General features: G+C 70.3%; 29 protein-coding genes and 2 rRNA genes (1 of these 31 only partly in view). 18 read left to right on the plus strand and 13 right to left on the minus strand.

What is annotated here, in order from left to right:
* The first annotated feature begins 121 nt into the window (after positions 1-121).
* The 3 genes from O3597_RS26635 (at position 122) to O3597_RS26645 (ending at position 3900) form a co-directional block, all read left to right on the plus strand.
* Complete coding sequence (locus O3597_RS26635) at positions 122-688, plus strand: hypothetical protein (protein ID WP_281602755.1); 567 nt, start codon at positions 122-124, stop codon at positions 686-688.
* Between the two features lie 108 nt (positions 689-796).
* A complete protein-coding gene (locus O3597_RS26640) occupies positions 797-2455 on the plus strand; it encodes an FAD-dependent oxidoreductase (protein WP_164449608.1) in 1659 nt (552 codons plus the stop codon).
* Positions 2452-3900 (plus strand): ATP-binding protein, encoded by a 1449-nt coding sequence (locus O3597_RS26645; protein WP_216592790.1) that lies wholly within the window; start codon positions 2452-2454, stop codon positions 3898-3900. Before O3597_RS26640 ends, O3597_RS26645 begins: the two co-directional genes overlap by 4 nt.
* 39 nt (positions 3901-3939) lie before the next feature.
* Here the strand turns inward: O3597_RS26645 and O3597_RS26650 are convergent, their stop codons facing one another.
* The 5 genes from O3597_RS26650 to O3597_RS26670 all read right to left on the minus strand — a co-directional run bounded on the left by O3597_RS26650 (position 3940) and on the right by O3597_RS26670 (position 13897).
* Complete coding sequence (locus O3597_RS26650) at positions 3940-5340, minus strand: MBL fold metallo-hydrolase (protein ID WP_281602756.1); 1401 nt, start codon at positions 5338-5340, stop codon at positions 3940-3942.
* A gap of 192 nt (positions 5341-5532) precedes the next feature.
* The gene (locus O3597_RS26655) at positions 5533-9906 is read right to left on the minus strand and encodes an ExeM/NucH family extracellular endonuclease (protein ID WP_281602757.1); all 4374 of its coding nucleotides are present in this window, start codon (positions 9904-9906) and stop codon (positions 5533-5535) included.
* Between the two features lie 109 nt (positions 9907-10015).
* Complete coding sequence (locus O3597_RS26660; protein ID WP_164449606.1) at positions 10016-10708, minus strand: hypothetical protein; 693 nt, start codon at positions 10706-10708, stop codon at positions 10016-10018.
* Positions 10705-12186, minus strand: a complete 1482-nt coding sequence (eccE, locus tag O3597_RS26665) for a type VII secretion protein EccE (protein ID WP_281602758.1) — start codon at positions 12184-12186, stop codon at positions 10705-10707. Before eccE ends, O3597_RS26660 begins: the two co-directional genes overlap by 4 nt.
* 31 nt (positions 12187-12217) lie before the next feature.
* Positions 12218-13897: a right-handed parallel beta-helix repeat-containing protein gene (locus O3597_RS26670; RefSeq protein WP_281602759.1), complete on the minus strand. Its 1680-nt coding sequence runs from the start codon at positions 13895-13897 to the stop codon at positions 12218-12220.
* A gap of 203 nt (positions 13898-14100) precedes the next feature.
* Between O3597_RS26670 and O3597_RS26675 the strand changes: the two genes are divergently transcribed.
* The 3 genes from O3597_RS26675 to O3597_RS26685 are packed head-to-tail and all read left to right on the plus strand — an operon-like array spanning position 14101 to position 16201.
* A complete protein-coding gene (locus O3597_RS26675) occupies positions 14101-14469 on the plus strand; it encodes a YwqJ-related putative deaminase (protein ID WP_208021023.1) in 369 nt (122 codons plus the stop codon).
* A complete protein-coding gene (locus O3597_RS26680; RefSeq protein ID WP_281602760.1) occupies positions 14466-14951 on the plus strand; it encodes an SUKH-3 domain-containing protein in 486 nt (161 codons plus the stop codon). The genes O3597_RS26675 and O3597_RS26680 overlap by 4 nt, the downstream gene beginning before the upstream one ends.
* The gene (locus tag O3597_RS26685; RefSeq protein WP_164449718.1) at positions 14945-16201 is read left to right on the plus strand and encodes an SseB family protein; all 1257 of its coding nucleotides are present in this window, start codon (positions 14945-14947) and stop codon (positions 16199-16201) included. The genes O3597_RS26680 and O3597_RS26685 overlap by 7 nt, the downstream gene beginning before the upstream one ends.
* Positions 16202-16204: 3 nt before the next feature.
* Here O3597_RS26685 and O3597_RS26690 read toward each other — a convergent pair whose 3' ends face one another.
* The 5 genes from O3597_RS26690 to eccCa form a co-directional block, all read right to left on the minus strand.
* On the minus strand, positions 16205-16675 hold the full coding sequence (locus O3597_RS26690) for a hypothetical protein (protein ID WP_164449601.1): 471 nt from the start codon (positions 16673-16675) through the stop codon (positions 16205-16207).
* 12 nt (positions 16676-16687) lie between these two features.
* The gene (gene mycP / locus O3597_RS26695; protein WP_281602762.1) at positions 16688-17992 is read right to left on the minus strand and encodes a type VII secretion-associated serine protease mycosin; all 1305 of its coding nucleotides are present in this window, start codon (positions 17990-17992) and stop codon (positions 16688-16690) included.
* Between the two features lie 106 nt (positions 17993-18098).
* Positions 18099-19844 carry a hypothetical protein gene (locus O3597_RS26700; protein ID WP_281602763.1) on the minus strand — a complete coding sequence of 582 codons (1746 nt, stop codon included), beginning with the start codon at positions 19842-19844 and terminating at the stop codon, positions 18099-18101.
* A 31-nt stretch (positions 19845-19875) separates the two neighbouring features.
* The gene (locus O3597_RS26705) at positions 19876-20496 is read right to left on the minus strand and encodes a hypothetical protein (protein ID WP_164449597.1); all 621 of its coding nucleotides are present in this window, start codon (positions 20494-20496) and stop codon (positions 19876-19878) included.
* 132 nt (positions 20497-20628) lie between these two features.
* On the minus strand, positions 20629-24591 hold the full coding sequence (eccCa, locus tag O3597_RS26710) for a type VII secretion protein EccCa (protein WP_281602764.1): 3963 nt from the start codon (positions 24589-24591) through the stop codon (positions 20629-20631).
* Between the two features lie 129 nt (positions 24592-24720).
* Between eccCa and eccD the strand changes: the two genes are divergently transcribed.
* The gene (eccD, locus tag O3597_RS26715) at positions 24721-26109 is read left to right on the plus strand and encodes a type VII secretion integral membrane protein EccD (RefSeq protein ID WP_164449595.1); all 1389 of its coding nucleotides are present in this window, start codon (positions 24721-24723) and stop codon (positions 26107-26109) included.
* Positions 26110-26117: 8 nt separating this feature from the next.
* Here the strand turns inward: eccD and O3597_RS26720 are convergent, their stop codons facing one another.
* Positions 26118-26864, minus strand: coding sequence for an SUKH-3 domain-containing protein (locus O3597_RS26720; RefSeq protein WP_281602765.1), 747 nt, complete (start codon positions 26862-26864; stop codon positions 26118-26120).
* A gap of 137 nt (positions 26865-27001) precedes the next feature.
* Between O3597_RS26720 and eccB the strand changes: the two genes are divergently transcribed.
* The 3 genes from eccB to O3597_RS26735 all read left to right on the plus strand — a co-directional run bounded on the left by eccB (position 27002) and on the right by O3597_RS26735 (position 29221).
* Positions 27002-28429, plus strand: a complete 1428-nt coding sequence (gene eccB, locus O3597_RS26725) for a type VII secretion protein EccB (protein ID WP_164449592.1) — start codon at positions 27002-27004, stop codon at positions 28427-28429.
* A gap of 156 nt (positions 28430-28585) precedes the next feature.
* A complete protein-coding gene (locus O3597_RS26730) occupies positions 28586-28915 on the plus strand; it encodes a WXG100 family type VII secretion target (protein WP_164449591.1) in 330 nt (109 codons plus the stop codon).
* Between the two features lie 15 nt (positions 28916-28930).
* Positions 28931-29221 carry a WXG100 family type VII secretion target gene (locus O3597_RS26735; RefSeq protein ID WP_164449590.1) on the plus strand — a complete coding sequence of 97 codons (291 nt, stop codon included), beginning with the start codon at positions 28931-28933 and terminating at the stop codon, positions 29219-29221.
* Between the two features lie 91 nt (positions 29222-29312).
* On the opposite strand, the gene mycP (O3597_RS26740) is transcribed toward O3597_RS26735, so the two are convergent.
* On the minus strand, positions 29313-30611 hold the full coding sequence (mycP, locus tag O3597_RS26740) for a type VII secretion-associated serine protease mycosin (RefSeq protein WP_281602766.1): 1299 nt from the start codon (positions 30609-30611) through the stop codon (positions 29313-29315).
* 151 nt (positions 30612-30762) lie between these two features.
* Here mycP (O3597_RS26740) and O3597_RS26745 point away from each other — a divergent pair, with 151 nt between their 5' ends.
* From O3597_RS26745 to O3597_RS26765, 5 genes are all read left to right on the plus strand, one after another.
* A complete protein-coding gene (locus O3597_RS26745; protein ID WP_099852692.1) occupies positions 30763-31155 on the plus strand; it encodes a YbaB/EbfC family nucleoid-associated protein in 393 nt (130 codons plus the stop codon).
* Positions 31152-31493: a hypothetical protein gene (locus tag O3597_RS26750; RefSeq protein WP_164449589.1), complete on the plus strand. Its 342-nt coding sequence runs from the start codon at positions 31152-31154 to the stop codon at positions 31491-31493. Before O3597_RS26745 ends, O3597_RS26750 begins: the two co-directional genes overlap by 4 nt.
* 45 nt (positions 31494-31538) lie before the next feature.
* On the plus strand, positions 31539-49379 hold the full coding sequence (locus O3597_RS26755; RefSeq protein ID WP_281602767.1) for a toxin glutamine deamidase domain-containing protein: 17841 nt from the start codon (positions 31539-31541) through the stop codon (positions 49377-49379).
* Positions 49380-49416: 37 nt separating this feature from the next.
* A complete protein-coding gene (locus tag O3597_RS26760) occupies positions 49417-50241 on the plus strand; it encodes a DUF6406 domain-containing protein (RefSeq protein WP_281602768.1) in 825 nt (274 codons plus the stop codon).
* 156 nt (positions 50242-50397) lie between these two features.
* Positions 50398-51288, plus strand: a complete 891-nt coding sequence (locus tag O3597_RS26765; protein ID WP_281602769.1) for a DUF6406 domain-containing protein — start codon at positions 50398-50400, stop codon at positions 51286-51288.
* A gap of 18 nt (positions 51289-51306) precedes the next feature.
* Here the strand turns inward: O3597_RS26765 and O3597_RS26770 are convergent, their stop codons facing one another.
* Complete coding sequence (locus tag O3597_RS26770) at positions 51307-51849, minus strand: hypothetical protein (protein WP_281602770.1); 543 nt, start codon at positions 51847-51849, stop codon at positions 51307-51309.
* A gap of 68 nt (positions 51850-51917) precedes the next feature.
* Here O3597_RS26770 and O3597_RS26775 point away from each other — a divergent pair, with 68 nt between their 5' ends.
* From O3597_RS26775 to O3597_RS26785, 3 genes are all read left to right on the plus strand, one after another.
* A complete protein-coding gene (locus O3597_RS26775; protein ID WP_164449586.1) occupies positions 51918-52169 on the plus strand; it encodes a hypothetical protein in 252 nt (83 codons plus the stop codon).
* A 700-nt stretch (positions 52170-52869) separates the two neighbouring features.
* Positions 52870-54384 (plus strand): 16S ribosomal RNA (locus O3597_RS26780).
* A 369-nt stretch (positions 54385-54753) separates the two neighbouring features.
* A 23S ribosomal RNA gene (locus O3597_RS26785) occupies positions 54754-57671 on the plus strand (it continues 191 nt past the right edge of the window).
* The 16S and 23S rRNA genes sit together here, the layout of an rRNA operon.

Below are 57671 nucleotides of genomic sequence, written 5' to 3' on the forward strand. Positions count from 1 at the left end.
GGCCGACAACCGAAGCGGGGACCGGCGGTGCCGAAGGCGGGCGTCGCGAGTTCGACGGCGTACCGGGGCTGTGCGGATGACGCAACGGGTCGATACTGCGGAGATGATGCGATGGCCGTGGGTGAGCGCCGCCGTTCTGCTAGCGCTGAGCATGGCGGCCTGTGACGCCGCACCGCCGGATGCCGCGCCGAGGTCGCCGACGCCGACGGCCTCGTCCACCGGATGGACGGCTCCGCCACTCCAACTGCCCACCGTCGGGCCCGGCGACCCCTGCCCGGTCACCGAGCCCCGGCCCTGGTCCGACAGCGACCTGGCGTCCCGGGTGCTCGGCCCCGGCCCGCTGTACCCGGTCGCCGACTACTTCGTCGACGGTGCCCTGCAACTGCGCGACGAGGACCGGCAACCGGACGGCACGTACCCGAAGAAGGTCCGGTGGATCGGCTCCGGCTACACCGGTCCGGTGCTGGTCCGGGCAGCGCGCATCGACGCGCCGGGCAGCGCGACGGCGGTGTTCTCCTACACCGGCGAGCCCCGCGACGACGGGCACCACGCCGTGTTGACCACGCCGGAGAGCGACCTGCCGGGCGTCACCACCGTGGCCGGGCCGGGCTGCTACGCCTACCAGGTGGACGGAACCACGTTCAGCGTGACGATCGTGTTCCGTGCCGTCCCGGCGGCTCGCTCCTGAGCAGCGGGCACACCAGCTCGCCACCGGACTTTGGTGTGGCACACCGCCCTGCGGTCGGGTCCGTCGTCGGCATCGGTGACCGAAACACGGGCGTGGTTTCATGGGCCCATGGCGAACCCGGTGATCCTCTCCGTCGACGACGACCCGGCGGTCTCCCGGGCGGTCGCGCGGGACATCCGGCGCCGCTACGGCGACCGGTACCGGGTGGTCCGTGCCACCTCCGGGCCGGAGGCACTGGAGGCGCTGCGCGAGGTCAAGCTACGTGGCGACCAGGTGGCGCTGCTGCTGGCCGACTACCGGATGCCGGAGATGAACGGCATCGAGTTCCTGGAAGCCGCGATGGACCTGTTCCCCGCCGCGCGCCGGGTGCTGCTGACCGCGTACGCCGACACCGGCGCGGCGATCGACGCGATCAACCTGGTCGACCTCGACCACTACCTGCTCAAACCGTGGCACCCGCCGGAGGAGAAGCTCTACCCGGTGGTCGACTCCCTGCTGGAGGCGTGGGCGGCCAGCCCGGCCGCCGGGGAGAGCGAGATCCGGGTGGTCGGGCACCGCTGGTCCGCCGAGTCGTTCACGGTGCGGGACTTCCTCGCCCGCAACCTGGTCCCGTACCGATGGTTGCTGACCGACGACCCCGAGGGCGGCCGGCTGCTCGCGGCGGCCGGGGCCACTCCGGCCGACGTCCCGCTGGTGGTCACCACCGACGGCAAGGCGCTGGTGGCACCCTCGGAGGCGGAACTGGCCGGGCTGGTGGGACTGGACGTCACCCCCACGGCGGACTTCTACGACCTGGTGGTGGTTGGCGGCGGGCCGGCCGGCCTGGGTGCCGCCGTGTACGGGGCCTCGGAAGGCTTGCGCACCGTCCTGGTGGAGCGGCTGGCCACCGGTGGACAGGCCGGGCAGAGCAGCCGGATCGAGAACTACCTCGGCTTTCCCGACGGGGTCTCTGGGGCGCAGCTCACCGAGCGGGCCCGCCGGCAGGCGTTGAAGTTCGGCGCGGAACTGCTCAGCACCCGTGAGGTGGTGGGCCTGGCCGAAGCCGGGTCGGCGCGGCTGCTGCGGTTCAGTGACGGACAGACACTCGCCGCCCACTCGGTGGTGCTGGCCACCGGCGTGTCGTACCGGATGCTCGGCGCGCCCGGCCTGGCCGACTTCACCGGCCGGGGCGTCTTCTACGGCTCGGCGGCCAGCGAGGCACCGAGCTGCGTGGGCGAGGACGTCTACATCGTCGGCGGCGCCAACTCGGCGGGGCAGGCGGCGGTCTACTTCTCCCGCTACGCGAAGCGGGTACACCTGCTGATCCGGGGCGCGGACCTGAGCACGTCGATGTCCCGGTACCTCATCGACCAACTGGGCCGCATCGACCAGGTGACCGTGCACCCGTACACCGAGGTGGCGGGCGCCGCCGGTGACGAACACCTGCAACGGCTGACCCTGCGGGACACCCGGACCGGCGAGCAGCGGGAGGTGGTGACGTCCTGGCTGTTCGTCTTCATCGGTGCCGAGCCCCGGACCGGATGGTTGGACGGCACGCTGGTCCGCGACGAACGGGGATTCGTGGTCACCGGACCGGACCTGGTCGCCGGGGGACGTCGACCGGCAGGCTGGTCGCTGCCACGCGAGCCGTACCACCTCGAATCGAGCGTGCCCGGCGTGTTCGCCGCCGGTGACGTCCGCGCGGCCTCGGTGAAGCGGGTGGCCTCCGCCGTCGGTGAGGGCGCGATGGCCGTGTCGCTCGTGCACCGGTACCTGGAGGCACAGTGACCAGCGGGGACCCTGGCACCGGCCCGGGGCGGCTGACCGCCGACGACCTGCGGACGCTGTTCCTCTTCGAATCGCTCGACGACGCCCAGTTGAGCTGGTTGGCCGACCAGGGCCGGGTCGAGCGGCGCAACGAAGGCGACCTGGTCTACGGCGAGGGTGATTCGGCGGAGTGCTTCTTCGTCCTGCTCGACGGCACGGTGCGGCTCTGCCGCACGGTGCACGGCGACCAGGTGGAGATCAGCCGCACCGCGCAGCGCGGGGTGTACGGCGGTGCCACCCAGGCGTACCTGGGTGACGACCGGCAGTACCGCAACAGCATGTGGGCGCTCACCGACGCCGAGTTCTTCGTGCTGCCGGCGGAGCAGTTCGCCCACGCGGTGCGTACCTGGTTCCCGATGGCGATGCACCTGCTGGAGGGCATGTTCATCGGGATGCGGGACACCCAGACGCTGATCGGCGAACGGGAGCGGCTGCTGGCCCTGGGTTCCCTGTCGGCCGGCCTGACCCACGAGTTGAACAATCCGGCCAGCGCGGCGGTGCGGGCCACCACCAGCCTGCGGGAACGAATCGCCGGAATGCGGCACAAGCTCGCCATGATCGCCGACGGCCGGCTCGACGGTCGCCGGCTGCACTCCCTGGTGGGCCTCCAGGAGGAGGCGGTCGAGCGGGTGGCCAAGGCACCGACGCTCTCACCGCTGGCGACAAGTGACGCCGAGGACGAGTTGACCGACTGGCTGGACGACCGGGGCCTGACCGCCGGCTGGGAGCTGGCGTCGACGCTCGTCGGCGGCGGGCTGGACGTCGACTGGCTGGAACGCGTCCGCGCGTCGGTCGGCGAGGAGGACCTGGAAGCGGCGGTGCGTTGGCTGAGCTACACGGTCGAGACCGAACTGCTCATGCGGGAGATCGCCGACGCCGCCACCCGGATCTCCACCCTGGTCGGTGCCGCCAAGCAGTACTCCCAGCTCGACCGGGCGCCGTACCAGGTGGTGGACGTGCACGAACTGCTCGACGCCACGCTCGTGATGTTCAAGGGCAAGATCACCGCCGGGGTCCGGCTGGTCCGGGAGTACGACCGGAGCCTGCCATCGATCCCGGCGTACGCCGCCGAGCTGAACCAGGTGTGGAGCAATCTGATCGATAACGCGCTCGGCGCGATGGGTGGTGACGGGGTGTTGACCGTCCGGACTCTCCGGCAGGACGACTGGTTGATCGTCGAGGTCGCCGACACCGGCCCGGGCATTCCCGACGAGATCCGCCCCCGGATCTTCGAGCCGTTCTTCACCACGAAGCCGGTCGGCGAGGGTACCGGCCTCGGTCTGGACATCTCCTACCGGATCGTGGTCAACAAGCACCACGGTGACATCCGGGTGACCAGCACGCCCGGCAGCACCCTGTTCCGCGTCCTGCTGCCGATCAGTCCGCCGGAACCGCCGGCCGGCTGACCCGACGGACGGCGGCGCTCGGGCCAGCCCGGCCGGCGGTCAGGCGCTGCGGTCCAGTCGTACGCCGGCCGCCTCGGCGTGGTCGAAGAGGTCGTTGATCAGCACCACGTCGCGGCCGGCGTTGGCCAGCAGGGAGGCGGCGAGGGCGGCCCGGTAGCCGGACCCGCAGTGCACCCAGACGGTGCCGGCCGGAATGTCGGCCAGCCGGCGGGGCAGCTCGGGCAGCGGCACGTGCACGGCATCCTCGACGTGGCCGTCCCGCCACTCGTTGCCCAGCCGCACGTCGAGAACGACCTGCGGGGCGGGCAGCCCGGCCGGTGGATTCCCGGCCTGCGCGGCGGCCAGCGCCGGGAAATCCGCGACGAGCAGTTCCCGCAGGTCGGCGGGCTCGTCGACCCACTGCCGGGGGGTGCCGGTCGCCTGGGCGGCGGGCCGGTCGATGCCGATCCGGACCAGCTCGCGCTGGGCGTCGGCGACCTGCTCCGGTGTCTCGGCCAGCAGCGTGACCGGGGTGCCCCAGTCGATCAGCCAGCCGAGCCAGGTCGACACGGGGCCGTCGAGGCCGAGGCTCACCGTGCCGGCCAGGTGCGAGACCGCGTACGCCTTGCGGTGTCGCAGGTCGACCACCCACTCCCCGGCGGCGATGCGCTCCCGCAACTGCGTGGCGTCGGCTCGCGCCACCGGGGTGAGGTCCACGGGGGCCGGGCCGGCGGTGTTGGCCACCCCCATGTGCGCGTAGTACGCCGGGTAGGCGTCCAGACCGGCCAGGGTCTCGGTGACGAACTCGGTCGCGGCCAGCCGGAACACCGGGTTGACCTGCTTCTCCCGGCCGATCGTCGAGTCGGGGGCGTCGGCCTGGCTGGCCGAGCAGAAGCTGCCGAAGCCGTGGGTGGGCCACACCTGTGCCCCGTCCGGCAGCAGGTCGGCGAGCCGCTGCGCCGAGGTGTGCTGGCGCTTGGCCAACTCGTGCGCGTGCTCGGCGCCGAGCAGGTCGGTGCGGCCGGTGGTGCCGAACAGCAGAGATCCGCCGGTGAAGACCCCGGTCGCGGTCCAGCCGCCCTCGGTGGCCTCGTCGAGCACGTACGACAGGTGGTGGAAGGTGTGACCAGGGGTGGCCACGGCGCGCAGCCGCAGCGTCTCCGACACCTCGACGACGTCGCCGTCGCCGACCGGTACCCGGTCGAAACCGACCTCGTCCGCGGCGGCGACCAGGTACCGCGCCCCGGTCAGCCGGGCCAGGTCCAGCCCACCGGAGACGTAGTCGTTGTGCAGGTGCGTCTCGACCACGTGGGTGATCCGCACGCCGGCCGCACCGGCGAGGTACAGCACCCGGTCGATGTCCCGCTGCGGGTCCACCACGACCGCGACCCGGCCGTCGGTGGCCAGGTAGCTGCGGTCGCCGAGGGACGACGTCGTGATGACCGACACCTGCACCGTCATGCCAACTCCTCGGTTGCTCGTCTCCAGCGAGTGCTTACCCGGCGGGGGTGCGGAGATGCCGCCCCGATCGGGTAACCGATCCGAATATACCCCTGGGGGTATGCATCGGCCACTCGGGCGGGCCGGAACGAACCGGCAGCCGGTCCGCGGTCGAAGCAACTCCGACCGCGGACCGGCGTTGTCACCTACCGGTCACAGGCGTGCGCACTGACCCCAGGCCGGGCCCCGCACCGTGTTCGCCCGACCCTCGTTCACCGGGGCCGGGGTGTTGCCCGAGCAGGCCAGCGGGCCGCTGACGGTGTTCGCGGCGACGACCACCGGCTGGCTGCCGGAGTTGCCGGTCACGCTCACCGGGCCGCTGACGGTGACTCCGTCGACCCGTACTCCACCGAGGTTTGCCACCAGCGCCAACGGTCCGTTGATCCGAGCCTTGCTGATCTTCAGGTCGCCGGTGGCACCGGCCACCATGACCGGACCGGAGATCTTCGTCCCCGACAGCTCGAACAGCACCGGCCGGGTGGCCGACACCGGGCCGTTGATGGTGCCGCCGGTCACCCGCAGGGAGGCCCCTGCGGCGATCGACACCGGACCGGCGATCGTGGCGTTCTCCACGCAGGTCAGGCCGGTGGTCACGAGCAGCGGCTTGGCGTGCCTGCCGGTGATCGTGGTGGTGCACTCCGGGCCGCCCTGACCGACCGACGACCGTGGTTCGGTGTCCGCGGTCACCGGCGAGTTGGCGGAGAAGTAATTCACCAGCATGGTGAGGTCGTTGTCGCCGGTGGTCACCGGGTCGGTGCCGCCGGCGAGCGTGGTGAAGTTGTCCCCGCCGGCGGCGAGGAACGAGTTCACCGTGACCCGGTAGCTGCCCGCCGGGTCGATCGGCGTGCCGTTCAACGTCATCGACGTGATCCGCGAGCCCTGAGCGGCCTGCGGGTCGTAGGTGTAGCTGAAGCCCTCCGACACGCCGAGCCACAACACCGGGCGGGACGCGCCCGCCGGCTGCCACTGCTGCTCCAACACCTGCTTGATCTCGGCACCGGTGTAGGTCTTGGTGACCACGTCGTTGGCGAACGGCTGGACGGCGAAGGCCTCGGCGTACGTGATCGTGCCGTCCTCGCCGTACAGCAGGTCGGCCCGCAGGCCGCCCGGGTTCATGAACGCGATCTGCGCCCCGCCCCGGCCGGCGTCGCGGGTGCCGGCGAGCTGCACGTCGGCGATGAAGTTGCCAAGCGCCGACTCCTTGCCCCGGTCCTCGTTGCCGTCGGTGTAGGCCCGCCGGATGTCGGCGGTGATCTCACCGAGCTTGCGCTGGCCCAGCTCCTGCGCCCGGACCTTCGCGGCGGCCACGATCTCCGCCACCGCCGGGTCCTGCGGTGCGCCGACGACGTCCACCAGCGACGCGTCGGCGGCGGTGATGGCGCCCGCCTCCGGGTCGAAGGTCAGCGTCACCTTGCCCAGCCGCTTGCCGTAGTCCTCGGCCTGCACGATCGGCCGCAGCTTGTCGGTGCCGGGAACCGGCACCTCGAAGGCGTACGGCTGGTGGGTGTGCCCGCTGAAGATGACGTCGACGGTGGCGTCGGCGCGGGTGAACTCGCCGAAGACCGGGTCGTTGGCCAACGCCTCGGGGGAGTCGATGTTCGCCGTCGCGGCGCCCTCGTGCGCGAGCAGCACCACCACGTCGGCCTCGCCGTTGTCCGGGTTGCCGTCCTTGAGCTGGCCGGCGACCAGGTTGGCCTCGGTCACCGGGTCGCGGAAGGTGATGCCGGCGATGCCGTCCGGGCTGACCAGCGAGGCGGTCTGCTCGGTGACCACGCCGATGAAGCCGACCCGGACGCCGCCGATCGTGTCGACCGAGTACGCCGGCAACGCCCGGGTGTCACCCCGGTACACGTTGGCACCCAGGTACGGGAAGTCGGCCCGGTCGGTGACCCGGCCGGTCAGGTCCGCCATGCCCTTGTCGAACTCGTGGTTGCCCACCGCCGAGACGAGCAGGCCGGCCTGGTTCAACGCGTCGATCGTCGGGTTGTCGTCGTCGATCGCCGAGATGAAGGTGGAGGCACCGATGTTGTCACCGGCGGAGACGAACCCGGTGTTCGGGTTCTCCGCCCGCAACTGGTTCACCAGCCCGGCGAGCTGGGCAGCACCGCCGACCGGCTGACCACCCACGGTGGCCGGCGACTCCAGTCGGCCGTGGAAGTCGTTGATGCTCAACAGCTGGAGGTCCACCGGGCCCGGGTCCGCTCCGGTGTCGATGCCCACGACCAGCGGGTTGTGGTCGCTGGCCCGGTACGGGTCCGGTGCGTAGAACGCGGCCAGGCCGTCGTACTGGAAGGCGTACGACTCGACCGCGTTGATCTGCCAGACGTCGACGCCGGTGACCCGCGACGCCAGCGACGGCGAGGCGAGCGCGTGGTCGAGCGAGCCGGACTCACCGTTGAAGACGTAGCTGGTCTTCCCGGTGTCGTTGAGGTTGCGGTAGTCCTCGTCGTAGAGGACCTGCATCGGATCCTCCTGGGTGTACGCGTTGAAGTCACCCAGCAGCAGCGCGTCGTCGGTCCCGCTGTCCGCCTTGACCTGATCCACGAAGGCGGCCAGCGCGCCGGCCTGCCGGACCCGGTCACCGTTCCAACCGCCCTGACCGTCCCCGGCATCGGCGTTGTCACCGGTGCCGGCACCGCTCTTGGACTTGAAGTGGTTGGCCACCACGACGAAGTCCACCGAGCCGGCGGTGAAGGTCTGCGCGATCGGCTCGCGGGCGTTGGACCACACCGTCTCGTCGTTGACCGACCGCGACGGGCCCTTCGGCTGCGCCTCGGCCGGCTTGAAGATGATCGCCGTGGTGATGACGTCCTGCTCGGCCGCGCTCGGCAGCTCCGCCGGAGTGCGCACATAGTCCCAGGTGCCCGCGCCGTCCTCGCTGTTCAGGGCGGCGACCAGGCGCTTGAGCGCCTGCTGCGGGTCCTCGGCGTCGAACCGGACCGAGTTCTCGATCTCCTCCAGCGCCACCACGTCGGCGTCCAGCGCGGAGATCGCCGAGACGATCTTCGCCTCCTGCTTGGCCAGCGCCGCCTCGTCGGCGGCACCCCGGGCGTCGCCGCCGAAGTGAACGAAGTAGTTCAGCACGTTGAAGCTCGCCACCCGCAGGTCGCCGCCGACGTCGACGGGTCCGGCGGTACGCGGGTTGGTGGCCTTGAACGTGGTCCGGGCGGCCGGCGCGGTGTCCGCGTCGACCGGTCGGGTCGGCTGCAGGCGCCACTCGTTGAAGCCGTACGACAGCACCGACGGGCCGAACGCTTCCACCTGGTCACCGACCCGCAACGGGCTGGCCGGCGAGACGTACGGCGGCAGCAGCCCGGCGGTGGCCAGGTTGGTCGTCCGGCCGTCGTCGACCAGCAGGCGACGCCGCTTGTTCTCGGCGGCCAGGGCCTGCGCGGTGTCCGAACCGGGGCGGGCCACGTCGGTAGGCGTCCGGGCCGGCTGGTCACCGGCGGTGAGCGCCACCTCGCCGTACCGGTTGGTGTTGTACACCTCCGACACGGCGTACGCGCCGACCGGCGCCACCAGCATCGACTCGACCGACTCGCGAGCGGCCTCGTCCAGCGGCAGCTCGACCGGGACCGGTGCCGGCAGCGGCGCACCCTGCGCGCACACCTGCACGTCGGTCCGGGCCGCGATGGTGAGCTGGGTGAGGCCGTTGAACTCGCCCGCCGTGCCGCTGACCCGGACGCGGTCGCCGATCGCGACCGACGGGTGGTTCGCGGTGTTGCTGGTGAGGTACACGAAGATGCCGTCCGAGGCGGTACCGGCGGCGACCGGGCGCTCGGCACCGCTGCCCGCCGTCTGCACGTACACCCCGTTGTAGCCACCGCTGCGGTGGTCGGCGGTGACGATGCCCTCCACGGTCACCCGGCTGCCGGCCAGCGGCGTGGCCGTACCGGTGCCCTGCACCTCGGCGATGGTGTGGTCGACCGTGACGGTGCAGCCGGTCGGGTCCGGATCGGGATCCGGGTCCGGCGCGGCGTTGCGGACCCCGAAGGTGTTCGCCGCCGGCGCCTGCCAGGTTCCGTCGATCTTCTGGAGCGAGTGGCCCGCCGGGGTCGACGCGGTCTCCTGCACCCCGATGTCCACCCCGGTCCGGCCGCTCGCCGGTCCGCCGACCGCGGCGAAGGTGCCCTCGTAGGTCAGGAACTCGGCGACGTCACCGCCGGGCGCGACGAGCGCGACGCCGTCGGGGGAGCCGTTCTGGATGCCGTCCGCCGGGTACGACTCGACGACCACACCCGAGGCCGGCACCGCGCCGCCCAACGTCCTGGTTCCGTACGCCGTGCCGTTGGCACCGTTGTAGAGGACGATCTGCCAGCCGGTCAGGTCGAAGCCGGCCGGCCCCTCGATCTCGATCGCCTCGCCGGTGTCCGCGCCGACGTTGTCGTAGTGGATCTCACTGATGAACGGCATGGTGGCCGCCGGGTCTGCGGCGGCGGCGGTGCCACTGGAGAGGATGAGCGTGGTGGCGGTGACCAGTACGCCCGGGATTGTGAGTAGTCGGGTACTTCTTGTGCGCTGCATGTAAGCGGCCTCCGAAGGGAGTAGACCGTCGGAGGATAAGCGGCACCGGTGTCCATGCGGGAGCCGCCGGGTGTACCAATGCGGCAAAGACCGTGACGCCGGTCCTCGTTCAGCCCGCCCGAGCGACGGGGCCGATCAGCTGACGCTCGGTGCCGGTCATGCTGAGCATCACCCACTGCACCTTGCCCTTGGTGATCAGGCCGACCATCTCCGGATGCAACTGGGTGAACCAGCTCTGCACGCTGGCCAGACCGAGGGCGCTCGCGGCGGTGGCCGCCTCGGCCTCGGTCAGCCGCTGAAGCACCACGATGTCGCTGCGTACCAGAACCTCGACGTCCCAGCCGGCCAGGTCGTCGCGGACCACCAGGGTGGCCCGCCAGGGCGCGCTGAGATTGGTGTCAGGCCCGGTCACCGGACCGGTGTCGATCACCACGAGCTGCGGTTCGGTGGGTGTGGCCGGGACCGGAGGAGCGACACCGGGCGGCAGGAACGAGGCGATCTCCCGGCCGATGACGCAGCGCCGCAGCAGGGCGTCCCACTCCTGCTCCCGCGCGGTCTGGATGAACAGCCGGGCGCCGAGCGCCAGGGACCGGAAGGCGAGCAGCTCGGCCGCGCGTACCCCGCCGGTGAGCATCAGCCGGGTCGGCTCGGCCCGGAACACCCGCAGCCCCACCGGCTCCTGCTGACGGTTACGGCCGACGACCAGTCCACCGCCACCGGCCACCAGCCGTAGCCCGGCGACGGCGGCACCGTCCGCCACGTGCAGCCCCATCCGACTGCCGGGAAAGGCGACGCCGTTCATCGCAGGAAGCCTCCCAACGGCAGGGTGGCGGCCACGCCGTGGGCGTGCTCACCGTCGAGTCTCTGCAGGCGACCACCGTGATCGCGGATTGCCCGGTCGAGGGCCTGATCGGCGGCGGCCAACGCGGCCGGGTCCGCGCCGATGAGCCGGAACGCCACCTCCACCAGAGCGTCGTCGTCGCCGGGGCGGTCGTTCTCCCGAGCCACCGAGACCGACACCACGCCGGCCGCGGCGGGCAGCCCACGCAGCAGCGGGTCCAGCTCCCACGCCCGGCCGGGCCAGGCGAGCAGTCGATGACAGCTCTGCGGGACACCCTGCACCGACCAGTTTCGCCAGCCTTCCCGGGCCAACGGTCGGTCCGTACCCACCGCCCCGCCGGTGAGATGGGTCAGTTGGGCTACCGCGGCGAGCACCTCGTCCCGGTTCAGCAGCCGGGCCGTCGCCCGCTCCTGCCGCAGCTGCCGGCGGGTCCGCCGGATCGCCGCGGTGAGCGCCGGTCGCAGGTCGCGGTCGGCATGAAAGTCGGGGGTCCGCGGAGCGTGCAGCACCACCCACGCCTGCCGGCTGGCCGGGACGCCACCGTTGGTCAGCTCGCGGTACGCCCGGTCGACCGCCGCCGCCCGGGCACGGGGTGCCGGGGTCACCTGGATCAGCACCTGGACCGTCACCACCGGTGTCGCCGGGTCGGCGGCGGGCAGCAAGGCCACCGGCGACGGCAGGGCCTGTGGCGCGCCCATGAGCAGTGCACCCTCGGTCGGATCGACCTCCAGCACCGCGCTGAGCCCGCCCCGGTGGGTCAGCAGCACGGCCGGCTGATCGTCGATCTCGACCTGATCCAGCTCGACGGTGCTCTCCAGGTGACGCAGCACCTGCCAGGGGCCGTCGGACCCGGCGTCAACCAGCTGTCGGCTGCGCCCCCGGTACGCCCACCACACGGCCAGCCACTGGTGGAGCCATCGGCCCCGGCGGCGCACCATCGTCGGAGCGAGCACCAGTACGGCCACGGCGGCCACGGCGACGGTCAGCGGCAGGCCGTGCGGCGTGGCCGCCAGCACCGCCGCCGCACCGGCTTGCCAGGCCACGAGCTGAGCCACGTGGATCCCGCCGACGCGTGGCTGCCGTCGGTGTGGGCGTACGACCGGGACCGGTGCGGCGTCCTCGGCAGAGACCTCCGCGACGGGCTGTCCCGCCGGGGCGGCCATGGCCTGTGGTGCGATCCGGCTCTCCGGTGCCCGGGCGGTGGGCGCGGCGGCGGCGGCCGGCGCCGCAGCGGCGGCCCGACTGGTGTACGCGGTGCCGACGGTGGCCCGTCCCTGCCCGCGCTGGGCCGCCCAGTTGTGTCCGGGCCCGGCGCCGCCGAGCGTCGGTGCCGGCACAGCGCCCTGCTGGGGCGGGCGTTGCTGCGGCGGCGGTGCCGCCGCCCCCGGGTGATGCTGCCAACCCGGCTCGCCCGGCTGTGCCGCACCCGGATGCGTCACCGCGCGTCCCTCCCTGCCCGGTGCCGCATCGTCAGCGCCCGATCGCGACGCGCACGTCGGCCACGGTCACGGTCCGCAACTCGTCGAGGCTCGGTCGTTGGCCGGACTGCCGCAACCGCTGGGCCTGCGCTTTCCGCACACCCTCGAAGAGCTTGCGTGCCTCCCGGGCGTTGCCGAAGTTCTGGTCCCGCTCGATGGTGCCGAAGTGCTCGCGGAGCACCTCGGAGACGCCGTCGGCGAGCAGATACTCGTCGCCGCCGGCCATTCGCTCCACGATGACGACAAGCTGCTCCGGCGAGTAGTTGCCGAACTCCACAGTCTTGGCGAAGCGGGAGGCCAGACCGGGGTTGGCATCGAGGAACTGCAGCATCTCACCGGTGTAGCCGGCCGCGATCACCGCGATCTCGTCGCGGTGGTCCTCCATCAGCTTGACGAGCGTGTCGATGGCTTCCTGCCCGAAGTCGCCGCCGGTGCCGGACGACCGGGACAGGGTGTACGCCTCATCGATGAAGAGCACGCCGCCGCGCGCCAGTTCGAACGCGGCGGCGGTCTTCTCGGCGGTGTGGCCGATGTACTGGCCGACCAGGTCACGTCGGGAGACCTCGCGGAAGGCGCCGCCCGGTAGTGCGCCCAACGCCGCCAGCAGGTCACCGTAGATGCGCGCCACGGTGGTCTTACCGGTGCCAGGGGCACCGGCGAAGATCAGGTGATGGCTGACCGCACCGACGGGCAGCCCGGCGCTGCGCCGCCACTCGTTGACCTGGATCTCGTCGATGAGGGCGCGTACCTCCTCCTTCACCGACTCCAGGCCGACCATGGCCGCCAGTTCGCCCAGCAACTTCTCCACCCGGGCGGCGTCCTGACCGGTGTGCGCGCGGGCGGCGTCGGCGCCGAAGGCGGCCTTCCGGTTGACGGTGCCCTCGACGACGGTCGGCTCGGCTCCCTCGGCGATCTCGATCGCCGGCTGGCCGGTGTTCTCCGTGGTGCACTCCTCGACGCTGCCGCGGCAGCCACGGGCGAAGGAGACCGCCGGCCCGCGGGTGTCGCGGATCCGGCAGCGACGCAGCACCGGGGCGCTCTGATGGACCACCGCCACACCGGCCTGTCCGGTCTGCGAGATGTCGCAGGTCTCGATCGTGGGTCGGCCGTACTGGTAGATGTAGATGCCCCGGTTGCCGCAGCGGGTCACCGTGCTGGTGCGGATGGTCGGGGCTGCGCCGATCCGCACGATGATGCCGTCCTCGCTGAGATCGGTGAACTCGCAGCCCTCCACGCTGCCGTCGGAGTCCTCCACCACCAGGCCGTACCGTCCGCCGGTCACCCGGCAACGGCCGAGGGTGAACTCGGACCGGCCGGCCACCTGGATCGCCGCGCCGAAGCCGGCGTTCAGCTCGCACCCGGTCATGGTGAGCCTCGCCCGGTCGGCCACCACGACCGGCGCGTCACCCGCCTTCAGGACCAGGTCGCGCAGCTCCAACCGACCCGAGTTGCAGGACACCGTCGGGTACGCACCGGCGGACGCGTCGATGGTGACCGTGCCTGGGCCCTGCGCGGCGACCACGCTGACGCCACGGTCATTGACGAACAGGGCCTCGTGGTAGGTGCCGGGGCTGACCGAGACGACCGCGTCGTCGGTGGCCACCGCCAGTGCCTCCCCGATGGACGGGTAGGCACCGGGCTGATCCGGGGAGACGAGAAGGGTGCGCGTCATGGCTCCGGCTCTGGACGGCGAGGAGGGGGCTGGACCGACGATATCCCAGGCGGTCGACGCGGTGTGAGCCCCTCGATGCCAGCGGTGCCCGGACACCACCCCCGTCGGGCGGCCGGTGACGGTTAGGCTCGCTGGCGGGCCGGGCGAAACCTCGCCGGGAATCCCCTGTCGACGACCGGGAGGACGGGATGGCGCAGCCACGGATGCTGCCGCTGGCGGCCGGCGCACTGCTGGCCGGCGGCACCGTCCACACGCACACCTCGGTACGCGGCGATCTGGCCCCCGACCTGCATCCGGTGGTTCGCCGTTTCCTGCACGGGCTGCCGGTCGAGCAACGCGAGCGCTATGCCGGCTGGTGCGCCGAGGCGGTGCTGATCTCCGACCGGCTCTACGCAGCCGAGGCCGGCGGTCCACCGCTCGACGCGGCCCGAGCCCGCGCGCTGCTGTGGGGCGCGAAGATCCGGGTGACCCGGGTACGGGAGGAGGGTGACCCGCGCCACGGCCAGGTGCAGCCGCCCTGCCGTTCCTGCGCGGCCCTGCTGGACTGGTTCGGTGTGGAGGCGCTGACATGACCGAACGCTTTCCGCCCCTGGTGGCACAGACCCTCGCCGCCGCCGGCTGGTCGCCCCATCGGTCCGACCAGAGCCGGGGCCGCGAGTGGGGGCTGCGGATCGCGGCCCACGCCACCCCCGGTGGTCGTCAGCACACCGTTACGGCTCGGGCGATCGAGGCTTATGCCGAGTTCGGTGGCCTGCGGGTACGCCCGCAGGGTGAAGGTGAACAGGTCGCACCGAGCGGCGTCCACCTCGACCCGTTCCTGGTGCGGCACTCGGTGGAGACCCTCGCCGAGCTTGCCGAGGCGATCGGCGCGCCATTGAGCCCACTGGGTGAGGAGGGCGACGGCAGCGGGATCCTGGCTCTCGACGAGCACGGCCGGGTGTTCGTGCTGGACCACACCGGGGACTGGTTCCTCGGCGCGGATCTCGACGAGGCGCTCACCACGCTCGTGCTCGGTCACCGCCCCCAGCGGGTACGCGCGGACGGCACCTGGTGACCGGCTGGCAGCCGACCACCGCCGCCGAGCGCGCGCTGTTGGCCGCCGCCGAGGCCGACGACCGGGAAGGCTTCCTCACCGAACTGGTCGCCGGTCCGCTGCTGCTGCCCGTGTCGCCCGGCGCGGCGGCCGGCCGGGAAGCGGTGGCCTGGGCGACCGGCCAGCACGACGGCGTCACGCACGTGCTCGCGTACACCTCACCGGCGGCAATCGCCGCCGGGCTGCCCGGCCAGTCGGTGAGCTACCGGGTGTCGGGCCTGATCGACCTAGCCGTCGACTGGCCCGACGACGAATGGATGTTGGCGATCGACGCCGGGTTGCCGATCGGCATCCGGCTGACCGCTGACGAACTCAGGGCCCTGACCGAGCCGGTGATGGAGGCCGAGCGACCGCTGCGCGAGGCGGTCCGGCGGCAGGACCCGAACGCCCTGATGGCCGCACTGCTCCGCGCCGAACTGGTGCTGCCGGTGGACCCGGACGGACCGGCGACACGTGACCTGTCCGATCCCGAGTTTCCCTGGTGGACCGTGCCCGACGAGCAGGGTCAGGTCAGCCTGCCCGTGTTCAGCTCGGAAGCCCGGCTGCGACAGGCACTCGGCGAGCGTGACCTGGTGGTGGTCAGCAGCCTCCAGCTCACCGACCACTGGCCGGACATCTCCTGGCAGTTGCTGCTGAACCCGGAGACGCCGCTGGCCGCGGCGCTACCCGGCGAGGCGCTGCTGACGTTGCGCGACTGGCTCGGCGAGCTGCGACAGGTCATCGACGAGGCAGCCAAGCAGGAGCAGGCGCGCCGCGACACGGCCAGGTACGCCGACCCGTCGGCGGTGGGCGTACCGGTGCCCCGTCCGGCACCCGAGACCGATGATGACGGTCCCGATCCCGGCGCACCGCTGCTGCTGCAACTTGTCATCCCGCACCGTTACCTGACGTCCTACCTGGATGATGGATACGACCGGGCGGCTGGACTGGTGCACGCCTGGCACGGACCGGGACGGGACACGCCGACCCGGCTGTACCGACGGCTCGGGCTGCTCGGTGAGGGCTCTCCGTTCGAGGAGTCCGACGAGTGGGTGGCGGTGCTGCGCTGGCCGCCCGGCGAGACCACGCCCGACGAGTGGGGTCAGGGCCAACCCCGGATGGAGTCGCTTGTCGTACCGGACGGCACCGAGCTGCGCTGCCTGCACGCGGACGGCCGGGACGAACTGCTGGCCCGCTTCGACGCCCCCGCCCGTCGCTGGTCCCCGGCCTAGCTGCTAGCCACCGCGGCTGGCGAACCAGGCCCGCGCCGGTGGAGTCTTGATCAGGATGAGCGACACGCCGGCAAGCCCGCCCACCACCAGCGGCGTGACCATCGTCGGGTGATAGCTGAGCTTGCCCTGCGCCAGCAGCGTCACGATGACCACGACGAAAAGTCCGAAGGTGAACCCGGCCGGCACGGCCAGCCCGGCGGCATTGTCGCCGGTCCAGGCCATGAAGATCCCCATGGCCGCGAGCAGCACCACAAGCAACGCGATCGCGAGTACGCCGGCACCGATGCCCACCACCAGGACCTTGCCCAGTCCGTCGCCCTCGGCGCGCAGCATCGCGCGGAAGAAAGCGAACCCGGCGATCAGCCAGAGGACGATCGAGGGCACCATCAGCAGGACGGCGACGGTGACGACGACCGGCCGCCGACGTGGCGTCGGCACGGACGCGGAGCCGGACTCCGCTGACGTGTTCAGCACCTGTCCGTCCTGCTACTCATCGGACGGGCGGCGCCAGGCGGCGTCACCGGCCGGAGCGGGATCAGACAAGGTCTGAGCGGTCGAGCCGACCGCCCCGCCCGGCGTCGACGGCGCGGCAGGCCCACCGCCGGCGAGCACGGGCTCTGCGGCCAGGCTGGCGTCTCGGCGGCGGCGCGAGCGGCGACGGAGCTTGACGATGGCCACCACTCCGCCGACGAGCATGGCCAGGAAGACCACCCAGACCAGCACGACGATCACGATTTCCGCGTAGTCGGGACCGTCGCTTCCGGCTGCCCGCGCGGCGGCGAGTGCCTCGTCGATCTCCGGCTCGCCGGTTGCCGCGGCGCGGCTGCCCCGCCCGTCGGGTTCGCCGGTCAACGCCTCCCGCAGGTCGAGTACGCCCCAGCCGTAGTACTCGTCGCGGCCCGGCTCACCGGCGTCCCTGGTGGTCTCAAGCAGCCGCTCGAACGTCTGGTACGCGTTCAGGTCCGGGTACTCGGCCTTGATCAGGGCCACCGCACCGGAGACGATCGCGGTGGCGCTGCTGCTGCCGGTCGCGGTGACGTACCGGCCACCTGGGCGAGCCAACGTCATGTCCTGACCGGGGGCGGCGATGCTGATCGGTAGGTCCAAGGTTCCCGGTACCGACCCCTTCTTGCTGATGACGCCCTTGCGGTCGACAGCGTTGACGGCGATGCTGCCGGGATGCGAGGCCGGCGCGCCGACGAGGATCTGGTCGTCGTTGCCGGCCGCGGCGACCACGATCACGTTGTTCTGGTAGGCGCGCTCGACCGCCCGGTTCAGCTCCTCGTTGAAGCTGCTGGACAGGGAAACGTTGATCACGTCGGCACCGGCGTCGATCGCCCAGTTGATGCCGGCGGCGAGGGCCGTCGGTGCGATCAACGGGGCGCCGTCCTTCTTGATCGTCACTGGAAGGATCTTGGCCTCGGGTGCCACGCCGAGCACGCCGTCACGGCCGCCAGGGCCGTGCCCGCGACCGGCGATAAGTGAGGCCATGCCGGTGCCGTGTCCCTGACGGTCGAGGCGGCCCTTGGTGCCGTCGTCGTAGAGGTCGATGCCGGGCAGGACGCCGCCGCGAAGATCCGGGTGTGTCGCGTCCACCCCGGTGTCGACCACCGCCACGGTGACGCCCTCGCCCTTGGTGATGTCGTGGAGCTCGGTCAGCTCCATGCTCTTGACGTGCCAGGATCTGTCGCGGACCGAGTCGGCGTGGGCGGGTGCGGCGGGCAGGGCGACGGCTGCCAGGACGCTCGCGGTGGTGAGCGCGGCGGCTGCCGATCGGGTGAGGACACGCATGCCCGTCAGCCTTCCTCTGTGCGCCGCCACGGGGACGGCTGCGAATAGACGGTCACCGCATGGTACGGGCCGGTCACCCAGGGTTGGGTGACCGGCCCGACGGCGTTCAGCTCTGGCCGAGGGTCCTGCCCTGCTCCCGGGGGCGGTGTTCGGCAGGGGCCTCCACCACACCAGCGGCGGAGGACTCGGTGACCCACAACTCGTCGTCACCGTCGCCGTACTCCCAGGTCTCCTGCTCTGCGTCGCGGGGTGCGGCCTTGCGTGGAGACGGCGTCGTCGGCCCGCCGCGTCGACCGCCCAGCGACGGAGCCGGCCCCGTCGCCGGCGCAGGTCGCCCGGTGCCCGCACCGGCGCGTCCGCTCAGATCGGGTCGGGCACCGGCAGCGCCTCCGCCGGTCACCGGCTTACCGGCAGCCGGTTTGCCGCTCAGCGGAGCGCTCGCCTTGGGCGGCCCGCCCGGCGCGGCACCCCGTTGACCGCCGAGGCTCGGCGGAGGTGCGGCAGGCCGTCCGGGGGCGGCGCCGCGCTGACTCGGGCGGGCGGTGGAGCCGGGCAGCCGCGGACTCGACGGCGGCGGAGTGGCCGAAGCGCCCGGCCGGTTGCCCAGACCCGGCCGACCCCGGCCACCGCCGGGAGCGCCAGCGCCGGTGTTGCCGGGCAGGGTCGGGCGGCTCGGTGCGGGACTTTTCCGGCCACCCGGCGCGCCGGATCCGCTAGCCGGGCCGCCTGCACCAGGAAGGGTGGGCCGGTTGGGCCCCGGCCCACGGCCACCGGGCGCGCCGGGACCACCCGCACCCGGCAGGGTGGCCCTCGGTGCGTTCGGTCGCGCTGAGTTCGGTGCGTTCAGCCCGGGGTTGCCCGGTCGCGGCCCGGGCGGGGCCACCGGCGGCACCACCGGACCGGGAGTCACGGGTGCCGTGGGTGCGGTGGTCACCGGCGGTGCGGTCGGCGGTGGGGCGACCGGCGCGGCGGCGCCACCTGCCAGACCGACGCCCTCCGGAAGATTTGGTGGCGGCGGTGGCGCGGCACCGGTCGGCGCGTCGGCCCCACCGGGTCGGGTCGGCAGATCCGGCCGGCTGGGCATGGCCGGGCGGTTCGGGGCGGCCCCGTTCATGGGTGCGCCGGGCGGGGGCGCCCCCGGACCGCCAGGGCGGGGCACGTTCGACGGATTGGTGATCACCGCGTCCGTCGGGCCCTTGAACTTCCCGCCCCGGGAGATATTGGAGATGTAGACGTCGATGTAGAGGTCCGCCAGCGGCTTGGTGATGTTCTTGGCGCGCTGGTGGTACTCGTTCTGCACGTCCTCGTACGACTTGGCGTCGTTGCCTGTGACACCGGGGACCCATTCGACGAGGTCGACAGCCTGGACGCCCTCGTCGTTGGTCCGGCGCTCCCCCTGTCGGATCTGCTCGGCCCGGTACTCCTCCCAGAGCGTCTTCATCTCCCGCTGGGCAGTCCCGATCTTGCTGGCGAGCTGGTCGAGGCCGGTGGCGTTGTTGCTGGCCACCTCCTTCCACTCGTCGAGCGAGTGCAGCGTGGCACCCACGCGGGACATGAAGACCCGTGCCGCGGGCGACTGCCAGCGGGCGTCCAGGGAGTCGGCATGGCGCTTGAGATTGTCCCGAGTGGTCTGCAGCAGGCTCGCCGCTCGCCGCCACATGTCGGCGAGTGCCGTCGTCCGCTCGTCACTCTCCTTGCGGACGTACTCCCACATCTGCTCGATGTTCACCGAGTCCCAGGCCGTGGGCTCGTACGGCGTGGCCCCGGCGGCCCGCTCGGCGGCGTAGTCGTCCGACACGCCGGAGTACATCGGATAGCTGACCGGCTGCCAGCCGTAGTAGTCGTCGCTCATCCCCGCTCCTCGGGCCTCGCCCCTGACACCGTCACCGGAGATCCGACTGGGTTAGCCGGAGATCGTCGTCATGCATGCGCTCGCCGTCACCGTGGATCAGATACGTGCCCGAGCCCTCACCGACGACCTCCGCCCGCGCCCACTCCGGGGTCTCCTCGCTCTGCTCCCCGGTGGGGCAGGCGTCGAGGCCGTGGTAGGGATTCATCGGCTCCGGGTTCAGCGCCGCCTCCGGCACCGCGCCGGCCGGGTTCTCCGCGCCTTCCTGCCATCGGCCGCTGAGCGTGTCCTGACCGTCGACGGCGGAGAACGCGTTGTAGACGTCGTCGTTGGTGGCCTGGGCCAGCGCGTCCCCGGTCAGATACTCCGCCGAGATGGACATCGCGGCCGTGCTGAGCGCGGCCAGGCCCTTCATCACGTCGCCCATCAGGTGGGAGATGGCCATCCGGCTCTCGTCGTGCCGGCCCCGGAAGAACGCGGCTTCCTTCATCCCGCCACCACCGAACGGCGCCTGCACCGTGAGCATGGGGCGTAGGCCGTTGTCGAAGCTGGGCTGGAAGTTGGTCTCCATCTCCCGCTGGATGGCCAGCGCGAAGTCCTTCAGCTGCTGGATGTCGACGTCGATCTGTTCGTCGACGAGCCATTCGTCGCCCATGTCCCCTCCCCCGTTCACTCACACGATGCCGGCGCGGCTGCTTCCTTCTCCGACTGGTCGGGGGTCAGGCAGCCGCGCTCAGTGAGTCCACTCTGGCCGAGAGTAGCCCGATCGGGCAACCCCGTACCGGGCTCAGGAGCGCGGCGGAAGGTGCACCAGCTGCACCAACCGGGTACCGCCGCGCCGGGACACCAGCCAACCCCGACCCGGTGGCAGCGGTCCCGGCCGGACGGTGCCGAGCAGCACCCCCTCGTCCCGGTTGCCGGACATCACGATGCCGGGCGTGCTGATCTCCCGGAGTCGCATCAGCACCGGTTCGTACAGCGCCCGGCTGGCACCGCCGGTACGCCGGGCGATGACCACGTGCAGACCGATGTCGCGAGCCTGCGGCAGGAACTCCAGCAGCGGGGTCAACGGGTTGCTCCCGGCGCCGGCCACTAGGTCGTAGTCGTCGACGAGCACGTACAGGTCGGGACCCTTCCACCAGTCGCGGGCCCGCAGCCGCTCGGCGTTGATGTCCGGCGGCGGTAGCCGGTCGCGCATCACCGTGGCCACCTCGGTGACGATGCTCTCGGTGACCTGGGCGGTCGAGCCGTACCCGATCAGGTGCGGCGTGTCGATGTCGCCGAGCAGGCTACGCCGGTAGTCGACGATGACCAGCCGAGCCTCGGTCAACTCGTTGCGGTCGACGATGGTCTGCGCCAGCGCCCGCAGGAAGGTGCTCTTACCCGACTCACCGTCACCGAACAGGATGAAGTGCGGGTCGGCGGCGAAGTCCACGTGCACCGGCTGAAGGTCCACCTCGGCGATACCGATCGGGATCCCCGGGCGGCCGGTGTTGGGCAGGCTGCCGTACGGCACCACGGGCGGCAGCAACCGGATCGGCGGCGCTCCCGGCCCCTGCCAGGCGGCGGCCAGGTCGGTGACCAGCTTCCGCGCGCCCTCGGACAGGCTCTCCGCCTCCTGCGCGCTGTCCGCTCGGGGCAACGCCGCCAGGAACTGCTGCCCGTCCGGCGTGATGCCCCGGCCCGGTGACTTCTCCGGCACGTTCATCGCCGCCCGTCGGTCCAGGTTGGAGTCGCTGGCTTCGGCCAGCCGCAACTCCAGCCGGGTGCCGAAGACGTCCCGGACTGCCGGTCGCAGGTCCATCCACCGACTCGCGGTCACGATCAGATGGATGCCGAAGGAGAGACCCCGGTTGGCGATGTCGTTGATCGTCGGTTCCAGGTCCTCGAATTCCGTGCGCAGCGTGGCCCAGCCGTCGATGACGAGGAAGACGTCGCCGAACGGGTCGTCGTCGTGCTGGCCGTGCCGCCGGGCCCGCCGGTACTCGGCCATCGAGTCCACCCCGCGCTCGGCGAACCGTCGCTCCCGTTCACCCATCAGCAGTTGCAGTTCCGCGACGGTACGCCGGACCAGGCCGGCGTCGAGGCGGGTCGCCACCGAGCCGACGTGCGGCAGGTCGCGCAGCGACGACAGTGCGCTGCTGCCCAGGTCGAGGCAGTAGACCTGGGCCTCCCGCGGCGTGTGGGTCAGTGCCAGGGAGGTGACGACCGTCCGCAGCAGGGTGCTCTTGCCGCTCTGCGGACCGCCGACGATCACCGCATGGCCGGCCGAGCCCGCCAGGTCGAACCAGAGCACGTCGCGGCGCTGCTCGAACGGCTTGTCGACGATGCCGACCGCGACCTGCAACTCGCCGAGCAGGCCGGCGTGCGCGACGGTGATGCCACGAGCGGGATCGGCGGTCATCGGAGGCAGCAACTGGTCCAGCGTCGGCGGCTCGGCAAGCGGGGGAAGCCACACCTGGTGTGCGGGCTTGCCCCGACCGGTGAGTCGACCGACCAGGATGTCCAGCACACTCTCGCCCACCCCGTCGGCCGGCTCCGGCGCCACCTCCTCCCGGGGGGCGCGGGTCACCGGCGGTGCCACGTAGCCGGTGGTGTACTCGCGTACCCGGTCCTCGCCGTCGCCGGCCGCGACCGCCGCCGCCGTCTTGCTGCGGTAGGTGCCGGAGACGTACGCGGCCTTGAACCGGACCAGCGGCTCGGTGCCGAATCGTAGGTATCCGTGCCCCGGAGAGCGGGGCAGCTCGTACGCGTCGGTGGCCCCCAGCACCACCCGCGACTCCATCGCCGAGAAGGTCCGCAGACCGATCCGGTACGACAGGTGCGTGTCGAGTCCCCGCAGCCGGCCCTCCTCCAGGCGTTGGCTCGCCAGCAGCAGGTGCACCCCGAGGGACCGACCGACCCGACCGATCTGCACGAACATGTCGATGAAGTCCGGCTTCGCGGTCAGCAGTTCGGAGAACTCGTCACAGATGATGAGCAGGCTCGGCAGTGGCGACAGCGGTGCGCCCGCCGCCCGGGCCTTCTCGTAGTCACGCTGTGAGGCGTAGTTGCCGGCCGCGCGGAGCAGCTCCTGCCGACGGACCAGCTCGCCGTTGATGGAGTCGGTCATCCGATCCACCAACGGCAACTCGTCGGCCAGGTTGGTGATCACCGCGCTGGTGTGGGGTAGGCCGTCCAGCCGGGTGAAGGTGGCACCACCCTTGAAGTCGACGAGCACGAAGTTGAGGCTCTCCGAGGAGTGGGTCGCCGCAAGCGCCAGCACCAGGGTCCGTAACAGCTCCGACTTACCGGAACCGGTCGCGCCGATCAGCAACCCGTGCGGGCCCATGCCGTCCTGCGCCGACTCCTTGAGGTCCAGCTCCACCGGTCCGCCATCGGCACCCACCCCGATCGGCACCCGCAGCTTGTCGCGGTTGGGGCGCGGCTGCCACGCCCGGTCGACCTCGAACTCGTACGGATCCCCGATGTCGAGCAGCTCGGCCAGGCCCAGCTCGGAGGTGAGCGGAGTGTCGCCCCCGCCCCGCGAGGCGGCGGAGAGGCGCAGCGGAGCCAGTTGCATGGCCAACGCCTCAAGCTCGGCCACCCGGCACTCGTCGGCCCGGCCGATTTCGGCCGGACCGTCCACGGTGATGCTGTGCAAACCGCGGTCCGCCGCCACCTCCAGCACCAGCCGCGCCCGATCGAGTAGCCGAGGCGCCGGCGTGGACAGGTCGAGCAGGGTGACGCCCTCCACCCCGCCCTCGGTCATCAGATGATCCGAACCGGCGGTGTCGCCACCGTCGATGACCACCAGCACGTGCGGCCCGGCGACCTGGGGCGTACCGCCACTGGCGTTGAACCGGGGCCGACTGGCCAGCACGTCGTCGAGCATCGCCTCCAGGCCGGTGACCGACGGTGCTACCAGGCGCAACTGGCCGAGTGCGTCGGTGCGGGACGGGTGCAGGGCGTGCGGCAGCCACTTCGTCCATTCCCAGTCCGCCCGCCGGTCCGGCGCCACACAGATCGCGACGAGCATGTCGTCGGGCGCGTGGAACGCGGTGGCCTGGGCGAGCACCGCCCGGACCATGCTCCGGGCGGCGTCGGTGTCGCCGCGCAGGTGCACCCGGGCGAATCCGTTGAGTGCCATGGTCACCGGTAGGTCCGGCACCTCGCCGTAGGTGGTGAGGAACCGGCGCAGCGCGAGGGCGCACATCGGCTCCAGCTTCTCCAGCGACGTGGCCGGCGGCGGCACCAGCGGAGTCGCCAGCTCCTGTGGCCCCAGACCGATGCGTACGGTGGCGAAGTCCACGTCGCCACGACGACGCTCCCACAGCCGGGGGCCCAGTGGCAGTGACCAGAGGATGTCCGGGTCGGGGTGCCGGTAGAACGCCGCCTCCCGCTGCTTGCGGATGGTCTTGAGCACCCGGCGCCGCTGACGGGACAGATGTGTCATGTACTCGCGGCGCTTCTGCAGCATCTCCTGCTTGCCCGGTCCGCCGGAGTTGTTCGCCAGCTGCGACCCGAGCATCCCGATGGCGGAGAGTCCGAACAGGCCACCGGTGACGTACCCGAGGGTCGACCCGCCCCGGCCGGCGAACATCAGGGCCATCGCGAACGAGCCGGCGAGCATCGGCAGCAGCATCAGCATCTGCCCCCACGCCTTGCCGCTCGGCGCGGGCACCTCGGGCGGCGCGTCCAGCAGCACCTCGCCGGAGGGGTACTCCGGTTCCGGCTGGCGGGCAGGTCGCTTGACGACCACCGTGCTCACGTGACAGACCTCCGTCGCCTCGGTGCGCCGCGGTGAACCGCCCCCGCGTCACCGGCACATGGTAGGTAGCCTTTGCCCGTCAGGACAGCCGCGGGCCGCCGGCCCGCTCCTCGTACCGAGGGGTCGATAGTGGTCACCCAGGCCGGAACCGGACTCGCGCGCATCGCCGTCGTCGCCCCCAACCGCCGGTTGGATCTCGCCCTGCCCGAGCACCTGCCGCTCGTCGGGTTGCTGCCCGCGGTGCTCCGACAGGCCGACGAGGAGCCGTCGGACGGCACCAGCCACGGAGGCTGGATGCTGCGCCGCGGTGACGGCAGTCCGGTCGACCTGGCCCGTACGCTCGCCGCGCAGAACGTCCGTGACGGCGAGACGCTGCACCTGGTGCCGCGCCGCACCGAGTGGCCCGAGCTGGCGTACGACGACCTGATGGAAGCCGTCGCCGACGGCGCCCGACGGCGCGGGGTGGCCTGGAGTCCCTTCGCGACCCGGCTGACCGGCCTGATCGTGGCCGGCGTGCTGCTCCTGCTCGGCCTCGTCGTGATCGTGACGTCCGAGGAGCCCGGCTGGCTCGGCGGTGCGGTGGCGCTCGGCGCGGCCGGCCTGCTGCTGGTCTGCGGGATCGTGCTGTCCCGGGCGATGGCCGACTCGCTCGCCGGTGCGGTCGTCGCCGCCGCCGGGCTGCCCTACGCCTTCGTCGGCGGCGTGCTGGTGATCGGCACCGGCGAGTCGGTCTGGGCACTGGGCGCCCCGCACGTACTGCTCGGCTCCGCCGTGCTGCTGCTCTCCGGGCTGCTCGGGCTGCTCGGCGTGGGTGACGCGACGAGGGTCTTCGTGGCCGCGGTCTTCGTCGGCTTCTGGGGCATGGTCGGCGGGTTGATCGCGCTCGGCTCGATGGACGCCGCACAGGGCAGTGCGATCGTGGTCGGTGCGGTGGTGTTGCTGCTGCCGGCCATGCCGCTGCTCTCCGTACGGCTCGGCAAGATGCCGATGCCGGCGTTGCCGCGCACCGCCGCGGACCTGCTGCGCGACGAGCCGCAGCCGAAGCGGGAAGTGATCTACCAGGCCACCGCACGAGCCGACGAGGTCTTCACCGGCATGATCTTCGGCGCCTTCGTCGTCACCATCGCCGGTCTGATCGTCCTCACCGCGACCGGCACGCTCTCCGCCCTGCTGCTCGCCGGCATCATCTCGCTCGGCTACCTGTTGCGTGCCCGACTGGTCTCGACGGTCCGGCACCGGGTGCCGATGCTGGCCGTCGGTCTGGTGGGCCTCGGCCTGCTGCCCCTGATCGGTGCGGCCGACGCGTCGACCGGGGCCCGGGTGCTGGCCGTGCTGCCGGTGGCCCTGGTCGCGGCCGGACTGTCGGCTGCCGCCGGACTCGCCTACAGCCGACGTGCCCCGTCACCCCGGCTGGCCCGGCTCGGCGACGTGTTCGACATCCTGCTCCAGTTGGCGGTGGTTCCGGTCGCGTGCAGCGTGCTGGGCCTGTACGCGTTCATGCGGGCCATCAACGGCTGACGTCTCCGTCACCAGTCCCGGTCGCTGGCCTCGGACATCTCGGTACCTCGGATCAGGTTGACGATGGCGGTGTCGATGTCGGGGCCGACGAAGAAGTCGTCGGCCCAGTGCAGCATGAACACGCGCCCCTGCGCGTCGGCGACCAGTTCGGACGGCCCGTCCTCGTTGTTGCCGAGCGGAAAAACCGGATTCTCGAAATCCTCGGAGAACGCATGCGCCTTGTCGGTCACCACACCACCGACTGTGGGATGGATGAAACTCATGTAACCGCCGCCGGGCTCGCCGTGACCGCCGAACTGCGGCAACTGGAGACCACCGAACTCGACGAGCGCGGCTCGGGCGACGGGTGAGCACTCAAGCCCGGCCAGTTCGTCGGCAAAGCGGACCATCCAGTGGTTCACCGCCGAGGTCACGTCTCGGCCGGGATACCAGCCTGCTTTGCCCAACACGTGCCGCACGTCGGGCGGAAAACGTCCCTCGGCGGCCCGGTGCTGCGTGTACTCCTCGGCAACCAGCGACGGCGGCAGTGAACGCCATTTGGACACTTCGCCGGTCTGCCGATCGACGACTACTAGGGGATACCCGGTGGCAGAGGGCGGCGCGGGTGGCCCTTCAGTCGGTGGCGCGGCCGGGAGAACGCGCCAGACGACATAGCCCAGGTCGAACTCGTAAAGGTCCACTTCGGGTGCGGGACCCGGTCTGCCCGCACGGGCCCATTCGCGGGCGATAGCCAGGGCCTCGTCGCGGCTGATCATCGGACTCCTCGGGCTGCCGTCGTCGGTTCCGCCGGCCGACACCGGATGCGGGCACCGGGCGGCTCGACGCCGTGCCTATGGTAGGCACCGCGGTCCGGCGCTCGTGACCGTGCGGGCGTACGCCAGGGGAGGCTGCCATGCCGTCGCGGCGGGACCAGGTCCAGTCGTACCAGTTCTTCGTTCAGCGGATGACCTCCGCGCTGGTGGCGCGCGAGCCCGATCCGGAGGCGGCACCGTTCCGGCGACTGGGTGGTGCCGGCTTCGCCAGCGTCATGGTGGCCGTGCTCTGTCTGGCCGCGGTGGGGGTGTACGGCCTGTTGCGGCCGGGCGGCGCGACCAAGTGGAAGGAGGGCGGCGCGGTCATCCTGGAGAAGGAGACCGGCACCCGCTACCTGTACCGGGAGGGCCGGCTGCATCCGGTGCTCAACTACGCCTCCGCGCTGCTGGCGATGGAGACCGCGGCACCGACCGTCTCGGTCTCCCGGAATTCGCTCGTCGGCACCCCGCGTGGCCCGCGCATCGGCATCCCGTTCGCCCCGGACGCGTTGCCCCCGGCCAGCCGCATTCTGGACGGGCCCTGGACTCTCTGCACCCAGCCGGCGCGTAACGCGGCCGGTGGTGTCGTCGCGACCACCGTGCTCACCGTCGGGCGGGCACCCGGCGGTGGACGGGATCCGGGTGACAGCGCACTGCTGGTACGCGACCGCAAGACGGACCGGCTGCACCTGGTCTGGCACGACCACCGGTACGAGATCCGCAGCGAGAAGATCGTGTTGGAGGGTCTCACCCTGAGCGCTGAGCCGGTGGTGGAGGTGGGTGGTGCGTGGCTGAACGCCTTGCCGGCCGGTGAGCCGATCGCGCCTCGACGGGTGGCCGACCGGGGAGCATCCTCGACCGCGTTGCCGGACGCCCGGGTTGGTCAGGTTTTCGTGGTGGAGAGTCAGGGCGGCAGCCGCCAGTACTATCTCGCCGAGCGGACGCGCCTGGTGCCGATCACCCCGCTCCAGGCGGATGTGGTGATGGCCGACACGGAGACGCAGCTGGCCTACCCGGGAGGGGCGAGGCCCTACCCGATCGAACTGGCTGCCGGTACCGCCGCTGCGGCGCCCAAGGCGGGTGCGCCGGCCCAGGGCCGGCATCGAGCGCCGGAGCAGCGGCCGGAGATCGCCCGGTTGGCTGGAGACCAGCCGGCCATCTGCGCGGCCTACCAACCGGGCGCGGACGAGCCGAAGCTGCTGCTCGACGCGCAGGTTCAACCGGTGCGAGAGCCGGTGCGCACCGGTGAGCAGACCGGTGACGGCATCCCGCTCGCCGACCGGGTCGTCATCGAGCCGGGTCACGGCGTCCTGGTTGCCGCGGTCTCCTCTCCGGACCAGGAGACGGGCACCCTCAACCTGGTCACCGACCTGGGGCACCGCTACCCGCTCGCCTCCGAGGGGGTGCCCGCGATCCTCGGCTATTCGGAGGTGCAGCCGGTACGCCTGCCCGCCAGCCTGGTGGTCCGGCTGCCCGCAGGTCCCGTACTCGATCCCACGACGGCGAAGCTCGCGCTCGACCCGGAATGACCTGACCAGCCACAATGGAGAAGCGGAACGCGTCACGGTCTAGCGCGGGCTGGACACGACCCGTTACCGTTCGTACGACGATGGTGCGCAAGCACCGACTGACCGGGCGCCCCGATGGATCGGGGCGATCAACTGAGGACGGGGGTGACTTCCGCCATGTCGATGAACACCGACACCGGCTTGATGCTGAAGACCGAGGGTGACGTCGATGCCGTCGCCGATCGGCTCACCAGCAATCTCAACTCGCTGATGGACCAGCTCGCGCCGCTGTACGACCAGTGGAGGGGCGCGGGTGCCGGTTCCTTCCAGCAGGTGCGTGAGCGGTTCGACCAGGACATGGCCCGCCTCAACGTAGCGCTGCGGGCGATCGCCGAAGCGGTCGGGTCTGCCGGTAAGGACTACGACGTCAGCGACGAGGAGATCCGGGCCGACATGGACAGTGCGGGTGCCACCGCCGGCCAGATCACCGCGGCGCTGAAGCTCTGACGGGGGAGAAGACTCATGACGGAGATTCGGTACAACTTCGCCGGGTTGAACGCCGCGGCGGACAGTTGCAGTGGAGCGGTCCGGAACCTGACCGGAGAACTGGACGGGCTCAAGTCCGGCATCGCACCGCTGCTGGCCACCTGGGACGGTGACGCCCGCGAGGCGTACTTCCAGCGGCAGACTGAGTGGGAGTCGGCCGCCAACGACCTTCGTGACCTGCTCGGTCGGATCGAGAAGGCGCTGCGCGAGTCGGCCGGGAAGATGCAGGCCCGCGAGGCGGCCAACCGCGCGAAGTTCGGCGGCTGAGAACCAGCACCGCAGCACCCGATGGCCCGGCCCGCGCCGGGCCATCGTCGTCTGCACCACAAGCAGCCGTCCGACGATCGGCGCGGCCGCCTCAACCGCGCGGCATCGAGCTCGGTACCCGGAAGAAGAGTTCCTCCGGCTCGTCGATCTCCGGCTCCGTCGGGGGAGAGGCCGAGGGGCGGGTGGGGCGCCACCGCGTGCGGCGGCCACGCGGCAGCAGTGCGGCCAGCACCGCGACTCCGACCGCAACCGTGGCCAGCGCGAGGCCGATCCAGAGCGCCAGCCGACCGAACAGTGCCCAGCGCTCCGCGCGAGCCTGCGCCGCCGCGTCGTACGGCACGTCGGGCAGCGGAGGTTGAGCCACCGGTTCCCCGGTGGTGAGCCGTTCGGTGACCGCCCGGTACGGGTTGACCACCCCGCTGCCGTAGCCGCGTGCGGCGTCACCCCGGGCCGGATCGGCGGTGGCCAGTATCCGCTTGGCGACCTCCCGGGCCGACAGGTTCGGCTCCGCCGCGCGGATCAGGGCGGCGGTCGCACTCACCATCGGGGCGGCGAAGCTGGTCCCGTCGTAGGTGTTGTGCCCAACCAGCCGGGTGGCGGCCACCACCGCGCCGCCTGGTGCGGCGATGTCCACGTACGGCCCGATCTGGGACTGCCGGATTCGCGCACCGTACTGGTCGATGGCGCCCACCCCGATCACGCCGTCGTAGGCCGCCGGGTAGGGCAGCGGATCCGGGCGGGCACCGTCCTGATGCTGGTTACCGGCGGCGGCGACCAGCACGACGTCCTTCTCCAGCGCGTAGCGCACGGCCTGTTCCACGTCCGGGTCCGGCTGGTACAGCGTCACCGACAAGTTGATGACGTCGGCACCGTCGTCGACGGCGCGTCGGATGGCCTGCGCGAAGACGGCCCCGGTGACGGTGTCGCCGCCCGCGCCCGGGCCCTCGTTGGCGTTGCGTTCACTGACCCGGATCGGCACGATCGTCACATCCGGCGCCAGACCGTGGAAGCCGACCCCGTCCTGCTGGCGGGCGGCGATGATGCTGGCCACGGCGGTGCCGTGAGACACGCAGTCCACATCGCCACCCGGGGTGCCGCGCAGGGCGTCGAAGCCGGTGGCCACCCGGTCGGCCAACTGGGGATGGCTGCTGTCGGTGCCGGAGTCGACGACCGCGACTCGCACTCCCGATCCGGTGCTGAACGGCCACACCCGCTGCGGGGCGAGCCACCGCTGATGCCAGGGCGTCTCGGTGTTGACCTCTCCCGGATCGCTCGGATTATCGCAAATCGCCGGTGCGGCAGCCGCCGGGCTCGCCACGGGAATCGTCAGCGTCGTGGCCAACAGCATGCTCACCAGTGCGAACGTCGTCACAGGACGGTCCCGGAACATGTCTGCACGCCTCCCGTCAACCGGTCCCGCTGCATCCTAGCGGCGGGTGGCCTCCAGACCGGGCACCCCGATGTCGTGCCCATTCAGTATGGTCGAGTTGTCACGCCCGGGCGTGGGCGGCGGATGGGACCTGCGCGGGGAGGAACACGCCATGGACGTACAGGCGCTGCGCGCCCGTGCCGACGAGCTGATGGCGCAGTTCGAGCGGATGCGCTCCGGCGTCGGCGACCTGCAGCAACAGCTCAAGACGGTGAAGGCCACCGTCACCTCCGAAGACGGCCTGGTCACCGTCACGGTCGGCCCCCGTGGCCAGGTGACGAAGGTCGAGTTCGACCCGCGGATCTACCGCCGGCCCAACTCGAAGGAGCTTTCCGCGACCGTCACCGAGACGATCCGGCGGGCGACCGAGCAGGCCATGGCCGAGGTCGAGAAGCTGGTCCGACCGTTCGTACCGGACAGTCAGTTTCAGGCGTACATCGACCACGATCTCGACGGCATCTTCCGTCAACTGGACAGCGAACTGCCCGGGGAGGAACGGCGATGAGCGAGCTACGCGAGACCTTCGTCAAGCCCGACGCCGCGTTGGAGGGTGCCAATGAGCTCGGTGCGGCCGGTGCTCGCCTCGCCATGACCTGGCAGAATCTCGCCGCGACCATCGGGACGCTCAACGGTGGGCGACCCTGGGGTGACGACGAGCCGGGCAACGAGTTCAACAAGAACTACCTCGGCGGTGACGATCAGCCGGCGCAGCGGGTCCTCGACCTCACAGCGGATCTGGTGCCCCTGGTCGAGGTGCTCGGGCCCACCGTCAAGGGCGCGGTCGAGGGCACCGTCGACACCGACGACATGGTGAAGACGCTGTTCGGCGGCGACGACAAGTAGCAGCTCACCCGCTACGAGTCGGCATCGGACAGAGGGGCTTTCGGGGTGGCGATACCCAATCCCAGGAACTCGCTGGGCGAGTACGCGTGGGTCTGGGACGCCATCTGCTGGGTGAGCGCCGGGGAGGCGTGGCCCAGCGGCGACGAGGATCGCATGCGGGAGTTGGCCGACGCGTGGCAGGCGTTGGCCGACACGGTAAGCGAGACGCTCGGTCAGGCCGACCCGGCGGTCATGAAGATCCTGCAGAGCTGGGGCGGTGGTGCCGGCGAGGCGTTCGGCGGGTTGTGGAACCAGATCGGCGTGGACCCGAACACCGGTCTGCCGCTGATCCAGGAGATCTCCGCCGCGTACGCCGCAGGCTGCGACCAGGCCGCTCTGGAGATCGAGTACGCGAAGCTGACCGTGTTGATCGCGGTCATCATCACCGTCATCGCGGTCTTCGTCGCGCTCCTGATGGCCTGGCTGGGTGGGGTGTCCGCCGGTGCCATCCCGGGTATCCTCGCCGGTGGTCGGCAGGCGGTGACCATCGCCTTCCGCCGGTTGATCGCCCAGATGGGTCGGCAACTGCTGACCCGGGCGGGAATGCGGGCAGCGCTCCGGCTGGCCGGCACCCGGCTCGGTCAGATGGCCACCAGCCAAGGCTTCCGGCGGGGCCTCAATCGCCTCGGTCGTGAGTTGGTCGAGGAGATCGGCGAGGAGCTGATCATCGACGTCGGTGCCCAGGCGTACCAGATGCACACCGGCACGCGGCGACAGTGGGACGGCAACCGGACCCTCACCGCCGGCGTCGGTGGCGCCTATGGTGCGGTGCTCGGCACCGGCATGAACTGGGCCGGCCGGCGGGCGGCGCCCCGCATGCCGTTCTCGTTCAGCCCGTCGCAGCTCTCCTTCCGGGGCAGCGGCCTGGTGCGGTGGGGCAGCACCAGCCTCGGCTCCGGCGCCCAGAACGCCGTCATCTCGCCGGCGGCCAGCGTGCTCGCCAACGGCACGGTCAACGGACAGTGGGCCATGCCGGGAGCGGACGCCTTCCTGGGCGGCTTCACCAGTGGCGCCGGCCGCACCGGCGCGACCCTCGCCGGTGGCGCCACCGGCAACCTGATGGCGCGGGGCACGAACGCGATCCTCGGCAGGCTGGGGGTCGACGTCGCGCCGAACGTCGGCCCCGCCGGCGGGACCGACCCCGGCCTCGGCGTCGGAGGGGCGAACGGCCTCGGCGACCTCGGCGGCGGTGCCAACGGCGCCGGTTCCAGCTCGACCGGGGGCGGCTCCACGTCGGGTGCCGGCGCGACCGGTGGCGGCACGGGCTCGGCCTCGGGTGGCGGCTCGGCTGCCTCCGGCGGTGACTCTGCGGCTGGCGTCGGTGGATCCGGTTCGGACGGTGCCGGCAGCTCCAGCGGAGCGGGCGGTAGCTCCGGCGCCGGGACGCCCGACACGGGCGGCGGCACGGTCCAGAACGGCGCCGGTACGGTCCCCGAGAGCGGAGCGGGCTCGATCAGCCTCGCGCCTCCCTCAGCGGATGGTTCGGTGGCACCGACCACCGATGATTCCGCCGCACCGGTGAATGGCGGGGCACCGACCGGAGACACGGCCACGACCGCGGACCCGTCGCAGGTCGGCGGCAACACCGGTATCCAGGTGGCCGTCCCCGCCGATGTGACGGCCACGGCGCCGGACGGCACTCCGGCCGTCAATGACGGCGGTACCACCGCCAACGACCAGGGCGGCGCGCCGGACAGTCGGAGCGCGCCGGTAACCGAATCACCCGGCACGGACCGGGCCAGCACCGATACGAACACCGACACCGCCGTCAGCGACCGGACGACGAGCGAGGCGACGGTTCAGACCGACGGTGGTCTGGTCACTGCCCCACCGCCGGAGGTGACCACCGCCCCGGCCGGCGACGGCTCGACCGGACCCGGCCGGACGATGACCGGCAGCCCGGTATCCGAAGGCCCCTCCGCCACCGGGGACGTGCAGCCCACCGTACTGCCGGGTACGGCGACCGCATCCCCGGTGACGGCTCCCGCCGCTCCGGCGGTAGGGACACCTCCTGCAACGGTCACGCCGACGGGCCCGACCGCCGCAACGACCCCGGCGTCCCCCACTGGTGCACCTGCCGCAGCTGGCCCGCAGGTGACGAACGCCCCCAGCAGCTCGACGCCGACCACGAGCGGTACCCAGACCACGGGCACCCAGCAGTCCGCCGGCAACACCGCCACGCAACCGACCCCCGGTCGGGGTACGCCGGTCGGACCGACCGTCAACCCGACAGCGGCGAACACGGCCGGCTCGATCTCCCTCGCGCCCGCAACGGGCCCGACCACGACGAACCCCGCACAGCCCACCGCATCCACTCAACAGGTCGGGCCAACCCAACAGCCGGGTACGCCGGCCCAACAGGCCACCCCGGCTCAACCGGCACAGTCGAGACCGGATGCGCCGACACCCATCCCGGCCGACCGGCTCAGCCCGACGGTGCCGGCACAGACGGCGGGCATCGAGTCGGCGACGCCGTCCCTGGACGCGGCTCCGACCGCCGACACGGAAACGGACCCGAACGCCGAGCCCACCGATCCGGCCCAGCAGCGCACCGACGGGCCGGTCGTGATCCCCGTGCCCACCAGCAGCGGCACCGTCCAGAGCGGGCCGACGAACCCCGGCCCCGAGACGGCGACCGGTCCGATCGACCCGCAGACCCTCAGGCGGTCGGAGGGACCGACCGGACGCGGTACCCACAGCTGGCAGCTCGATCCGACATCGGTGGACGGCGACCCCAACGGCCCCGAAGCGGAGCAGGCCCTGATCGAGGCGTCCCGGACGCTGGCCGAGACCGTCCGGCGGGAGGTGAAGGCCGGAACGATATCCAAGGGCAAGCAGCCCGGCATGGCCGGTGCACTGCTGATGCCCGACGGCAGCATCACCACGCACACCAGCATGACCGCCGACAAGAGCACCAACCCGGCTACCCAACCCGCCGTGCATCCGCTCGCACAGGCGGCGCTTGATCGTGCAGCAACGGCGCTGCGTACGGAGAAGGGCGGCGGACATGGCAAGTGCGCCGAGGTCGCCCTGATTTCCGACCAGCTCTACCTACTGGAACAGCAATGGCGGAACGCTGGGGAGCCGGGGAACTTCGAGCAATATGCGCTGAACGCTCTCCGAGGCGCCAAGATCGTGACGCATCAGATCGCCACCGCTCGGTCCGGTGGCGTCACATACGAGCTTGGGCACTACCGGCCGCCGTGCCGATCGTGTGCGCACTTCCTGCCGGAGTTCAATGTCGAACCGATCACCGACCCCGAGCGAGACGTCACCGTCTACCAACCGCCGGTACCCGGGGTGGTGGGCAACGGGCTGCCACTGAGCGACGGTCGGCCGTACGGGCAGCCGGAGGGTCTGCTGCCGCCGGACCAAGCCGATCAGGATGCGCTCGACGCGGCCGTTCCCCGGGATCCGGCAACCGGGCGGCACGCCGTGCACCCGGATCCACGGCTCGGTTCGTGGGCCGACTTGCTCAACGATGGCGGGCCGACCGTTCCAGGACGCGCAACGAACTGCGCCGATGTTGGGCTATCCGTCCTGTCGGCCTGGTACGGACGTCCCGAGGTAGCGGCGCCGACAGTCCCGTCAGCCGAGGTGGAACCGGGCAGCACCACCCGGCAGGAGCAGGCACTGCGGTCCACCTTCGAACACCACGGTAGTGGCGCTCGCGGGTTGGATGCGGTCGCTGACGCTCTCCGCGCGGCTGGTCCCGGGGCTGCTGCCCTCATCATCGGCCAGTGGCCGGGCCCTGATGGCCGCGCCCATACCTGGAACGCCGTGAACCACAACGGCACGATCATCTGGGTTGACGGGCAGCGTGGTTTGGTCTCCGATATCGCCCCGCTCTACGCCGGTGAGGTGGACGGCGTCTGGTCGATCGTGCTGGATGCCGAGGGCGATCCGGTCGGTAGGGCCACGCCCGAAGCCAGCACACCGGCTCCGGTCCCGCCGGCCTCGACCGCTGACGTGCCGACCGACGGTCAGAACCAGAACACCACCCCGACCGGCCGCCCCGGCGCCGTTGTCGACCCGAACTCCGAGAACGATCCGGCCCCGAACCCCGAGAATGATCCTGATCCGAGCACCTCGGATACGTACGCCGATCAGAACCCCGCTCCGGCCGCCTGGCCGGACATGCAGGGCTGGCCGATGCCGGACACCCGGCAGTTCGGGCCGGAGCAGTTGGCGCCGCTGGAGGATCCGCAGTACCAGGACGACGTCGAGGACAGCCTGCGTACTCCGGAGGGGTATGAGGTCTTCACCGACCCTTCGACCCATCCGTACGGTCAGCTGATCAACGACGGTGGGCCGGATCAGCCCGGTCGGGCCAACAACTGTGTCGACACGATCCTCGCGGCCCTGGCCAGCTTCTACGGCGATCCGCAGGTCTCGCATCCGCGTTGGCCGGACCGGCTCGACGACGGCACCGTCGACACCACGCTTGGCGAACTGAACGGCTTCGGCCGGATCGAGAGCTGGATCGGTGGCGACTGGACCGGGGACAACGACACTCTCCCGGGTACCCCCGCCGAGCGGACGGCCGCGCTGGCTGACCAGTTCGAGCAGCTGTACCAGCGGGTTCGCGACGCCGGCCCGGGCGCGGCCGCGGTCATCGCCGTCGACTGGATCCTGTTCGACGAGAACACCGGTGACCCGCTGCTCGACGCCGAGGGCAACACCCAGCCGGCCGGTGAGCACGTCTTCCTGCTCGTCTACCCGCAAGGCGCGGACGGGCCGGTGTGGTGGGATCCGCAGTTCGGCAGCACCACCACCGATCCACTGCCGGGCGACTATGTTGGACTGACGCACAACCTGTGGTCGATGGAGGTGCAGCCCACCCATGCCGATGAGCAGGGAGGAAGCGCGGCAACTGGTGACCAGGTTGCTGGGGACGGACAACCCGGTGGCGGTGTTCCCGTTCGAGTTCGGCTGGGCGGCCCAGGAGACACTCTCCCCGCAGCAGCGGGCGCAGGGCCGACAGCTGGGCCAGGGGGTCTTCATCATCGACCAGACGGGGGTGGTGACCGTGCATCCCAGCCTGCCGCCGCCGTTGATCATGAAACGGTACGCGGCGGCCCGCCGGGAGGGCCGGATCACCGGCCGGCAGGTCTGGCCGGCGCCGGATCCGACGGACTGAACGACTCCGACGCCACACCTGACAGTCCCTACCTGGACGGGCTGCCGGACACCGACCGGGCCACCCTGCTCGACGCCCTGACCGAGGCGGCGATGGAGGCCGACCAGATCCTGGCCGACCTGCACAGCGTCAACGCCGAGGTGAACGCGCAGCTCGGGCTGACCGGCGCGGACGCGCTCAGCACGCTCGGCGAGCAGCACCGCGTCAAGGGTGCCGAGTCCCTGGCCCGCAAGTACCGCACCGAGCTGGAGCCCCTCGGGTACGACATCGGTTCGGCGCTGGACACCGTGAACGACGTGGTGCGGTTCTCGGTGCGGGGACCGGAGTCCGAGGCGTACGGGCCGGCGGTGGACGCGCTGCTGACCTCGCTGGAGTCCCGGGGCTACCAGGTCACCGACCTGAAGAACTTCTGGCACCCGGGAAACCGCTTCTTCGGCCTGAACTGCACGCTCACCGCACCGTCGGGGCGTACCTTCGAGCTCCAGTTCCCGACCGACACCAGCTACAACGTCGGTAAGCAGACCCACGACCAGTACGAGGTGATGCGTGACCCGGCGCAGTCGCCGGCCGCCCGCATACACGCGTTCCTCGACATCCTGGCCGTCAACAAGGCCAACGGCATCGCGGCGAGCATGCCGGGGGGTATGGACAGCGCCCGGTTCGACACGCCGAAGGACACCAGCTTCGCCAAGTGGATGGCGTCGCCCCGGCAGGCGAGTATCCGGGAGTCGTACCTCGACTGGCTCGGACAGCAGGGCCTGACGTTCGCCAACGTGCTCGCCGCGCGAGGATTGGTCCTGTCCGACCTGCCGGGTCTGGACCCTGACCTGATGGGGGGCGCGCATGGCAGCGCTGACGTTCGGTTACTTCCTCCTGCGGAGACCGGAGGATCCGGACGGCCCGCCGGTCAACCTGATCGCGGAGGCGGACAGCGCCGGGCCGACCCAGGCGGTGATCTGGGACCGACCGAAGCGAGCGTGGACGTTCCGCCCGGACGTGGCGGCGGCGATCCTGTGGGCGAGTCCGGAACGCCACGAGATCCAGCAGGTCGACCGGGCGACGGCCGAGCGCCAGGTGGCGCACTTCGCGACGGTGCCCTTGCCGACGGAGGACGAGCTGACGGAGATCTGCCGCTCGGCGGCCTGACCGCAGACGTCGCAGGTGCCCCGGCTCGCCCAGTCGAGCCGAGCCATGCCGGCCCGGGTTCGCCGGAGGCGGCCGGAGCCCCGCACGCGGCGCCGCTCGACACCGACCACGGGTTGGCGCAGACCCGGCGCCTCGGGCCGGGTGAGCTGGCACCGTTGGAGGATCCCGGCTACCAGTGGGAAGTCGAGCAGAGCCTGCGTACGCCGGATGGGTATCTCTTGTTCGCCGACCCGTCCACCCACCCGTACGGTCAGCTCGTCAACGACGGCGGCCCGGGCCAGCCGGGTCGCGCCAACAACTGCATGGACTCCGCGCTCTCGGCGCTGTCGAGCTTCTTCGGAGATCCCCGGGTGTCCTTCCCCCGCTGGCTGGACATCCGCCCGGACGGGTCGATCGAGACGGTGACCGGCGAGGCGAGTGGGCTCGACCGGGCCGAGGAGTGGCTCGGCGTCGAGTGGTCCGGCGGATCGGAGGGGCTGCCGACAACTCCGGCCGAGCACGCGGCGGCCGTCGTCGAGCAGTACGCGCAGCTTCATCAGCGTGTCGCGGCGGCCGGTCCAGGTTCGGCGGCCCTCGTCGTGGCCGAATGGGTCAGGACGGATCCCCTCAGCGGCGAGCTCGTCCTCGACCGGGGACACGTGCAGGTCCAGGATTCGCACGCCTTCGTCGTGGTGTATCCGGAGGGTGCCGACGGACCGGTCTGGTGGGATCCGCAACGAGGGACGACGTGGCCGCAGCCGCCGGCCGCGTACCTGGCACAGACGTATGCGCTGTGGTCGATGGAGACCATGGCGGAAAGGGTTACGGATGACGGAGGACGAGGCGCAGACGCTGATCAGGCGCCTGCTGGGCACGGCGAACGAGATCGAGCTGCACCCGTTCGAGTTCGGCTGGCTGGCGAAGGAGCAGCTGTCCCCACAAGAACGGGCGGAGGGCAGGCAACTGGGCCACGGGAGCTACATCATCGACCGGACGGGAGTGATCACAGTTCAGATGAGTCTGCCGGTACCGCTGCTGATCGCGGAGTACACGCAGGCCCGCCGCGAGGGCCGGATGACGGGTCGACAGGTCTGGCCGACGGAGGAAGCGACGGCCTGACGCCGCCGGTCGAGCCGGCCGGGGAGGTTGGTCCATCCGCCGTCGACCCGCCGCCGGGCGACTCCGGGCCCGCAGCCGACGCGGACGGCCCCGACCTGCGGCAGGCGGCAGCCGGTACGACCTTCGGCGGCGCGCTGCTCGACGCCGACGCCGGGCGTACCAGGACCGCCGTCGAGGCGGCCCTGACCACCGGGCCCCTCCCCGGCGGGGCGAGTGCCGACCCCGCCACCGCCACAGTCACCCTGGCCACCCTCGACGGCCCCTATCCGGTACGCGTCGAGCCGACCCCGGTCGCGGCCGACGCGGCGGTCGCACCGGTGGCCGCCATCCGCTACACCTCCGACGGGGCCGTCGTGCAGGTCTCCATGAGCGCCCACCCGGACCACGTCCGGCGGGCGGTGGCGGCGGCACTAGCCGAAGTGGACGCGATCGCCCAGCAACGGGCCGAGGGGCTGCGGTTCGACGCGACCACCACACTCGCCGAGGGCGCCCGGCCGGAGGGTGACGGCACCCGCGTGCTGACCGCACGCGACCTCGGCCACCTCGCCGAGCTGCGGGTGGTGCTCGCCGACAGCGCCACCGCCAGCGATCCGGGAACCGCCGGTCAACTCCGCGCCGAGGCACTGAGTCTACTCATCGCCTCCGGTCTCCTCGAACAGGATCCGGCGCACGTCGTGCACGGGCTCGGTGGCAACACGCCGGTGGTCGGGCCGGAAGCGGCCCGTGCCCGCCTCGACCTGATCCACCATCTCCTCGGTCCGCTCGCCACCGAGGTGGAGACCCTGATCGGGCTCGCGCACGGTGATGGGCAACAACTCGTGACCGACATCCGGGCAGCCCAGTCGGCGATCCGCGCCGAGGCGCGTGCCTGGGCGAAGCAGGCCACCGCCCTGCGCGATCAGGCCGATCTGGCGTTGACCGCCAGGGTGGACGCCACCCTGGGCGTTGCGCCCGACCACGTCTTCGACCGGCTCGTCATCGGTGGTGGTTGGGCCGCTACCGCCGACTTCGTCACCCTGGGTGCCGCGGCGGACGCCGGCCACGGCCTGCCGCCGGTGCTCTGCATATCCCAGGGACACGACCCGTGGGCGGAGCGCCAGGCGCTGCTGATGGGGCAGGTCCCGTCCGAGCTGGAAATTCCCGGCCTGCCGTTCCAGCCGGCCGACCTGGCCGGGGAGGGCACCCAGTTCACTCCCTCCGACGTCTTCGCCGACGCGGTGGGCGCGGCGCGCGCGCTCTCCGGCATGCCGACCTACCAGGGCACCGCCACCTCGATCACCCCTCGACCGGCCGACGCCACGGGCTGGCCCGACGGTGCCAACTTCCGGGTGACCGTCAACGGCCGGGACATCTACACCACCTCGGTCGACATCGCCAGCGGGCCGGGACCGTCCCGGGTACCCAGCGTCCCGACAAACGCCACCGGCACGTACGTCGACCCGAACACCGGGTACCGCGTCGACCGCTCTGGCGGCACGCCGCTGTTCCAGGACCCGGACGGCAACCCGATCGCACCGGAGAGCGTGCCGCCGGGGGTACGAGCGGTCCTCGGTGGCCCGGGCACCAGCCGGGGTGATCTGCCGCTGCTCGCCGATCTGACCGGGCGACCCACCGATCCGCTGGTGGTCGACCCGATCTCCGGGTACGCGGTGGACGTCACGACCGGCCAGGTCGTCGACTCCGGCGGCTCGCCGGTGGACACCGGTGCCCTGCCCACCGAGGTCGGGGCCCGGCTGGGCTTCGCTCCGGACGGGTCGTTCAGCGATCCTCGGCCGGCCGCGCCACCTGTCGACTTCGGTGGGCAGAATCTCGCCGACGCGTACCGCCCCGGTGACCGGGTGCTCGTCTTCGGCGCTGGTGCCTCCGGCGCGTGGGACATCGAGCAGGCAGTGGCGTCGCCCGCCGCGAGCGTCGACTGGTCGGCCCGCGCCATGGACCCGCCGCCCGACCAGCTCACCGGTGACCCGGACCAGGACGCCGAGGCGCGCCTGCGGTACAGCTTCGGCGGCGGCTACAACCGGCGGAACACGCTGCCCGACGTCGGTGCCTACGCCGACACGGTGCAGAGCCAGGTCGACCGATCGCTGCGGGAGATCATCAGCCTCCGGCACACCGTCGACGGCGGCTTCCTGGTGGAGTTCACCGACGGCAGCCGCCAGGCGTACGACCGGGTGGTGCTCTCGATCGGCCAGGCGGCCGAGTTCCCGGGAGGCGTCGCCGGCCTGCTCCCCGACCTCGACCTCGCCCCTATCGAAGGGCCGGCGACCGATCCGATAGGCGTCGCCGACGTGCTGGGACTTCACGACGGCAGTGGTCAGCTACGGGTTCTGGGCGCGGCAAGTGTGGCTGGCCCCGTGCTCGGCAGGGTCGACGAGACGGTGGGGGAGGCGGTCCGCCGCCAGGCCGGGGAGCTGCCGGCTGACTCTCGGGGAATCGCGCCCAGCATCCGGTTCCATGCTCAACGGATCGCCGAGGCCAACCGGCCGGCGCCGCCGGCCGCACCAGGCGACGGTCCGACCACACCTGGTTCCCCGTCCGGGCCGGACGCCTCAGACCTCCTCCCACCCGACACCGAGCCAGCGCCATCCCCATTGGACGTCGAGCCAGGGCAGGGCTCCGTACCGGGCGATCAGTTCCTGCCCGAGCGGGGGCATCTCGACCGAGATGGGCTTGCCGTCGATGTCCTGTCCGTATCCCTGGGCGGTGACCTCGACGGGGTTGCGTCGCAGGTCGACGTAGCGCAGGGCGGGCAGGTTACCGGTGGCGGCGAGGGCCTCGGCCCCGGCCGGCCCGATGCCGCAGCGGGCCAGGCCCAACCAGCGGAGTCGGCGCAGGTGAGGGGAGTCGACGAGCGCGGCGAGCCCGTCGTCACCGATCGGGTTCCCACGCAGGTCGAGGGCGACCAGGCGGTCGAGACAGGCGACCTGGGCGACGTCGGTCATGAGGCCGGCGGCTTCGGTCAGGACCAGGTGGCGGACGGGGTGGTGGGCCCAGACCTGCTCGCTGTGGTCGATGAAGGTACGGGCGGTCATGGTGACCGATTCGATCAGGCCGTTGCGGATCCGCCAGTCGGCGAGCAGGTGCGCGACGCCGGCGGCGAGCCGCTGGCGGAGTCGCCGGTGCAGGAGCATCACCTCCCGCGTGTTGCGGATTCCGTCGAGGTCGAGGCGGATCAGCTCGGCGTGCTCGGGGTCGGTGGTCTCGATGGCGTCGGCGTAGCGTCGCCGCAGGTCGAGGTCGTCGGGGTCGGCGAGGATGGCGGCGTAGAGGTCGGCGGGCGTGGCCATGACGGCAGCGTATCGACGGACGGCTCGGGCACCGCCCCTGGTGGCCCGTCGTTGCCGGAGAGTCGACGGTTCGGGCCGGGAGAACTGGCACCGCTGGAGGATCCACGGTTCCAGGACGATCTCGCGGCGAGCCTCGCCACCGGGCAGGGGTACGCGGTCTTCGCGGATCCGTCGACCCATCCGTACGGGCTGCTGGTGAACGACGGCGGACCGGAGCAACCCGGTCGGGGCAACAACTGTCTCGACTCGTCGCTGGCGGCGCTGGCCAGCTTCCACGGTGACCCGCAGGTGTCCGTACCTCGCTGGGCGGACCGCTTCGACGACGGCTCGATCGACCGCGTCACCGGCGAGCGGGGCGGACTGGAGCGCGCCGAAGCGTGGATCGGCGGGGAATGGATCGGTGGTTCGGGCAACCTGCCGACGGACCTGTCCGCCCGTACCGACGCGGTGGCCGCCCAGTACGCGAACCTCTACCGGCAGGTGGCGGACGCCGGCCCCGGAGCGTCGGCGTTGGTGGTGGCCGACTGGCTGTTGCTCGATGCTGCCGGAAACGTGCTGCTCGACCAGGCCGGCCGACCTGAGGTCGACAGCTCCCACGCCTTCGTGATCGTCTTTCCGGCGGGTGCCGACGCGCCGGTGTGGTGGGATCCGCAGACCGGGACGACATCGGCGGAGATGCCCGCCGCCGATGTGCGGGAAACCCACGCACTCTGGGCGATGATGGTGCCTGACGGAGAGGGGCGAGTTGACCGAGGACGAGGCGCTGACGCTGATCAGCCGACTGCTGCGGACCGGGAATCCGATCGTGCTACGGGAGTTCGAGTTCGGCTGGCTGGCCCGGGAGAGACTCTCGGAGCAGGAGCGGGCCTCGGGGATGCACGTGGGCCAGGGCAGCTACATCATCGACCGCTCGGGAGTGGTCACCGCGCACACCAGCCTGCCGCCACGTCGGGTGATGCAGGAGTACGCGCAGGCGCGACGCGAGGGCAGGATCAAGGGCCGCCAGATGTGGCCCGAGGCGGACCCGACAGCCTGACCCGGACCGACGGCTCGATGCCGTCGGACGATCCGACCGGACCCACCGGCCCAGGTGGCCCGCCGGGACCGGGCACCGATCCCGCGACCGACACTGACGGGCCCGACCTTCGCCAGGCCGCCGCCGGTACGACCTTCGGTGGTGCACTGCTCGACGCCGATCCCGTGCGGACCGGGGAAGCCGTCCAGGCCGCCGTGGACGGCGGAGCGCTACCCGACACCGCCCACGTCGACCCGACCACCGGCACCGTCACCCTGGACACGTTGGACGGTCCGTACCGGGTGAGCATCGAGCTGACCGATCCTGCGGCCGACGTGCCACTCGTCCCCGTCGCCACCGTCCAGTACCACCCCGACGGTGCGGTGGTGCGGGTGTCGACCGGGGCGCATCCGGACCACGTCCGTCGCGCCGTGGCCGCAGCCCTGGCCGAGGTGGACACCGTCGCTCAGGAACGGGCCGCCGGGCTGCGCGTCGATGCCACCACGGCGCTCGCCGAGGGCGCCCGGACGGAGGGCACCGGTGCCTGGACTGAGGCGAACCGTGGCACCCCACCCGTGCCGTGGTCCGCCAGTGGCGGCTCCGCGTCGCCGGACTCGTCAGACCTGGTCCCAGTGGACAACGCCGTACAGCCGCCATCCCCACTGCTCGTCGAGCCAGGGCAGCCGTCCGTACCGGGCGATCAGCTCCTGCCCGAGCGGGGGCATCTCGACCTATACGGGCGACCCGTCGATGTGTTGTCCGCAGCCCTGGGCGGTGACGTCAACGAGATTGTCGGAGAGGGCGGCGTAGCGCAGGGCGGGCAGGTTGCCGGTGGCGGCGGCCAGGGCCTCGGCTCCCGCCGCGCCGATGCCGCAACCCGCCAGCCCGAGCCACCGCAGCCGGCCCAGATGGGGGGAGTCGACGAGCGCGGTGAGCCCGTCGTCGCCGATCGGGTTCCCGGTCAGGTCGAGGGCGATCAGGCGGTCGAGACAGGCGACCTGGGCGACGTCGGTCATGAGGCCGGCGGCTTCGGTCAGGACCAGGTGGCGGACGGGGTGGTGGGCCCAGACCTGCTCGCTGTGGTCGATGAAGGTACGGGCGGTCATGGTGACCGATTCGATCAGGCCGTTGCGGATCCGCCAGTCGACGAGCAGGTGCGCGACGGGATCGGCGAGCCGGTGGCGGATCCGTCGGTGCAGGAACATCATCTCCCGGGTGCCGTCGGTCCCGGCGAGGTCGGAACGGATCAGCTCGGCCCGCTCGGGGTCGGTGATCTCGATGGCGTCGGCGTAGCGTCGCCGCAGGTCGAGGTCGTCGGGGTCGGCGAGGATGGCGACGTCGAGGTCGGCGGGCGTGGCCATGACGGCAGCGTATCGACGGGCGACTCGATCACCGCCGGTGCCGTTCCGGGCTCCACCTTCCACGGTCTGGGCCGACCGGTCGCCGACCCGGCGGTGGTGCTGGATCTGGCCCGGTCCGCGCTGCCGCAGGTGGCGCAGTACGCCCAGGTGGACGCGGTGATCCCGGTCGGGCCGGACCTGTTCGAGATCCGCTCTGCCGGGCGGCATCCACTGACCGTACGGCTCAGCAGCGGCCCGTTGGCCGACGGTCTGGTGGCCCGGTCGACCCGGGACCCGGACGGCGTCCTCACCGTCACGGTCTCCGACCGGGCCGCCGAACCGGTGGTGGCGCGGGCGCTGGCGCACGAGGTCGCCGAGCTGGCGGCGCTGCACGAGTCCGGTCGGGCGCTGGTCGGCCCGCTGGACCCGGGCAACGTCCAGGGCCCCATCGACCCGGCGGGGCTGACCGCCCACGACCGGGGCCGGATGGCGGAGATCCGCCTGCTCGCCGCCACGTACGCCGCCGCCGACCCGACCACCCGACCGGCCGTACGCGCCGAGATCGACGCCCTCGCCGGTCACCTCGGCCTGCGGGTAGGCGACCCGGACGTCCGGTCGCGGTGGGCGCTCCTACCCCGGGACGTGCTGGCGCACCTGATGCAGCTGAGCGTGCCGTCGATCACGCCCGAGGCGGTCGCCACGGTGCTGGCCGGTGCCGCGACCCTCACCGAGGTCGAGCGGGTCAGGATGTTCGACTACCGGGCCAGACTGGCTCCGGACTTCCAGGTGCCCCAACAGGCGGATCTGGACGCCCGGCTGCGGGAACTGGCGACCGAGGCCGAACACACGCAGGCCGGCATGCCACGGATGTCCGCCTTCGCCGGACAGATCGTCGGTGTCCCGCAGGCGCAGCTCAACCGGATCCGGGCGGTGGATCCGCAACTCGCCGACCGGCTCGCCACCGAGGGCATCTACGTCGACCTGACCGGCCGTTACGACCTGCGGCCGTACATGGTGCCGAGCGTGCCCGCCGTCGACCTCGGCGCCGCACGCCCGACGTTCGACCTGGCCACCGAGGCCGGGCAGCGCGCCCAACTGCACGAGGACCGGCAACGTGCCCGGGCGGCACTGCGTGGTCTCCGCGGTGACCAGGCCGCAGCCCTGCTCACCGGACACGACTTCCACTACCAGGGCACCGCCAGGTGGATGGGGCTGGTGCCGGACGTCCTGACCGAGGCGCTGCGCAGCATCACCCCGGCGCCGACGACCACCGCCGCCACCGTGGAGAACTCCGCGACACAGGAGACGGCCGGAGAGATCCGGGTCTCGGCCGACCGGGTGACCCTGCCACCGGAATCGGCCAACCAGTCCGGTCCGGTCTACGGGTCGGCACTGGACGCCCGCACCGGGCAACCGCCGCCGCTGTTCGACGGACCGCCGAAGCGAGAGGACGTACAGCAGGGAGCGCTCGGCGACTGCGGCATGATCGCCGTGATCGGCTCGGTCGCCGGTCGACTTCCGGACAGCGTCGCGCGGATGTTCCACCCGAACCCGGACGGCTCGGTCGACGTGGTGCTGCACGAGACAAGTGGTCCCGGTCGTGCGATCACGCCCACCGGTCGACAGCTGCGGGTCACCGTCTTCCCGGACGTGCCGTTGCACCCGAACTCGAACGGCCACAGCGCGTACGCCGACCAGTCCGTGGTCGGATCGGCCTGGGCGTCGCTGCTGGAGAAGGCGATCGCGGCGATCGACCGTACCTGGACCCAGCAGCGCCACGACCAGTGGCAGCAACAGTGGACCGCACGGCCGGGAGTGGACGCGGCCCAGGCGGCACCGCTCGGTTACGCCCGGCTGGACAACGGCAGCAGCCGCCTGGTGCAGGCCGAGTTGCTCAGCCAGCTCACCGGCCTGCCGACCGGGGTCAGTGAGCTGGACCCGACACCGGGCCGGGAAGCCGACGTCGAGGCACGGCTGAGGGGCCTGTTGACCGCCGGCAGCCCGCTGATCACCGGTAGTCGGCCGGCCGACGCCTACGCTGCCCAACCGGGCGGCAAGCCACCGTACGGACTGGTCGCGGGGCACGCGTACGAGATCGTGTCGGTCACGAACGGCGAGGTGCAGCTGCGCAACCCGTGGAACGCGCAGCATCCGGCACCGATGCCGCTGCGCGCCTTCCTCGACCTGATGAGCCCCTGGTACGCCCACGTCGAGTTGGCCCGTAGCAGCGTGGGGGCGCTGCCCGACTCGGCGTTCCACGGTCAGGGCCGGCCTGCCGCCGACGCCCCCGCCGTACTGGACCGGGCCACGCTGGTGCTGCCCAGCCTGGCCGAGCAGGTCGGCGCGGACCAGATCGTGGCGGTCGGTCCCGACGCCTTCGAGGTGCGCGCGCCCGGCCTGGCGCCGCTGCGCGTCCGGGTCACCGCGGCCCCGCTGGCCGACGGCGTGGTGGCGCAGACCATCCGCAACCTGGACGGCACCTTCACCCTCACCGTCTCCGACCGTGCCGGTGACATGGCGATCGACCGCGCGGTGGCGCACGAGGCCGCCGAACTACTGGCCCGGCACGAGGCTGGTACCGCACAGGTCGGGCTCTTCGACCAGGGCGCAGCGGAGGGGCCGATCGATCCCGCCGGCATCTCCGTCCGGGACCGGGGCCGGGTGGCCGAACTGCGCCTCATGGCCGCCTGGTACGCGCAGGCCGACCCCGCCGCCCGGCTCGCCCTGCGAGCCGAGATCGACACCCTGGTCGACCGCCTGGGCCTGCGCTGGGGTACGCCCGACGCAGCCGCCCGCCTCGCGTTGCTACCTGCCGATGTGTGGACCCACGTGATGCAGCTGAGCCTGCCGGTGATCACACCGGAGGCGGTGACCAGCGCCCTGGCCTTCAATCCCAACCAGACGATGGTCGAGCGTTTCCGCGCCATCGACTACCGGGGTCGGCTGGCCCCCGACTTCCAACCGCCGCCCGCCGCCGACCTGGCCGCGAAGCTGCGGGAACTGGCCGTACACGGGGAGCAGAGCCAGTCCTCGCTACCCCGGATGCCGGCCCTCGCCGGGCAGCTCATCGGCCTGCCGCCGAACCTGCTGGACCAGGTCCGCCGGCTTGACCCGCAACTGGCCGACCGGCTCGCCACCGAGGGCATCTACGTCGACCTGACCGGCCGCGTCGACCTGCGCCCGTACACCCTCGAAGGCGCCCCGGAGTTCAACCTGGAGAGGTCGGCACCCGCGTACGACCTGAACACCCCAGCCGGCCGAAACGCGCTGCTGACCGAGGACCGATCGCGAACCTATGCGGCCTTTACCGTCGAGTACGGGTCGAATCCCGCCGCCATGGCGGTGCTCACCACGCACAGCTTCCACTACCAGTCGGACGCGCGGCGGATGGGACTGGTGCCGACCGCGCTCACCGAAGCGCTGCGGGCGATGATGCCGCCCGACCCGGACGTCGAGGTCGAGGTCACTCCGACGGTTACCGCAGACGAGGTCACCGTGGTGGCGGACCGTGTGACCCTGCCCGACCCAAAGCGCAAGTACCAGATCGAGTACGGGCGCTCACTGCTCCCGGCAACGGGTCAGCCGGCACCGCTCTTCGACGGCCAGCCCCGCCGGACGCAGGTGCAGCAGGGCATCCTGGGTGACTGTGGAATGCTGGCCACGATGGCGGCCCTTGCCGGGCATCGGCCGGAAAACATTTCCCAGTTGTTCGAGCCGCAGCCGGACGGCACCGTGGACGTCCTGCTGCACGAGACTGCGCTGCGCGGAGGCGGGTCGACGGCGACTGGTCGGCGTATCCGGATCAACGTGCGACCCGACGTGCCGGTGCATACCGGCAGCTCATGGGCCGCGTATGCAAACCAAGCGTTGGTCAAGACGAGTTGGGCGGCGGTGCTGGAGAAGGCGCTCGCGGCGGTCGACCGAACCTGGACCAGGGAGCGGCACGAGCAGTGGCAGCGCGAGTGGCGCGGGTGGGAAAGCAAGGACGATCCGCACCGTGCCGCACCGATGGGTTACGCGCGACTCAACGTCGGCAGCACTACCCTGATGCAGGCCGAGCTGCTCACCCAGCTCACCGGCCTGCCAGCCCGGCAGACGCTCCTGGACGCCACGCCGGGGCGAGAGGCGGCAGTCGAGCGTCAGCTGGCGTCCCTGCTCGCGGTTGGCAGCCCGATCACCATCGCGACGTGGCCGATAGATAGATATCCCGGGCTTACCGCCCTGCCTTACGGGCTCAAGGACGAGCACGTCTACGAGATCCGCGCGGTGCGGGACGGTCAGGTGCAGCTGCATAATCCCTGGAATCGAGAGCATCCGCCGTCGATTCCGATACGTGCATTCCTTGACCTGATGCAGCCCTGGTTTGCACACCTGGACCAGTCCCCGGCTGCCGCTTCGCCATCGCCGGGCGCTCCCGCAGCGAACGCCCACCCGACCGACCCGTCGTTCCGAACCTCCGGCGAGCAGATCGTCAACCGTCCGCTGACCGTTCCGAGCCCGGGCGCTCCGCTGATCGATCACCCTGGTCTCCTGGCTAAGCCCACATCGCCGCCGCGCACCCTTGGTCGCACCCATCTCGATGACGAGCGGTACGGGATCAACTACTTCGCGTTGCTCTCGGCTGACGGTAGCGTCGCTGGTCTGATGATTTCCGAGGTCGGAGGCCCGGAACGTTCGCTGCACTGGACGACCAGCGGTGTGCCGCCGGGTCAGGCGGTGACGGCACCGGTCGGTCGCGCCGAGGCCGAACGGATCGCCCGCGAGGTGCTCGGCTTCATGCTTCCCGCCGAGCCAGCGTTGTACGACATGCTGGACACCTGAGGGAGCCGGGGGACAACTAGTGCGCTCGTTTACTCATGTGGCAGTCGTCCCGAACAACGCGACATCGGAGGTTGGGCTGGCGCGGTTCGGAGTGCGCTGGGTCGATGTCGGGCCACCGGTGCGTGCCGAGATCATCGTGATGCCGTTCCGAAGCGACGAGAGCTTCGGTCATGAGGTCACCCTCGGTGAGACGTTCCCGGTGGACGGGGAGACCTGGCGCTTTGCTGACCTTGACATGTCCAGTGCTCACGAGTGGGAGGTCACCGTCCGTCGGGTGGACGAGAACGAGGTGATGGAGCCGCCGACTGGCCGGCTGTGGAAACGGGCTCGGCTGCGTCCTTACGGGCAGCTCGACGAGACCCAACTCCAGTCCCTGGAGGCCGCACTCGGTGCTCAGCTACCACGGGGATACCGCGATTGGCTGGGTCGGAACAATGGTGCGCTACCTGAGGTGCCGCACCACATCCCCGGGATGCCTATCGCTCTAGTTCCTCCGGGTCCGCTGTTCGGCGTTCACCCGGAATATCCCCCGTTCGACCTGGTGCACGCGCAGCGTCGCCACCGCGACCCCTGGCTGTCGCGGGCCTGGCTGGTAATCGCGAGTACGGTCAGTGGGCTGCTTGTCGTCTCGGCGGAGTTGGGCAACGAGAGCGTCTACTTCGTGAACGAGCTCGACCTGGTCGGCCCGCCCAGCCCGGCCGCCACGGCTGCTCGGGAACGGAAGCTGAGGGCGGTGGCCTGGTCGATGTACGAGTTCATCGGCCGGCTGACCCCGATGGAGCTGGACCACCTTCCCCCCGTAGAGATCCACCCGCCCGGGACGTTCACGGATCCCGCCAACTACGAGCACGGGCAGCCATGAGAGCGGCACGGGAGGACGGCACAGGCGCCGATTCGCTGAGCTACCCGATCGTCGCGCAGTACGCGGAGCCGGCCGCGCTAGCCGGTCCATGGCGAAGGAGTACGAACGCCTCGCAGGCGACGTGCCTGACCGAGTGCCGAGCCGGCGCCGAACGGCATGCTGGACCTGATCGTGCCTAAGGAAACTGGAAGGGCAGGGCCGTTGCGCTCGTTTACTCATGTAGCCGCTGTCCCGAGCAACGCGACCGCGAGCGTTGGGCCAGCACGGTTCGGGGTGCGCTGGGTCGACGTAGGGCCGCCAGTGCGTGCCGAGATCATCGTCATGCCCTTCCGGAGCGACGATAGTTTCACCCATGAGGTCACGCTCGGCGAGACCTTCCCGGTGGGCGAGGAGACCTGGCGCTTCGCGGATCTCGACATGTCCAGCGCGAACGACTGGGAGGTCACCGTCCGCCGGGTGGACGAGGACGAGGTGATGGAGCCGCCCATCGGCCGGTTGTGGAAGCGGGCACGGTTACGTCCCTACGGCCAGTTGGACGAGGCTCGACTCCAGTCGCTAGAGGCTGCGCTCGGAGTTCGACTTCCGGTGAGCTACCGCCAGTGGCTCGGCCGGACCAACGGCGCGGAGCCCGAGGTTGAACATCACGTTCCGGGCAAACCATTCTCCCTGTTGCCGGAGCGCCCGCTGTTCGGCGTGCATCCCGGCCACCCACCGATCGACCTGGTGCATGCCCAGCGCGTACACCGGGACTCTTGGCTGTCGCCGGACTGGTTGGTGATCGCCAATCCGTCCGGTGGACTGCTCGTGGTCTCGGTCGGGAAGACAGGTGACGAGATGGTCTACTTCGTGCACGAGCTGGACCTCGTCGGCCCATCCGGGCCAGCCGCCTCATCCGCTCGGGAACGGAAGCTCCGCGCGGTCGCCTGGTCGATGTGGGAGTTGATCGGCCGGTTGACCCCGGTGGAACTGGGTGATCTGCCGCCGGCACAGATGCTGCCGCAGGAAGCCTTGACCGATCCGAGCAACCATGAAGACGGGGCGAGGTAGTCGAAGCGCAAGTGCGCTTCAGGCGAGCCGCTCGATCATGCCCGCGTACGCGTCGCGGATGGCGGCGAGTCGATCTCGCCGGAACCGGCCGGGCTCGCGCTGGTGCAGCTGCCGGCCCCGGTCGCTGGTGAAGGCGTTCGCCGGGACAGCGGCCGCGTCCGGCGGGATGAACTTGCCGACCTCGTCAAGGGCGGCCACGGCCCGGGTCAGCGCGGCTCGGGCCCGCTGACCGTCCTCGCCACCTCCGGGGTCGGCCGGCACCTGTCCGGCGTACGCGTCCGACACCAGCAGCCATTCCCCGGGGTCGAGCAGCTGTGACGGTTCGTCTCCGCCGTAGCGGAATCCGCCGCCGGCGGCAGTGGCCGTCGGCGGCAGCCGGAAGAGGAACTCCCGTTCCTGACCGCAACCGGCGCAGGCACCGGTGTACCGGCTGGCAAGGTCACCGTCGTCGAGCGCCACCACAGCACTGTCCCGGGGGAAACGCGTCTCCCCACACGTGCACGGGTGCAGATCCATGTAGAGATGCGCCTCCGCGTTGGTGCGGCTCAGCAGCGGGTCCATGCGATCCACCGTACCGATCGGACGCTTCCGCCGACGTCCCGGTGCGGGCGCTGGCATACTCGCCGACCATGGTGTTGTCGCGTGGCTGGGCTGTCTTCCTTGCCGGGGTCGGGATCTGGACCTGGGTGATCTGGCCGAGGTTCGCGGTAGCCATCTGGAACGACCCGAGGTCGTGGTCGACGGGTGATGTCGGCACCTGGCCGGCGACCGCCTTCCTGTGGATACACGCACTGCTCATCGCGGCGTCGTTGGCCATCGGCACGGCCGTGGGTCTGCTGGGCGTCCGCGGGTGGCGGGCGCTCCGACGTGGTACGCCTTGAGCCAGCGTCCGTGTGTCGGTCCGACCGTGTGCCGGCGGGTCAGGGCCGGGCAGAGCCGCATCAGGTTTGGGCCTTCAGGAGTGTGACGGGGGCCGCTCCCAGCCGATTTGACGATCAATCCGCCGGCCGCGTAACTTTCTCTCTGCCAGCGCGGAAGGGGCAAACAGGGCGAAAGTCCTGAGAGTCGCGTTCCGGCAGGCACCGGGTTCGCGGAGGATGTCTCCTTTGTGGACACGGCCGGGTGGGGCTCGACCGGGGCCGCCGAGGGGCGGATTTGGTGGGGCGGAACCGACCGGGTAAGGTTCACGATCGGCAGGGAACCGGGCGAGACTGCGGGCAACCGCAGCGGCCGGCCTGCCAAATCCGATGACCGAGTCAAGCGGGCAACCGCTGCGCTCGATCGCGGGCGCCGAACCACCTGAAGCGTGACGGACCGGGACAAGCCGGTTTGACTCGCCGCAGAGGGTGAGGTAACGTAGTAAAAGTGCCCGGTGCGGTTGTGGTCGGGTGTGGTGCCCCGGATGGTGGCCTGTGGTGGGTTGTCTGATGGTGTGTGGTTGTTCTTTGAGAACTCAACAGGGTGCTTGATAAGCCAGTGCCAAATTGGTTTTATGTTCCGGGCTGGCCAGTTTTGCTGGTTGGTTCGGGTTCCTTTGGCAACAATTTTGTTTGTTGCTGGGATGGATTGTTCAACAGGTTTTTGTTGGAGAGTTTGATCCTGGCTCAGGACGAACGCTGGCGGCGTGCTTAACACATGCAAGTCGAGCGGAAAGGCCCTTCGGGGTACTCGAGCGGCGAACGGGTGAGTAACACGTGAGCAACCTGCCCTAGGCTTTGGGATAACCCCGGGAAACCGGGGCTAATACCGAATATTCACTTGCGGACGCATGTTTGTGGGTGGAAAGTTTTTCGGCTTGGGATGGGCTCGCGGCCTATCAGCTTGTTGGTGGGGTGATGGCCTACCAAGGCGACGACGGGTAGCCGGCCTGAGAGGGCGACCGGCCACACTGGGACTGAGACACGGCCCAGACTCCTACGGGAGGCAGCAGTGGGGAATATTGCACAATGGGCGGAAGCCTGATGCAGCGACGCCGCGTGAGGGATGACGGCCTTCGGGTTGTAAACCTCTTTCAGCAGGGACGAAGCGCGAGTGACGGTACCTGCAGAAGAAGCGCCGGCCAACTACGTGCCAGCAGCCGCGGTAAGACGTAGGGCGCGAGCGTTGTCCGGATTTATTGGGCGTAAAGAGCTCGTAGGCGGCTTGTCGCGTCGACTGTGAAAACCCGTGGCTCAACTGCGGGCCTGCAGTCGATACGGGCAGGCTAGAGTTCGGTAGGGGAGACTGGAATTCCTGGTGTAGCGGTGAAATGCGCAGATATCAGGAGGAACACCGGTGGCGAAGGCGGGTCTCTGGGCCGATACTGACGCTGAGGAGCGAAAGCGTGGGGAGCGAACAGGATTAGATACCCTGGTAGTCCACGCTGTAAACGTTGGGCGCTAGGTGTGGGGGGCCTCTCCGGTTCTCTGTGCCGCAGCTAACGCATTAAGCGCCCCGCCTGGGGAGTACGGCCGCAAGGCTAAAACTCAAAGGAATTGACGGGGGCCCGCACAAGCGGCGGAGCATGCGGATTAATTCGATGCAACGCGAAGAACCTTACCTGGGTTTGACATCGCCGGAAATCTCACAGAGATGTGGGGTCCTTCGGGGCCGGTGACAGGTGGTGCATGGCTGTCGTCAGCTCGTGTCGTGAGATGTTGGGTTAAGTCCCGCAACGAGCGCAACCCTCGTCCCATGTTGCCAGCAATTCGGTTGGGGACTCATGGGAGACTGCCGGGGTCAACTCGGAGGAAGGTGGGGATGACGTCAAGTCATCATGCCCCTTATGTCCAGGGCTTCACGCATGCTACAATGGCCGGTACAATGGGCTGCGATACCGTGAGGTGGAGCGAATCCCAAAAAGCCGGTCTCAGTTCGGATCGGGGTCTGCAACTCGACCCCGTGAAGTCGGAGTCGCTAGTAATCGCAGATCAGCAACGCTGCGGTGAATACGTTCCCGGGCCTTGTACACACCGCCCGTCACGTCACGAAAGTCGGCAACACCCGAAGCCGGTGGCCCAACCCTTGTGGAGGGAGCCGTCGAAGGTGGGGCTGGCGATTGGGACGAAGTCGTAACAAGGTAGCCGTACCGGAAGGTGCGGCTGGATCACCTCCTTTCTAAGGAGCACCATCCCGCGAAGGCGGGTATGGAGCCCGCACTGTCCGAGTGTGATGGTGGGGTGCTCGTTGGCGGAGACACTGGCGAGTCTTGTCCTGGCAACGGCCGGAGTTTTCTTAGTACAGCCACTGTGGTGGTGGGAACGGGGTTCCGGTGCGGCTGGGAGGGATGTAGGGCACCCTGTTGGGTCCTGAAGGAACAACCGATGGTGGTTGGTCTTTCGGAGCCTTGTGGCGAGCGGGAGCTTGTCGAGGCGCCAGGCATGGCCTGGTTTCTCATACCGCCGGCGGTGGCCGGGCTGGTGGGAGACGGTGGGTTGTGGGTTGGTTGTTTGTTGAGAATTGCACAGTGGACGCGAGCATCTTTGTGGTCAAGTTGTCAAGGGCGAACGGTGGATGCCTTGGCACCAGGAGCCGATGAAGGACGTGGGAGGCCGCGATAGGCCTGGGGGAGCTGTCAACCGAGCTGTGATCCCAGGGTGTCCGAATGGGGTAACCCGGCATCAGTCATGTGATGTCACCTGCACCTGAACTCATAGGGTGTGTGGAGGGAACGCGGGGAAGTGAAACATCTCAGTACCCGTAGGAAGAGAAAACAATAGTGATTCCGTGAGTAGTGGCGAGCGAAAGCGGATTGAGGCTAAACCGGTTGCGTGTGATACCTGTCAGGGGTTGCGTGGTCGGGGTTGTGGGACCTCATGTGGTGGGCTGACAACCACCAAAGGAGTTATAAAGCCAGTTGTTAGCTGAATGGTCTGGAAAGGCTGACCGTAGACGGTGATAGTCCGGTAGGTTAAAGCAGCTGGTCTTCTGTGGGTGTTCCCGAGTAGCGGCGGACTCCTGAAATCTGCCGTGAATCTGCCAGGACCACCTGGTAAGCCTAAATACTTCCTGGTGACCGATAGCGGACGAGTACCGTGAGGGAATGGTGAAAAGTACCCCGGGAGGGGAGTGAAATAGTACCTGAAACCGTTCGCCTACAATCCGTCGGAGCCTTGCGGGGTGACGGCGTGCCTTTTGAAGAATGAGCCTGCGAGTTAGTGGCATGTGGCGAGGTTAACCCGTGTGGGGGAGCCGTAGCGAAAGCGAGTCTGAAGAGGGCGTTTGAGTCGCATGTTCTAGACCCGAAGCGGAGTGATCTAGCCATGGGCAGGCTGAAGCGCGGGTAAGACCGTGTGGAGGGCCGAACCCACCAACGTTGAAAAGTTGGGGGATGACCTGTGGTTAGGGGTGAAAGGCCAATCAAACTCCGTGATAGCTGGTTCTCCCCGAAATGCATTTAGGTGCAGCGTCGTGTGTTTCTTGCCGGAGGTAGAGCACTGGATGGTCTAGGGGGCCTACAAGCTTACCGAAATCAGCCAAACTCCGAATGCCGGTAAGTGAGAGCGCGGCAGTGAGACTGCGGGGGATAAGCTTCGTAGTCGAGAGGGAAACAGCCCAGATCACCAGCTAAGGCCCCTAAGCGTGTGCTAAGTGGAAAAGGATGTGGGGTCGCATAGACAACCAGGAGGTTGGCTTAGAAGCAGCCACCCTTTAAAGAGTGCGTAATAGCTCACTGGTCAAGTGGTTCCGCGCCGACAATGTAGCGGGGCTCAAGCACACCGCCGAAGCTGTGGCACTCACACTATGACTTCGCATCACTCTTCGGGGTGGTGTGCAGGTGTGTGGGTGGGTAGGGGAGCGTCGTGCCGGGGGTGAAGCAGCAGGGTGACCTAGTTGTGGACGCGGCACGAGTGAGAATGCAGGCATGAGTAGCGAAAGAAGGGTGAGAAACCCTTCCGCCGGATGACCAAGGGTTCCAGGGCCAGGTTAATCCGCCCTGGGTGAGTCGGGACCTAAGGCGAGGCCGAGAGGCGTAGTCGATGGACAACGGGTTGATATTCCCGTACCCGCGAAGGAGCGTCCCTGACGAACCTCGTTGTGCTAACCACCCAAACCATCCAAGACCTTCGGGTTGAGGGTGGGGAGCGTGGGAACCTGGCGGGTAGTAGTCAAGCGATGGGGTGACGCAGGAAGGTAGCTGAGCCCGGCCGGTGGTTGTGCCGGGGTAAGCGTGTAGGCCGACGTGTAGGCAAATCCGCACGTCATGAGGCTGAGACGTGATGCCGAGCCGATTCAGGTGAAGTCAGTGATCCTATGCTGCCGAGAAAAGCCTCTAGCGAGTTTCGAGCGGCCCGTACCCCAAACCGACACAGGTGGTCAGGTAGAGAATACCGAGGCGATCGGGCGAACTGTGGTTAAGGAACTCGGCAAATTGCCCCCGTAACTTAGGGAGAAGGGGGGCCGGAGACGTGAAGCCCCGCGCGGGTGGAGCGTTGTATGGCCGCAGAGAGCAGGGGGAAGCGACTGTTTACTAAAAACACAGGTCCATGCGAAGAAGTAATTCGATGTATATGGACTGACGCCTGCCCGGTGCTGGAACGTTAAGGGGACCTGTTAGCTCTTCGGGGCGAAGCGGAGAACTTAAGCGCCAGTAAACGGCGGTGGTAACTATAACCATCCTAAGGTAGCGAAATTCCTTGTCGGGTAAGTTCCGACCTGCACGAATGGCGTAACGACTTCCCCACTGTCTCAACCACAGGCCCGGCGAAATTGCAGTACGAGTAAAGATGCTCGTTACGCGCGGCAGGACGGAAAGACCCCGGGACCTTTACTATAGCTTGACATTGGTATTTGAGTCGGCTTGTGTAGGATAGGTGGGAGCCGGTGAAGCTCATACGCCAGTATGGGTGGAGGCAATCTTGAAATACCACTCTGGTTGATTCGGGTATCTAACTTCGGACCGTTATCCGGTTCAGGGACAGTGTCTGGTGGGTAGTTTAACTGGGGCGGTTGCCTCCTAAAGGGTAACGGAGGCGCCCAAAGGTTCCCTCAGCCTGGTTGGCAATCAGGTGTTGAGTGCAAGTGCACAAGGGAGCTTGACTGTGAGACTGACGGGTCGAGCAGGGACGAAAGTCGGGACTAGTGATCCGGCACTTGCGTGTGGAAGCGGTGTCGCTCAACGGATAAAAGGTACCCCGGGGATAACAGGCTGATCTTCCCCAAGAGTCCATATCGACGGGATGGTTTGGCACCTCGATGTCGGCTCGTCGCATCCTGGGGCTGTAGCAGGTCCCAAGGGTTGGGCTGTTCGCCCATTAAAGCGGTACGCGAGCTGGGTTTAGAACGTCGTGAGACAGTTCGGTCCCTATCCGCCGTGCGCGTAGGATACTTGAGAAGGGCTGTCCCTAGTACGAGAGGACCGGGACGGACGAACCTCTGGTGTGCCAGTTGTCCCGCCAGGGGCA

The sequence above is a fragment of the Verrucosispora sp. WMMA2044 genome (assembly GCF_027497155.1).
GTDB classification, from domain to species: domain Bacteria; phylum Actinomycetota; class Actinomycetes; order Mycobacteriales; family Micromonosporaceae; genus Micromonospora; species Micromonospora palythoicola.

Coding starts and splice junctions, on each gene's coding strand:
- O3597_RS26640 (WP_164449608.1), top strand. CDS start 797: ATGGCGAACCCGGTGATCCTCTCCGTCGACGACGACCCGGCGGTCTCC.
- O3597_RS26650 (WP_281602756.1), bottom strand. CDS start 5,340: ATGACGGTGCAGGTGTCGGTCATCACGACGTCGTCCCTCGGCGACCGC.
- O3597_RS26670 (WP_281602759.1), bottom strand. CDS start 13,897: ATGACGCGCACCCTTCTCGTCTCCCCGGATCAGCCCGGTGCCTACCCG.
- O3597_RS26720 (WP_281602765.1), bottom strand. CDS start 26,864: ATGATCAGCCGCGACGAGGCCCTGGCTATCGCCCGCGAATGGGCCCGT.
- O3597_RS26765 (WP_281602769.1), top strand. CDS start 50,398: ATGCTGGACCTGATCGTGCCTAAGGAAACTGGAAGGGCAGGGCCGTTG.
- O3597_RS26775 (WP_164449586.1), top strand. CDS start 51,918: ATGGTGTTGTCGCGTGGCTGGGCTGTCTTCCTTGCCGGGGTCGGGATC.
- O3597_RS26745 (WP_099852692.1), top strand. CDS start 30,763: ATGGACGTACAGGCGCTGCGCGCCCGTGCCGACGAGCTGATGGCGCAG.
- O3597_RS26750 (WP_164449589.1), top strand. CDS start 31,152: ATGAGCGAGCTACGCGAGACCTTCGTCAAGCCCGACGCCGCGTTGGAG.
- mycP (WP_281602766.1), bottom strand. CDS start 30,611: ATGTTCCGGGACCGTCCTGTGACGACGTTCGCACTGGTGAGCATGCTG.
- eccB (WP_164449592.1), top strand. CDS start 27,002: ATGCCGTCGCGGCGGGACCAGGTCCAGTCGTACCAGTTCTTCGTTCAG.
- mycP (WP_281602762.1), bottom strand. CDS start 17,992: ATGCGTGTCCTCACCCGATCGGCAGCCGCCGCGCTCACCACCGCGAGC.
- O3597_RS26735 (WP_164449590.1), top strand. CDS start 28,931: ATGACGGAGATTCGGTACAACTTCGCCGGGTTGAACGCCGCGGCGGAC.
- O3597_RS26680 (WP_281602760.1), top strand. CDS start 14,466: ATGACCGAACGCTTTCCGCCCCTGGTGGCACAGACCCTCGCCGCCGCC.
- O3597_RS26700 (WP_281602763.1), bottom strand. CDS start 19,844: ATGAGCGACGACTACTACGGCTGGCAGCCGGTCAGCTATCCGATGTAC.
- O3597_RS26770 (WP_281602770.1), bottom strand. CDS start 51,849: ATGGACCCGCTGCTGAGCCGCACCAACGCGGAGGCGCATCTCTACATG.
- O3597_RS26660 (WP_164449606.1), bottom strand. CDS start 10,708: ATGAACGGCGTCGCCTTTCCCGGCAGTCGGATGGGGCTGCACGTGGCG.
- O3597_RS26705 (WP_164449597.1), bottom strand. CDS start 20,496: ATGGGCGACGAATGGCTCGTCGACGAACAGATCGACGTCGACATCCAG.
- O3597_RS26730 (WP_164449591.1), top strand. CDS start 28,586: ATGTCGATGAACACCGACACCGGCTTGATGCTGAAGACCGAGGGTGAC.
- O3597_RS26675 (WP_208021023.1), top strand. CDS start 14,101: ATGCTGCCGCTGGCGGCCGGCGCACTGCTGGCCGGCGGCACCGTCCAC.
- O3597_RS26655 (WP_281602757.1), bottom strand. CDS start 9,906: ATGCAGCGCACAAGAAGTACCCGACTACTCACAATCCCGGGCGTACTG.